58 protein-coding genes are annotated in these 56431 nt (G+C 42.7%); 27 read left to right on the forward strand and 31 right to left on the reverse strand.

Features of this window, described 5'->3' with window-relative positions; genetic code table 11:
• Nucleotides 1-372 precede the first annotated feature (372 nt).
• The 7 genes from AC1DU2_RS24920 to AC1DU2_RS24950 form a co-directional block, all read right to left on the reverse strand.
• Nucleotides 373-810, reverse strand: a complete 438-nt coding sequence (locus AC1DU2_RS24920) for a carboxymuconolactone decarboxylase family protein (RefSeq protein ID WP_477387732.1) — start codon at nucleotides 808-810, stop codon at nucleotides 373-375.
• Between the two features lie 85 nt (nucleotides 811-895).
• The gene (locus AC1DU2_RS24925) at nucleotides 896-1468 is read right to left on the reverse strand and encodes a Crp/Fnr family transcriptional regulator (RefSeq protein WP_477387734.1); all 573 of its coding nucleotides are present in this window, start codon (nucleotides 1466-1468) and stop codon (nucleotides 896-898) included.
• Between the two features lie 330 nt (nucleotides 1469-1798).
• On the reverse strand, nucleotides 1799-2221 hold the full coding sequence (locus AC1DU2_RS24930) for an SRPBCC family protein (protein ID WP_477387736.1): 423 nt from the start codon (nucleotides 2219-2221) through the stop codon (nucleotides 1799-1801).
• Between the two features lie 17 nt (nucleotides 2222-2238).
• The gene (locus AC1DU2_RS24935; RefSeq protein ID WP_477387738.1) at nucleotides 2239-2562 is read right to left on the reverse strand and encodes an ArsR/SmtB family transcription factor; all 324 of its coding nucleotides are present in this window, start codon (nucleotides 2560-2562) and stop codon (nucleotides 2239-2241) included.
• 341 nt (nucleotides 2563-2903) lie between these two features.
• Nucleotides 2904-3572: a YdeI/OmpD-associated family protein gene (locus AC1DU2_RS24940; protein ID WP_477387740.1), complete on the reverse strand. Its 669-nt coding sequence runs from the start codon at nucleotides 3570-3572 to the stop codon at nucleotides 2904-2906.
• A gap of 82 nt (nucleotides 3573-3654) precedes the next feature.
• A complete protein-coding gene (locus AC1DU2_RS24945; RefSeq protein WP_477387839.1) occupies nucleotides 3655-4191 on the reverse strand; it encodes an RNA methyltransferase in 537 nt (178 codons plus the stop codon).
• Between the two features lie 104 nt (nucleotides 4192-4295).
• Nucleotides 4296-5462, reverse strand: coding sequence for a galactokinase (locus AC1DU2_RS24950; protein WP_477356990.1), 1167 nt, complete (start codon nucleotides 5460-5462; stop codon nucleotides 4296-4298).
• A gap of 199 nt (nucleotides 5463-5661) precedes the next feature.
• Here AC1DU2_RS24950 and AC1DU2_RS24955 point away from each other — a divergent pair, with 199 nt between their 5' ends.
• Complete coding sequence (locus AC1DU2_RS24955) at nucleotides 5662-5952, forward strand: YciI family protein (RefSeq protein ID WP_477356988.1); 291 nt, start codon at nucleotides 5662-5664, stop codon at nucleotides 5950-5952.
• A 117-nt stretch (nucleotides 5953-6069) separates the two neighbouring features.
• Here AC1DU2_RS24955 and AC1DU2_RS24960 read toward each other — a convergent pair whose 3' ends face one another.
• The gene (locus tag AC1DU2_RS24960; RefSeq protein WP_477356986.1) at nucleotides 6070-6495 is read right to left on the reverse strand and encodes a hypothetical protein; all 426 of its coding nucleotides are present in this window, start codon (nucleotides 6493-6495) and stop codon (nucleotides 6070-6072) included.
• An 86-nt stretch (nucleotides 6496-6581) separates the two neighbouring features.
• Entirely contained in the window at nucleotides 6582-7445 is an 864-nt protein-coding gene (locus tag AC1DU2_RS24965) for an aldo/keto reductase (RefSeq protein WP_477387742.1), read from the reverse strand.
• Between the two features lie 232 nt (nucleotides 7446-7677).
• Between AC1DU2_RS24965 and AC1DU2_RS24970 the strand changes: the two genes are divergently transcribed.
• On the forward strand, nucleotides 7678-8109 hold the full coding sequence (locus AC1DU2_RS24970; RefSeq protein ID WP_477387744.1) for a DUF6526 family protein: 432 nt from the start codon (nucleotides 7678-7680) through the stop codon (nucleotides 8107-8109).
• A gap of 159 nt (nucleotides 8110-8268) precedes the next feature.
• Here the strand turns inward: AC1DU2_RS24970 and AC1DU2_RS24975 are convergent, their stop codons facing one another.
• From AC1DU2_RS24975 to AC1DU2_RS24995, 5 genes are all read right to left on the reverse strand, one after another.
• Nucleotides 8269-8673, reverse strand: coding sequence for a DUF1761 domain-containing protein (locus AC1DU2_RS24975; protein ID WP_477387746.1), 405 nt, complete (start codon nucleotides 8671-8673; stop codon nucleotides 8269-8271).
• A gap of 460 nt (nucleotides 8674-9133) precedes the next feature.
• On the reverse strand, nucleotides 9134-11860 hold the full coding sequence (locus AC1DU2_RS24980) for a carboxypeptidase regulatory-like domain-containing protein (protein ID WP_477387748.1): 2727 nt from the start codon (nucleotides 11858-11860) through the stop codon (nucleotides 9134-9136).
• A 239-nt stretch (nucleotides 11861-12099) separates the two neighbouring features.
• Nucleotides 12100-13056: a hypothetical protein gene (locus AC1DU2_RS24985; RefSeq protein WP_477387750.1), complete on the reverse strand. Its 957-nt coding sequence runs from the start codon at nucleotides 13054-13056 to the stop codon at nucleotides 12100-12102.
• Nucleotides 13057-13202: 146 nt separating this feature from the next.
• Nucleotides 13203-15671, reverse strand: a complete 2469-nt coding sequence (locus AC1DU2_RS24990) for an ABC transporter permease (RefSeq protein ID WP_477387752.1) — start codon at nucleotides 15669-15671, stop codon at nucleotides 13203-13205.
• 65 nt (nucleotides 15672-15736) lie between these two features.
• Complete coding sequence (locus AC1DU2_RS24995; RefSeq protein ID WP_477387754.1) at nucleotides 15737-16678, reverse strand: hypothetical protein; 942 nt, start codon at nucleotides 16676-16678, stop codon at nucleotides 15737-15739.
• A 120-nt stretch (nucleotides 16679-16798) separates the two neighbouring features.
• Here AC1DU2_RS24995 and AC1DU2_RS25000 point away from each other — a divergent pair, with 120 nt between their 5' ends.
• Nucleotides 16799-17344, forward strand: a complete 546-nt coding sequence (locus tag AC1DU2_RS25000; protein WP_477356970.1) for a CYTH domain-containing protein — start codon at nucleotides 16799-16801, stop codon at nucleotides 17342-17344.
• Nucleotides 17345-17349: 5 nt separating this feature from the next.
• Here the strand turns inward: AC1DU2_RS25000 and AC1DU2_RS25005 are convergent, their stop codons facing one another.
• Together AC1DU2_RS25005 and AC1DU2_RS25010 are read right to left on the reverse strand one after the other, a co-directional pair.
• Nucleotides 17350-17643, reverse strand: a complete 294-nt coding sequence (locus AC1DU2_RS25005) for a hypothetical protein (protein WP_477356968.1) — start codon at nucleotides 17641-17643, stop codon at nucleotides 17350-17352.
• Between the two features lie 112 nt (nucleotides 17644-17755).
• Nucleotides 17756-18925, reverse strand: a complete 1170-nt coding sequence (locus tag AC1DU2_RS25010) for a hypothetical protein (RefSeq protein WP_477387756.1) — start codon at nucleotides 18923-18925, stop codon at nucleotides 17756-17758.
• Nucleotides 18926-19086: 161 nt separating this feature from the next.
• Between AC1DU2_RS25010 and AC1DU2_RS25015 the strand changes: the two genes are divergently transcribed.
• Nucleotides 19087-19824, forward strand: a complete 738-nt coding sequence (locus AC1DU2_RS25015; RefSeq protein ID WP_477387758.1) for a DUF5020 family protein — start codon at nucleotides 19087-19089, stop codon at nucleotides 19822-19824.
• A 76-nt stretch (nucleotides 19825-19900) separates the two neighbouring features.
• Here AC1DU2_RS25015 and AC1DU2_RS25020 read toward each other — a convergent pair whose 3' ends face one another.
• Together AC1DU2_RS25020 and AC1DU2_RS25025 are read right to left on the reverse strand one after the other, a co-directional pair.
• A complete protein-coding gene (locus tag AC1DU2_RS25020; RefSeq protein ID WP_090649425.1) occupies nucleotides 19901-20119 on the reverse strand; it encodes a hypothetical protein in 219 nt (72 codons plus the stop codon).
• Nucleotides 20120-20369: 250 nt separating this feature from the next.
• Entirely contained in the window at nucleotides 20370-21527 is a 1158-nt protein-coding gene (locus AC1DU2_RS25025; protein WP_477387760.1) for a M28 family metallopeptidase, read from the reverse strand.
• Nucleotides 21528-21644: 117 nt separating this feature from the next.
• On the opposite strand from AC1DU2_RS25025, the gene AC1DU2_RS25030 reads away from it, so the two are divergent.
• On the forward strand, nucleotides 21645-22559 hold the full coding sequence (locus AC1DU2_RS25030; protein WP_477387762.1) for a hypothetical protein: 915 nt from the start codon (nucleotides 21645-21647) through the stop codon (nucleotides 22557-22559).
• 25 nt (nucleotides 22560-22584) lie between these two features.
• On the forward strand, nucleotides 22585-23061 hold the full coding sequence (locus tag AC1DU2_RS25035; RefSeq protein ID WP_477387764.1) for a hypothetical protein: 477 nt from the start codon (nucleotides 22585-22587) through the stop codon (nucleotides 23059-23061).
• A gap of 1 nt (nucleotide 23062) precedes the next feature.
• On the opposite strand, the gene AC1DU2_RS25040 is transcribed toward AC1DU2_RS25035, so the two are convergent.
• On the reverse strand, nucleotides 23063-24004 hold the full coding sequence (locus tag AC1DU2_RS25040) for a hydroxypyruvate isomerase family protein (RefSeq protein ID WP_477356954.1): 942 nt from the start codon (nucleotides 24002-24004) through the stop codon (nucleotides 23063-23065).
• A gap of 219 nt (nucleotides 24005-24223) precedes the next feature.
• Between AC1DU2_RS25040 and AC1DU2_RS25045 the strand changes: the two genes are divergently transcribed.
• The 4 genes from AC1DU2_RS25045 to AC1DU2_RS25060 all read left to right on the forward strand — a co-directional run bounded on the left by AC1DU2_RS25045 (nucleotide 24224) and on the right by AC1DU2_RS25060 (nucleotide 27724).
• The gene (locus AC1DU2_RS25045) at nucleotides 24224-24589 is read left to right on the forward strand and encodes a BlaI/MecI/CopY family transcriptional regulator (protein ID WP_477356952.1); all 366 of its coding nucleotides are present in this window, start codon (nucleotides 24224-24226) and stop codon (nucleotides 24587-24589) included.
• Nucleotides 24589-26244, forward strand: a complete 1656-nt coding sequence (locus AC1DU2_RS25050) for a M56 family metallopeptidase (protein WP_477387766.1) — start codon at nucleotides 24589-24591, stop codon at nucleotides 26242-26244. The genes AC1DU2_RS25045 and AC1DU2_RS25050 overlap by 1 nt, the downstream gene beginning before the upstream one ends.
• Before the next feature lie 336 nt (nucleotides 26245-26580).
• Nucleotides 26581-27183, forward strand: a complete 603-nt coding sequence (locus AC1DU2_RS25055; RefSeq protein ID WP_477387768.1) for a GIN domain-containing protein — start codon at nucleotides 26581-26583, stop codon at nucleotides 27181-27183.
• A gap of 193 nt (nucleotides 27184-27376) precedes the next feature.
• Entirely contained in the window at nucleotides 27377-27724 is a 348-nt protein-coding gene (locus AC1DU2_RS25060) for a DUF6717 family protein (RefSeq protein ID WP_477356946.1), read from the forward strand.
• Between the two features lie 82 nt (nucleotides 27725-27806).
• Here AC1DU2_RS25060 and AC1DU2_RS25065 read toward each other — a convergent pair whose 3' ends face one another.
• Nucleotides 27807-28574: a DUF4382 domain-containing protein gene (locus AC1DU2_RS25065; protein ID WP_477387770.1), complete on the reverse strand. Its 768-nt coding sequence runs from the start codon at nucleotides 28572-28574 to the stop codon at nucleotides 27807-27809.
• 473 nt (nucleotides 28575-29047) lie between these two features.
• Between AC1DU2_RS25065 and AC1DU2_RS25070 the strand changes: the two genes are divergently transcribed.
• Nucleotides 29048-29491, forward strand: a complete 444-nt coding sequence (locus tag AC1DU2_RS25070) for a KTSC domain-containing protein (RefSeq protein ID WP_147052465.1) — start codon at nucleotides 29048-29050, stop codon at nucleotides 29489-29491.
• A 139-nt stretch (nucleotides 29492-29630) separates the two neighbouring features.
• Here the strand turns inward: AC1DU2_RS25070 and AC1DU2_RS25075 are convergent, their stop codons facing one another.
• Genes AC1DU2_RS25075 through AC1DU2_RS25085 form a run of 3 tightly spaced genes read right to left on the reverse strand, consistent with a single transcriptional unit; the run spans nucleotide 29631 to nucleotide 31854 of the window.
• Nucleotides 29631-30218, reverse strand: coding sequence for a nucleotidyltransferase family protein (locus tag AC1DU2_RS25075; RefSeq protein ID WP_477387772.1), 588 nt, complete (start codon nucleotides 30216-30218; stop codon nucleotides 29631-29633).
• Between the two features lie 18 nt (nucleotides 30219-30236).
• On the reverse strand, nucleotides 30237-31388 hold the full coding sequence (locus AC1DU2_RS25080) for an XdhC family protein (protein WP_477356940.1): 1152 nt from the start codon (nucleotides 31386-31388) through the stop codon (nucleotides 30237-30239).
• Between the two features lie 34 nt (nucleotides 31389-31422).
• Nucleotides 31423-31854 carry a hypothetical protein gene (locus AC1DU2_RS25085; protein ID WP_477387774.1) on the reverse strand — a complete coding sequence of 144 codons (432 nt, stop codon included), beginning with the start codon at nucleotides 31852-31854 and terminating at the stop codon, nucleotides 31423-31425.
• 199 nt (nucleotides 31855-32053) lie between these two features.
• Here AC1DU2_RS25085 and moaA point away from each other — a divergent pair, with 199 nt between their 5' ends.
• The 5 genes from moaA to AC1DU2_RS25110 all read left to right on the forward strand — a co-directional run bounded on the left by moaA (nucleotide 32054) and on the right by AC1DU2_RS25110 (nucleotide 37286).
• Complete coding sequence (gene moaA, locus AC1DU2_RS25090) at nucleotides 32054-33043, forward strand: GTP 3',8-cyclase MoaA (protein WP_477387776.1); 990 nt, start codon at nucleotides 32054-32056, stop codon at nucleotides 33041-33043.
• A gap of 235 nt (nucleotides 33044-33278) precedes the next feature.
• Nucleotides 33279-34475 (forward strand): molybdopterin molybdotransferase MoeA, encoded by a 1197-nt coding sequence (locus AC1DU2_RS25095; protein WP_477387778.1) that lies wholly within the window; start codon nucleotides 33279-33281, stop codon nucleotides 34473-34475.
• Between the two features lie 117 nt (nucleotides 34476-34592).
• Complete coding sequence (gene moaC, locus AC1DU2_RS25100; protein WP_477387780.1) at nucleotides 34593-35063, forward strand: cyclic pyranopterin monophosphate synthase MoaC; 471 nt, start codon at nucleotides 34593-34595, stop codon at nucleotides 35061-35063.
• Nucleotides 35044-36234 carry an NTP transferase domain-containing protein gene (locus tag AC1DU2_RS25105; RefSeq protein ID WP_477387781.1) on the forward strand — a complete coding sequence of 397 codons (1191 nt, stop codon included), beginning with the start codon at nucleotides 35044-35046 and terminating at the stop codon, nucleotides 36232-36234. The genes moaC and AC1DU2_RS25105 overlap by 20 nt, the downstream gene beginning before the upstream one ends.
• The gene (locus AC1DU2_RS25110; RefSeq protein WP_477387783.1) at nucleotides 36231-37286 is read left to right on the forward strand and encodes a ThiF family adenylyltransferase; all 1056 of its coding nucleotides are present in this window, start codon (nucleotides 36231-36233) and stop codon (nucleotides 37284-37286) included. The genes AC1DU2_RS25105 and AC1DU2_RS25110 overlap by 4 nt, the downstream gene beginning before the upstream one ends.
• A 114-nt stretch (nucleotides 37287-37400) precedes the next feature.
• On the opposite strand, the gene AC1DU2_RS25115 is transcribed toward AC1DU2_RS25110, so the two are convergent.
• The 3 genes from AC1DU2_RS25115 to AC1DU2_RS25125 all read right to left on the reverse strand — a co-directional run bounded on the left by AC1DU2_RS25115 (nucleotide 37401) and on the right by AC1DU2_RS25125 (nucleotide 38601).
• Nucleotides 37401-37823: a molybdenum cofactor biosynthesis protein MoaE gene (locus AC1DU2_RS25115; RefSeq protein ID WP_477387785.1), complete on the reverse strand. Its 423-nt coding sequence runs from the start codon at nucleotides 37821-37823 to the stop codon at nucleotides 37401-37403.
• Entirely contained in the window at nucleotides 37820-38257 is a 438-nt protein-coding gene (locus tag AC1DU2_RS25120; RefSeq protein WP_477387787.1) for a GNAT family N-acetyltransferase, read from the reverse strand. Before AC1DU2_RS25120 ends, AC1DU2_RS25115 begins: the two co-directional genes overlap by 4 nt.
• A gap of 101 nt (nucleotides 38258-38358) precedes the next feature.
• A complete protein-coding gene (locus tag AC1DU2_RS25125) occupies nucleotides 38359-38601 on the reverse strand; it encodes a MoaD/ThiS family protein (RefSeq protein ID WP_477356924.1) in 243 nt (80 codons plus the stop codon).
• Between the two features lie 126 nt (nucleotides 38602-38727).
• Between AC1DU2_RS25125 and fdhD the strand changes: the two genes are divergently transcribed.
• Genes fdhD through AC1DU2_RS25140 form a run of 3 tightly spaced genes read left to right on the forward strand, consistent with a single transcriptional unit; the run spans nucleotide 38728 to nucleotide 42301 of the window.
• Nucleotides 38728-39633 carry a formate dehydrogenase accessory sulfurtransferase FdhD gene (gene fdhD, locus AC1DU2_RS25130; RefSeq protein WP_477387789.1) on the forward strand — a complete coding sequence of 302 codons (906 nt, stop codon included), beginning with the start codon at nucleotides 38728-38730 and terminating at the stop codon, nucleotides 39631-39633.
• Nucleotides 39630-39986 carry a DUF7009 family protein gene (locus AC1DU2_RS25135; protein WP_477356920.1) on the forward strand — a complete coding sequence of 119 codons (357 nt, stop codon included), beginning with the start codon at nucleotides 39630-39632 and terminating at the stop codon, nucleotides 39984-39986. The genes fdhD and AC1DU2_RS25135 overlap by 4 nt, the downstream gene beginning before the upstream one ends.
• Nucleotides 39983-42301 carry an FdhF/YdeP family oxidoreductase gene (locus tag AC1DU2_RS25140; protein ID WP_477387791.1) on the forward strand — a complete coding sequence of 773 codons (2319 nt, stop codon included), beginning with the start codon at nucleotides 39983-39985 and terminating at the stop codon, nucleotides 42299-42301. Before AC1DU2_RS25135 ends, AC1DU2_RS25140 begins: the two co-directional genes overlap by 4 nt.
• 391 nt (nucleotides 42302-42692) lie before the next feature.
• Here the strand turns inward: AC1DU2_RS25140 and AC1DU2_RS25145 are convergent, their stop codons facing one another.
• Nucleotides 42693-43946 (reverse strand): arsenic transporter, encoded by a 1254-nt coding sequence (locus AC1DU2_RS25145; protein WP_477387793.1) that lies wholly within the window; start codon nucleotides 43944-43946, stop codon nucleotides 42693-42695.
• Between the two features lie 287 nt (nucleotides 43947-44233).
• Here AC1DU2_RS25145 and AC1DU2_RS25150 point away from each other — a divergent pair, with 287 nt between their 5' ends.
• The 5 genes from AC1DU2_RS25150 to AC1DU2_RS25170 all read left to right on the forward strand — a co-directional run bounded on the left by AC1DU2_RS25150 (nucleotide 44234) and on the right by AC1DU2_RS25170 (nucleotide 50865).
• A complete protein-coding gene (locus tag AC1DU2_RS25150) occupies nucleotides 44234-47065 on the forward strand; it encodes a TonB-dependent receptor (protein WP_477356914.1) in 2832 nt (943 codons plus the stop codon).
• Between the two features lie 27 nt (nucleotides 47066-47092).
• Nucleotides 47093-48517 (forward strand): hypothetical protein, encoded by a 1425-nt coding sequence (locus AC1DU2_RS25155; protein WP_477356912.1) that lies wholly within the window; start codon nucleotides 47093-47095, stop codon nucleotides 48515-48517.
• 28 nt (nucleotides 48518-48545) lie between these two features.
• Entirely contained in the window at nucleotides 48546-49565 is a 1020-nt protein-coding gene (locus AC1DU2_RS25160; RefSeq protein ID WP_477387795.1) for a hypothetical protein, read from the forward strand.
• Nucleotides 49566-49608: 43 nt separating this feature from the next.
• On the forward strand, nucleotides 49609-50172 hold the full coding sequence (locus AC1DU2_RS25165; RefSeq protein ID WP_477387797.1) for a histidine phosphatase family protein: 564 nt from the start codon (nucleotides 49609-49611) through the stop codon (nucleotides 50170-50172).
• A 93-nt stretch (nucleotides 50173-50265) separates the two neighbouring features.
• A complete protein-coding gene (locus tag AC1DU2_RS25170) occupies nucleotides 50266-50865 on the forward strand; it encodes a phosphatase PAP2 family protein (RefSeq protein ID WP_477356906.1) in 600 nt (199 codons plus the stop codon).
• Nucleotides 50866-50887: 22 nt separating this feature from the next.
• Here AC1DU2_RS25170 and AC1DU2_RS25175 read toward each other — a convergent pair whose 3' ends face one another.
• From AC1DU2_RS25175 to AC1DU2_RS25185, 3 genes are all read right to left on the reverse strand, one after another.
• On the reverse strand, nucleotides 50888-51520 hold the full coding sequence (locus AC1DU2_RS25175) for an outer membrane beta-barrel protein (protein ID WP_477356904.1): 633 nt from the start codon (nucleotides 51518-51520) through the stop codon (nucleotides 50888-50890).
• Between the two features lie 28 nt (nucleotides 51521-51548).
• The gene (locus AC1DU2_RS25180; protein WP_477387799.1) at nucleotides 51549-52361 is read right to left on the reverse strand and encodes a sterol desaturase family protein; all 813 of its coding nucleotides are present in this window, start codon (nucleotides 52359-52361) and stop codon (nucleotides 51549-51551) included.
• A 183-nt stretch (nucleotides 52362-52544) separates the two neighbouring features.
• Nucleotides 52545-52901, reverse strand: coding sequence for a hypothetical protein (locus tag AC1DU2_RS25185; RefSeq protein ID WP_477387801.1), 357 nt, complete (start codon nucleotides 52899-52901; stop codon nucleotides 52545-52547).
• 240 nt (nucleotides 52902-53141) lie between these two features.
• Between AC1DU2_RS25185 and AC1DU2_RS25190 the strand changes: the two genes are divergently transcribed.
• Nucleotides 53142-53459, forward strand: coding sequence for a ferritin family protein (locus AC1DU2_RS25190; protein WP_477356898.1), 318 nt, complete (start codon nucleotides 53142-53144; stop codon nucleotides 53457-53459).
• An 11-nt stretch (nucleotides 53460-53470) separates the two neighbouring features.
• On the forward strand, nucleotides 53471-53989 hold the full coding sequence (locus tag AC1DU2_RS25195; RefSeq protein ID WP_477387803.1) for an O-acetyl-ADP-ribose deacetylase: 519 nt from the start codon (nucleotides 53471-53473) through the stop codon (nucleotides 53987-53989).
• Nucleotides 53990-54505: 516 nt separating this feature from the next.
• Here AC1DU2_RS25195 and AC1DU2_RS25200 read toward each other — a convergent pair.
• A complete protein-coding gene (locus AC1DU2_RS25200; RefSeq protein WP_477387805.1) occupies nucleotides 54506-55501 on the reverse strand; it encodes a Kelch repeat-containing protein in 996 nt (331 codons plus the stop codon).
• Nucleotides 55502-55710: 209 nt separating this feature from the next.
• On the opposite strand from AC1DU2_RS25200, the gene AC1DU2_RS25205 reads away from it, so the two are divergent.
• Nucleotides 55711-56298: a Crp/Fnr family transcriptional regulator gene (locus AC1DU2_RS25205; RefSeq protein WP_477387807.1), complete on the forward strand. Its 588-nt coding sequence runs from the start codon at nucleotides 55711-55713 to the stop codon at nucleotides 56296-56298.
• Nucleotides 56299-56431: the final 133 nt, after the last annotated feature.

The raw sequence follows: 56431 nt of genomic DNA on the forward strand, positions 1-56431 counted from the left end.
CCACAGTTTAAAACAAACGCCACAGTTTAAAACAAACGGTAAGGGATTCAATCGAGGCATAGGCCTTCAAGCCTGGCAATGACGATAATGCACCCTTACCGTTGTTAACTTTATCCACAAAAATCAAGGTTATTAACAAAGAAAAAGAAGCAAAAAGAAAGCTTCAACAATAATAATAACCTATACTATTTTGTTAAAGCTAATCTAAAGGCAATGACGGATATTTGATATTGACAGTCTACAACGTACAAACACGTCATTATAAGGAACGAAGCAATCTCGTCGCATTACATAGCGAACCTGCAAGGTTCGCCACGTATTGGCAAAGAGATTGCCACGCTATCGCTCGCAATGACATATTGTGAATATTCCTTACAAACTCGGCTCCATCCCGGTTGATATAGCAAGCCTGTTCCATGCGTTTATGGCGATGATAGCCAGGATTACTTGTGCTATATAAGCTTCATCCAAAACCTTTACAACAGCTTCGTAGGTAGCATCAGATACATGGTTTTGTATCAGGGTTACCTCTTCGGTTAAAGCAAGGATGGCCCGCTCTTCTTCGGTGAAAAATGGTGTTTCGCGCCAGGCGTTCAGGGCGTAAATGCGTTGCTCGGTTTCGCCTGCCTTGCGGGCGTCTTTGGTATGCATGTCTATACAAAAGGCACAACCGTTTATTTGCGATGCGCGGATCTTGATCAGTTCGCGGTGGGTTTTGCTTACTATGCCTTTGGCAACGTATTGATCAAGGTTTACTAATATTTTGTAGGCTTCCGGGTCGGTTTTACCGATACTTACTCTTGTTTTCATTTTGTGTTGTATTGTTTTAATACCCCAAAGGTGGCAACAAAACAGGCCTCAAAAAATGAATCAAGATTAAGAAAATACAGAATAGCTAAACTTTTTTTGCCCTTATTTTACTCATAAACTGCGGCGTAAAACCCAGGTACGATGCCAGCATATATTGAGGCACACGTTGCATAAATGCAGGGAACAGGCTGCTGAAGTGGCGATAGCGTTCTTCGTCGCTCATGCCGTAAATGTATTTGATACGTGTTTGGGTTGCGCTAAAAGCCCGTTGTTGTACTATCCTGAAGTAACGTTCCAGTTTAGGCACAGTTTCAAAAAGCTCCTCCTGTTTGTTTTTGCTGATGCTGATAACTTCCGTGTCCTCAATCGCCTGGATATAGTAGTAGGAAGGGCGGCCGCTTTCCAAACTGTCAAAATCGGTCATCCACCAATTTTCAATGGCAAACAAGGTAGTTTGTTCATTCAGTTTTTTGTTGATGAAATACAGGCGAAGGCAGCCCTTACTTACAAAAAAAAGTTCCTTACAAACATGGTCTGGTTCCAGCAGAAATGATTTTTTCTTAACCGCTTTTACGGTGACCGCTGCATTAATCAGCTGTTCCTCATCCGCAGTAAGCTGAACAAATTTTTTAATATGGTTTGTAAGGGTAGATTGCACATACAATTATACAGGTTAATAGTTGATTACAAAAGGGATGACAAAGACTTCCGAAGTTTAACTCGATAATATTGTTTTTGGCTCGTTGAGGGCTTCGCCGTTTTAAAACTTCGGAAGTCTGGCAGAGAAATATGTTGTTCATTTCCCATTCCCGCGATCTGTGTCCTCACAAACCGCTATCCGATTGCCCGTTGGTTTGAGCAGGTTGCCCCGAATATATACAGGGTAGATGCCTGTGAGGACACAGGCATCGGCAAATGGTAATAGGTTGTTTTTGCTTCCGCGGTATGTGTCCTCACAGACCACTATTCCAATGCTTATCGTTTGAATTTATTTTTCCAGGTATTCTTTCAACGATATGCCAGTAATATGTGTCCAGCCGGCCACAAAGTTTTCGCGTTTGAATGATGGTATATTGGGGAAGGTTTCCAAGCCTGTATGCGTAAGTTTAAGGCGGGTTCCGTCGCCTTCCGGGAATAACTCCCAGGTTACTTCCGAATAGCCTTCATAGCCATCGTATGTCCAACTGTGGGTAATTTTGCTACCGTCAACCACCGCGGTAACCTTACACTTGTGTAAAAACTCCTTGGTGCCGTCGCCACCTGTAAATTCAAACTCAAAGCCAACTACGGGTTTAAAATCGGCTAATTTAAAATACCAATCCGCCATTTTATTAACATCGGTAATAGCTGCCCAAACATTGCTGATGGGGGCTTTGTAAATGCGCTCAATTACAAAAGGTTCTGTATTCATAGTTTTTTAATTTTGGTTTATATCGATGGTGTATTTTGTTCGTTGGTTAAAAATGCGTCAAGGGCATCCAGCTTGTTTGTCCAAAAACGACGGTACTGTTCGGCCCAGTCGGTAACTTCTTTCAATTGCTTCAGGTCGGCTCTGCAGTAGCGTTCGCGGCCTTGTTGCTTAATCACCAGTAAGCCGCATTGCGTCAATATTTTGATGTGTTTGGATACCGCGGGTCGGCTCATCTCAAAGTTATCGGCCACAGCGTTCAGGTTCATGCTTTGGTGGGCAATCAGGTTAATGATCTCGCGGCGTGTAGGATCGGCAATGGCTTTAAAAACGTCTCGGTGCATATGTCAAAAACGGCTATATGAAACCATTTGGTTACAAATATATGTGAAACCAAATGGTTACGCAAGAGTTGGCTGAAAAAAAATGTTATGACGATTTTTTTCGGAGTATTATCGCATTATAAAAAGCTATATATAGCTCTTGATAATACCGGGGAACCATCAATATTAATCGAATTCCGATGTTAAAATCGAGTTTGGATTACTATCACCACAGAAGGTGCATAACAGGTTGGCTATAGGGCGTCGGGAGGGGTTTCAAAAGGACTGCAACGAGGGGCAACAGTATATGAAAAGGTAGTTTAGTTAAATATAAATTATTGATTATTAAGCATTTGAAAGCTTTAAATAACTTGTTTGTCGGATGGGTTTTTCTTTTTGTTCAATAGCATATCTATCATTTTGGCCAAACGTTCGTCGCGGGTTTTTTCCTGTTTGGCGGTTAGTATCCAAAGCACATATTCTTTTTTGTTACTGTATGATAACTGCTGGTACCAAGCCATTGCCGGGGAATGTTGTGCAAGGGTGCTTTTTATATAATCGGGTAGGGTAACAATCTTATTATCAACATCAATATAGGCGCTGTGCTCATTGTTGCGAATGCCATCATTGCGTCCTTCGGATACTTTTACCTTATCCTGCGGGCGAAAACGCAGGGCAGTCCACGTTTCATTTATTGCGGCAGATGCTACCGGGCGCAAGCCATAAACGGACGGTTCGTTCCAGCTGCTCATCATCTCTAGGTCGGCGGGGATTTTAGAAGTCTTTTTGGGAAAGATGATCCAGAAAACAGCCTCATCATTTAGTACCGGGGCAATTGCTTTAAGTTCGGATGCCAGTTCCTGGCTGTTGGTTACAAATAAAAGTATCCCGTTAAAATTTCCGGTTGTATTAAAAGCAATTTCTACATCACTGGGCAGCGGCAGTAAGCTATCCAGGAAATTAGCCGGTGAATTATGCAATAACCAACGCGAATTGGGTTTTATCTGGAGCTTTTTGGATAGAGGATTCATGATTAGTATCAAGTAGTTAGTATCAAGTATCAAGATAAAAGAACTGTTGTTACAAACTTAAAAGAAAACCATGAATCATGGTCTATGAACCAATAGCCAGCTTGGCAAAAAAATCCCACAGCACAATACCAGCTGATACTACGATATTGAACGAATGTTTTGTGCCAAACTGGGGGATTTCGATACAGGCGTCTATGGTTTGCATAACCTCGTCGCCTACGCCGTTTACTTCGTTGCCAAATATGAGGGCATACTTTTGTGTGGCATCGGGGGCGAATTCATTGAGCATGGTGCTGTTTTCTGCCTGCTCTATGGCAATAATAAGGTAGCCTTCGCTACGCAATTTTTCAATAGCTTGCAGCGGGGTTTCGTAATAAGTCCAGTTTACGGATAGGGTGGCACCCAGGGCAGTTTTTTCAATTTCGCGGTGCGGGGGCTGGGCGGTGATGCCGCAAAGACAAATTTGCTCAACAGCAAAACCATCTGAAGTACGAAAGATGGAGCCGATATTGTGCATGCTGCGCACATTATCCAACACTACGGCAACCGGCAGTTTGGCTTGTTCTTTAAATTCATCAACCGAAGCCCGGTTTAGCTCATCTAATTTTAATTTGCGAATCTCCATGGTGGTTCATTAGTTCCTTGGTTCATTAGTTCATTGGTCTTTTATGACGGGTTAATGAACTAATGAACCATTGGAGCGCAAAAGTATCGATTAATAGCTTAAATAACCACTTCGTTTAGCAAGCCCACGCCATTGCCTATTAATGAGCTATATACCGATGGTGCGTAACCTATTTTGCGGGTATAGTATTCGGTAACGCCTTTGCTATAGTCTTCAAAGGCATCGCCTTTTACTAAGGCTATTGCACAGCCGCCAAAGCCTGCGCCTGTCATGCGGGCTCCGGCTACATTGGGATTGGTTTTACTGTATTCGGCAACGGTATCCAGTTCAATACCGCTTACCTCGTATAAATCGCGCAGCGAATCGTGGGAGGCATACATCAGGCGGCCAAATTCATCCAGGTTGTTGCCGGCTAATGCTTTGGCTGCAAGTTTTACCCGGTCGTTTTCTTCAATAACGTGTTTGGCGCGTTTAAGTACGGTAGGGTTGGTAATAAGGTGCTGGTATTTGCCGAAGGTTTCGGCATCGATGTCGCATAAGTAGTTGATGTTCAATTCCTGCTGTAATGCTTTTAAAGCGGTTTGACACTCTTCTACGCGTTCATTGTATTTTGATTCGGCCAGTTTGCGGGGCTTGTTGGTATTGATGATGGCCAGCACGTATTCGCCCAGGTTACTGTCAACTGCTTCGTAATCAAGGGTGTCGCAGTTCAGCATCAGGGCTTTGTTTTTTTCGCCAAAGGCAACTGCAAACTGATCCATAATACCACAGTTTACGCCAATAAAGTTGTTCTCGACAGATTTGGACAGTTTAACCAAATCAAGTTTGCTGTAACCGCTATTAAAAATATCATTCAATGCGAAAGAAGTTACCACCTCGATAGAGGCCGACGATGACAGGCCCGAACCGATGGGGATATCACCATAAAAAAGCATGTCAAGGCCTTGTAAATCATGGCCTTCCTGTATAAAGCTGTTGATTACACCAATTGGGAAATTAAACCAGGTTTCGCCCACTTTTTCGTAGGATGCCTGTAAAGGGGTATCTTGTTGCTCGCTAAAATTTAAACTTCTGAAACGGAAAACCCCATCCTCATTGGGCGACGTTAACAGGTAAGTACCAAAAGTGATGGCACAGGGCATAACCAGGCCCCCGTTATAGTCGATATGCTCGCCGATAAGATTTACACGCCCTGGTGAAAAATAGGCGTTGTCGGCTTCTTTATTAAAGATGTTGATAAATTCCTGGTGCAGATTATTCTTCATTATTAGGTTATATTACAATTGGGAAACAAATATTGTAAAAATTGTCAAGTTTACATTTATAAATTTAAATTAATTTCAAAAAACATCAAATTTTTATTAGGAATATTGAGGTTTCTGCTGGATTTTTAATTTTATAGCTTTACATCCGGCAAAAACACAAACCAACCTAATCAGTTGATTTTACCAAAATTTAAAACTTATGAAACAATACCTGGTTACCGGTTACGATTATACCGACGAAGGCGCCCCTGAACGCCGCATGAATGTACGCCCACATCACCTTGATGGGGTAAAGGAGCTTAAAGCAAACGGCAATTTTATTGCCGCCGCAGCCTTCTTGAACGACGAGGGCAATATGATAGGCTCGGTAATGATGCTACAATTTGAATCGGAAGAGCAATTAGATGCCTGGAAACTGGCCGAGCCTTACGTAACCCAAAACGTTTGGGAATCTGTAGATGTGAAACCTATTAAAGTAGCGGTTATTTAGGTAGTATCAAGTAGTAAGTATCAAGTAGTAAGACCGCTGCAACGCGCAGCTAATTTAAATATCTTCATCTGAACGTGAAAATCTTGATACTTGATACTTACTACTTAATACTAAGAACTATTCCCTTCCCACTCTCCAGCGGTTCATTTGCCAGTAGCCATCGGTATCTTTAGTGTAAAATGCGGTGTAGCCAATGCCCATCATGTTAAAATCGAACGCAAATTCGGTTACTGCAGGGTCATCGGGTAAAAAATTGGGGAGTACGCTATCGGCAACTAAAGCTATTTGTTCGCTTAGTTCATCTTTATCGTTTTTAACAACTTTAATTTCGGTGCTTTTGATATAATCTTCCAGATTTTTAAACTGGTAATCGGGTATGGGGGCAAATTCGTCCTTAAGTTTGCGGGCGCCGGTAAATGCATCAGCAAGGCTTTGCTGTTTATAAGCTTCCATGGCTTTTAGTAAATCGGGAGCTGATATTTCGGGCACACCATCGGCGCTGGTGGTGTAAAAGCTGTTTAGTATTTCTTCTTTAGTTTTCATGTGCAGGGTATCACTTTAATACAAAACAAAAGGATGCGGTAAAATTAACCACATCCTTTTGCTTTTAGCCTTAAATAGCAAATTAATTACAATTCGCCAAGGCTGTTCAGCACATCCATATCATCTTCAGATAATTGAATGTCGGCTGTTTTCATGTTTTCTTCCAAATGTTTTACGCTGGAGGTACCTGGGATGAGCAATATATTTGGCGAATGGTGCAGTAACCAGCTTAAAGCAACCTGGTGAATGGTTGCGCCATGTTTAGCGGCGACGCGTTGCAATACCTCTTCGCCTTTTACATTGCCGCCACCAAGCGGGAACCAGGGAATAAAGGCAATATTATGTTCGCGTGTGTACTCCAGTTCAGCCTCCCATTTGCGGTTATCAACGCTGTACATGTTTTGTACCGATACCACTTCAAAAAATTGTTGTGCCAGTTTTATATCCTGCACACTTACCTCAGATAAGCCGATGTGTTTAATTTTGCCATCCTGCTGCGCTTTTTGTAACACCTCAAATGATTTTTCGGCGGGCACTTTCGGGTCAATGCGGTGCAGTTGGTACAGGTCAATCCTTTGCAGTTTAAGGCGCTTAAGGCTTCCTTCAAGGGCCTGCGTTAAATGCGCGGGCGATGAATCAATTGGCCATTCATTTGGGCCTGTACGCAACAACCCGCCTTTTGTTCCAATAACCAGGTCGGCGGGGTAGGGTACAAGTGCTTCGGCGATTAACTCCTCCGAAATAAAGGGCCCGTAGCTATCGGCCGTATCGATAAAATTTACGCCAAGTTCAACCGCGCGTTTTAGCGCCCGGATGCACTCTTTTTTATCATTGGGTGGCCCCCAAATACCAGCGCCTGTAATGCGCATAGCGCCATATCCCAGGCGGTTTATTTTGAAATCGCCCCCTAAACTGAAAGTTTTTTCAAATGAACTTGTTGTAGTTGCCATATTGTTATTGTTGATTATAAGTTGAACTCAATTATGCCCTTATTGTTTGAGTTTTGAGTTTTGAGTTGGCATTATGTTAAATTAAGAATCTTTATCCGAGAAAACCTTGTTCAGACTAAAAAGGTAGTGATTTCATGCAGCAGTCTTGATACTTGATACTCGCTACTTGATACTAAACGATACTCGCTACTTGCTACTAAAAAAGCTATCTTTCCATAAAAAATCAACCTTCATGACCGATCAGAATTTTACCAATCACAGGCGTTTAGCACCAGGTTATCATTATGTATTAACGCTTTTGCTTTTAGTCGGTGTTGTATCAGCTATAGTAAATGTAGTATTGCAATGGGGCACCAGCGGACTAATGGCCTCGCTGCTGATATTGCTATTATTTATCTGTTTGCTTTTTGTTTTTATTATGATGCGCACTTTCCCGTTAAAGGCGCAAGACAGGGCCATACGCGCCGAAGAAAGCCTGCGTTATTTTATACTTACACGCCAGCCGTTAAGCAGAAAACTTAGTATAGGCCAGATAGCTGCGCTTCGTTTTGCAGCCGATGAGGAAATGGTTCAGCTTGTTGAAAAAACACTGACAGATAACCTTAAACCCGACGAGATTAAAAAAGCCATCCAAACCTGGAGGGCCGATCATCATAGGGTGTAAGTTGAAACTCTAAATCCCAAATTCTAACCCCCAAATCCTAAATTCTAAAACCCAAATTCGAAGATTGGGAGTCGGGATATTAAAAGACTGAATTTAGAATTCAGATTTTAGGATTTAGAGTTTGGGTTTTGGGATTTAGAATTTAGAATTTTCATCCCCTTACCTCCAGGCTCCCAAAATAGCGCCCATAAGCGTTAGTGATACCAAACTGTAGCCGCCATTAATAAATATCAGCCGCCAGCTTTTAAGTTCAAACAGGCTCATGGTGGCAATGGCGCTAAATGTCCAGATGCCGGCAAGGGCGCCTGCTGTTGTACCCCAGGCCAGGTCTGTTTTTGCATCAGCCAAAAAGGCGGCCAGGTTTGCGGCCATGATGAGTGAAAAAATGGCGGTCATTCCAAAAATTTTGAGTTTGTTACCAGCCTTTAAGTCGGCCTCATTGAGTTTATTGTCGGCTACCCAGGCTTTGGCAAACATTATTGGCGAATACCAGATGCCGCCTACTAAAAATGAGGAGAGAGCAGCCACCACAACAGCAGCCCAGTTGATTAATTTAGGATCCATGATGATAAGTTTATGTGTAATTAAAGTTATCTGTTTTTGGATTAAACAACAAAGGTTTTTTGTGGAATAACGAGTGTTGATCAGCGATTTACGGGAGTGCGAAATAGAAAGTAATGGTACCCGGTTTACCACGCCGCTATCTATGGGGTGTGGTATGGTGAAATCCAGACTTGCGAAGTTTTTAAAACTTCGCAAATCTTTCGCCGAGATGTTATTCCTCTTTCAGCGTCTTGGGATTTTTCTGGTACCTATGAAGTGCCTGGTTTTAAACAAGCATAGGCTTCGAACGCGGGTTAAGACTCACCCCGGCTATGCTGCGCTGGCCGATCTCTCCGGCCTCGCTGCAAAGAGGGTGCAAATCAGTTTTTAGTTTCTTGGTCGCCCCCTCTACGCGCGAAGCGGACTTAGGGGCGGACGGGCGTAGCATAGTCGGGGTGAGTCGACCCGCCGTCATATAAACCTACTTTACATTAAAATGTATTACCTGCCTGCCTAAATTACCGTCGCCATCAAGGCCTTCAATAATGGCCCGGTATGAGCCGCGTGCGTCGCTGTTGTAAAAGTTAAAGGTGGCTACGCCATTTTTATCGGTAATTATTTTAGGGTTCCAGTAAATGGTATTCCGGAGGTCGAGGCCTATTACGCTGCTTTTGCCAACTTCGTATTTAGGTACGTAAAAATCTTTTGCCTTGCTATAGCCTTGTACTGCAAACGTAATTACGTTTTGTTTGGGTATCAAAGCCATTAATTGCGACAGCGAAATTTTTTGAGTTTTAATCACTTTTTTGTGGATGATCATAACACCTTTTGTACCGTTTACCCGGTTTATGCCGCTTAAACCATCGTTCAAAAATATCTCTACCGATTCCACATCATCGCCGCTCATCGATCCCAGGTTGCTAACATCTATCTGGGCGCTGTTGATGTAAATTTGTACAGGCGTTGTTTTGTTGCCTTGGTTATAATCGCGGGTTACATAAAAGTTATTATCGGCATAAGTTAAGCCGAGCGCCATGGTGCTTAAGCAATTAATCAATATAGGGCAGCCTTTAAGCTGGTCGGGGTTTATTTCATGATCGGCCTGTGGGCTTAAGCCTGCAAATGTGCCATAATCGGAGTGGCTGGCTTTTTTAACAACGGCTTTCGCTTTAATTACTACCTCTTTAAGCACTCTCGAGCTTTGATATTGTTTATGGCTGTTTTCCAGGTAGGGGCGGATAACGCTATCGATATTCACAATTTCGTCGGCTACATTGGGGTTTTTGTTTACCTTTTGGTAAAGTTCGCCATTAACATTTATCACCATGTTTCTGCCGTTGGGGTTGTTGCGGGCACTCAAGGTAATTTTTGAAGTATCTCTTACCATTACGTCCGAAAATTTGAAGTTGCCTGTCATATCGGTGAGGGTTTCGGCCGAAAAATTATTATCGGGTACAATCAGGCGTACGCTGCCCTTGCTAACCGGCAGCCCGGTATTGGTGCGTAATATACCCGATACTTCGATGCCCTGCTCAGGTGCCGTATAAATAGGCGGGTTTTTATCGGCCAGGATGTCCTCGTAATTAAAACGGGTATACCCTTGGGTAAGCATCAAAACATCAAGATTATCTGATTTTTCCTGGTCGGGTTTATTAAAATAGTAATTGGGTTTTTCGATGTATCCTTTAAGATCAGATGTAAGCAGGATGTAACTTAATATGGTTTGCTCGTTATTTTCTTCGGATGGGATGGTGGCATCATCCAAAACGGCTACCGAAAAGCTGCCTATTACCGGGGCAGTTTTGTTAAGCGCCGTTACCGACATTTTTACATTTTGCCGAACAGTATATGATGGCTTATCGGTTTTTAAATTAAGGCTCAGCTGATCGTTATGCTGAATAAATACCAGGCGTTGGCATAGCGCGTAGCCGCCCGATGAAAACAACGTGATTTGCAATATACCGGTAGGGAATTTTGCTTTCGGGATAGCTGCCGAATAGCTTAGATCTTTTAATACGGTAGAGGCTGCGTAGTATATAACACCCCCGCTTTGCGCTACAAGATAAAAGCTTTTGTTTTGCTTGCGCTTCAAAAACACATCGTTGGCTGCTATTTTTATGTTAAGATTATCGGCGTCGCTGTTATTAACGGTAAGGCCTATGCCCATGCTTTGCACCCTCGGTAACTTGTATACTGCCGATGACCCATTGGGAAAGGTAACAGTGGCGGTATATAACTTACCACTCTCGGGCGTCATGGCAAATACACCCATCCCCAGGTGGGCCGATGTAAATGTGGCCACCTCGGTGCCGGCATCATCGGTTATTTTGCCTTTAATATCGGCTCCCAGGCCCTTGGCGTTGATAGCCTTAAATGCTATTTTGGTGCGCACGCCATTGGTTAACTGGCCACTTTCCGGGAAAAACTGTACATCGAAATTGGTTATAGATCCTGTTAGCGGAAATGTGTTGGTAATAAAATTGCGGTCGCCCATATCAATAGCCGTTACCAGCGATCCTGAAGTAAGGGTTGGGGCGTCATTTTCCGGTAGTTCAACCAATAAGTTACCTTTGGCATCGGTAGTGCCTTTGCCTTTGGCTATGGCGTCGCCGTTGCGTACCAATTGCCAGCTTACTTTTTTATCGGCATAAGGCGCACTTGTAGGGTCTTTATAAACAATATTGGCGTTGAGCTTAATCATGCCACCCTTTTTGCCCGAACTTTTGTAGCTGATAAAGGTATTTACCTTATTATCAATAGCGTTACCAATGTTTATGGTACGGTCATAAAAATACTCGGCATCAAAATTACGCATCCAGTTGGTGTATGCCCTTATGCGGTAGGTGCCCTGTTTAATTGTTTCGCCATCCAGCGTAATGTTTCCGTTGGCAAAGCCGCTTTTTAACGGTAATCGCAAGCCTGCTATCACCGAATCCTGGCTGTTAAGCAAATCCACATAAACAATGCCGCTTAAGGCCGAAGGCTGGTGCTTCTCCACCGTTACATAAGCTTTAAGCCATATAGTATCGCCGGCGGCATAATAAGGCTTATCCAGGTGCAGGTAAACTTTTTCTATCGGAAAGGAGGTGGAATACTTTGCGGTTTTTTCGATAACGGAATTAATAGGGATACTATCCTGCTGGGCCATTGCGGCTAAGCCAAAAGATAAAAACAGCGATGCTACGAGTAAAAATTTTCTTGATATCATTAATATAATATAAAGCGGCTAACGGGGCTAATATAAACATTTAGGGCTGTTGCATACCGGGCGCACACAGCATTTAACATTTTTTTACAAACTGGCAGGATTTGAACTGTGTTTTACAATGAACGCTTAAAATTAAGCTGCATTGTTTTGCATGGCGAAAGTTAAAGCCATTTGGCAGCATAGCACTGAAAATAACATGATTGTTACTTTTTGTAGTAAAAAACGCCTGCAGAGCAACGCTATTTGGCAGGTGCCACTTTGCCTTCAACATGTACAGATATCATGCTTGAATGTACAATACCCAGCGTAGAGCCTGGCTTTACATTAAGATATAACTTAAAATAGCTATCCATAATACCACTGGCCATCCTGTTGTAGGTCTGGGCAAATTCGGGACCGCTTATGGCAAGATCAATAAGGGGGATGCCGTAATGCATGCCGCCCTTATCATCAATATACATGGTGAATGAATAATAAAAATCTTTGTACGCTTTGTTGATCACGATATCGTAAGTAGGGTCGAGGTAGTCGTCGGACGGGTCGAAATTGTTTTCGATAGTGGGTTTTGTAGTGCGGCGGCTTACTGTTACCTGTGGGCTGCGGCTTGTAATTTGGGCGGGTTGCCGTGCCGAAAACTGTTTTTTATAATCGGCATTTGCTTTTGCCGCCAGCGAACGGATAAACAAAGTATCCTGCCGGCTGGGGTGTCTTAGTATTGATGTATCGGTATGCAATACATTTTTCACGTAGTTATCGGCATAAAAGGTCATGTACACTTTGGTGCCTTTGATGTCAAGCGAATCGCCTTTTTGCTTAATAATTTCAAGGATAAGACTGTCTTTGGTCATTTTTTGCACCTTTAGCCAGGAGCGTGCGGCATTAAAAATAGAATCGTATCCGCGGGTAAGCGGAAAGTTGATGAACGCTTTTTTGGTAGGGCTGTAAATACTCACCGAATCGTCCGATTCAAATTTAAGCTTCCACTGCGGCTCCAGCTGGTAGCCATATTCGTTAAACGATAGCCCGTTTTTTTGCCTGCGTTTTACTTCAGAATAGTTGATGCCGTTGTAAGGCTTAAAATCTATTAATTCTTTTTTTTTATTACCCGGGCCGCCGCAACCCATTTGTGCAAGCGAGATGAAAGTAAAGAGTATAAAACCAGCCAGTTTTATTGTTTTTATATTGATAGATAGCATACGCCTTAAAGATATATATAATTCAATAAACAGCTAAAACGGACTTTTGGATTTTGAAGGTTTGAGTTTCGGACGAAATATTTCTTCCCATTTATTTCAAAATGGTTTACCAATGAACGAATAAAGCACTGAACTGATGAAATTAACTACTCGCTTTTAAGGCTTTTTATGGGATTGGCTATTGCTGCTTTGACAGTTTGGAAGCTTGACGTAATGACGCCTACAATAAGCATCCCGCCGCCGCTCTCGGCAAATATCCACCAGCTAATGGGAGTGCGGTCGGCAAAGCTTTGCATCCATTTGTTCATGGCCAGCCAGGTTATTGGCGTTACCAAGACAAACGCAAGCAATATTAGCAGTACCAGTTCCCTTGAAAGTAAAGCCACTATCTGGCCAACCGAGGCACCTACAACCTTGCGGATACCAATTTCTTTAGTGCGTTGGTTTGTGGTGTAAATGGTAAGGCCCAAAAGGCCCAGGCAGCTAATGAGAATAGATAATGCGGTTGCCCAGCTAAGCAGGGTAGAGGTGCGTTGCTCGCTTTCATAAAAACGGGCGATATTTTCATCAAAAAAATGGTAATTGAAGTCCTGTTCGGGGTAGGTTTGTTTCCATGCGCTATGCATGGCTGTTATGGCTTTTTCCCAATCGCCGGGGGCGGCTTGCGGGTTTAAGGCAATGTGAAAAATACGGTTAAAATACTGTCCGGGTTGTATAAGCAATATAACTGGCTTAATGGCATCATGTAGTGACGATTGGTAAAAGTCAGAAAGCACGCCAACTACCTGGCGGTGGTCGCCATGAAAGGATATAGCTTTTCCAATTGCACCTGCCGGGTTTTTAAAGCCAATAACTTTGGCATAAGTTTCATTGATGATCAAGCCGCTCAATGTATCGCGTTGTTCCAGCGTTCGGCCTTTTAATAACTTTAAGTGATATATTTGGGTGTAGTTTTCATCTCCAAACTTAGGTAATACATCTGTTTTAATTTCTTTTTTACCATCGTTGTAGGTGGCCTGCTCCATATCTGTATAATTGGATGCAGGTGCATCTATACCCATGCTTAACTGTTTAACCTGCGGAATTGCCATTAATTTATCCCTGAAAAGATATTGAACCTGAATCGACCGGTTTTGCCATGGAGTTTCAATAATCAGGATAGCATCTTTTTTGTACCCGAGGTTTTTATTTAGCGCGTAGTATACTTGTTTGCTCACCAAAACTGTTACCATTACAAAAAACTGAGCTATAACAAACTGGGTAACGGTTAGTGTTTTACGTAAAAAAGAGTTCCTGTTTTGTGAGTTATCGTTACCCGATTGGTTTTTAAGTACCTGTAGGGTTTTGTATCCAGACAGTACTTTGGCTGGGTAAAAGCCTGCAAGCAAGCTTACCACTACAGTTAAACAAAGCAAAAACAGGATAATGTCCGGATGGGTAAAATCGACCTTAAGCCCTGCCGGTGTAAAGCCCGAAAATGCTTTTAACAAAACAGGACTAACTACGGCTGATATCATAACAGCCAATACTGTGATGCAAAAGGTTTCTAAAATAAACTGGAATACCAGTTGCTTACGGCTACTGCCCAATGTTTTGCGGATGCCTATTTCTTTTGCCCGTTGGGTAGCCTGTGCTGTTGTTAGGTTGATGAAATTGATGCAACCTAACAAAAGTAACATGGTGGAAATTGCTATTAAACCATATAAAGTTGACTTATTGGATGTTGGCCGGTTATAAAATATACCGTACCGACTATCAAAATGCATATCGCCAAGTGGCTGTAAGTGCAACTGGTAAGATGAACGATTAAATTGCTTATCGGCAGTAGTATGTACCTTTAATATTGCATTTAGCTGTTTTTCGATCGATGTAGGATTTACACCTGATGCTGTTTTTATAAAATACTGGTCCCAGGCTAAATTTGTATTGGGGTACCAATCGGTAATTTTATATTGCAGGGTTTTGACTGCCTTAAAAGTGTGATATGAAATAAAATCATGAAAGGCTAGATCTGTGTTGCCGACAGGTTGCTCAACAATGCCAGTAACCACGGAAGTTTGCTGATCATAGTGCCTGTCGTAAATAATTGTTTTACCCACCACTTCGGCAGGCGAAAGGTTGGGAAAATATAGTTTGGCCCTGGCCGTTGTTAATACCACCTGGTTAATTCCGGTTAAAGCCGTTTGGGCCGAGCCGGCCAGCCAGTGATAGTTGAACATATTAAAATAACGTTCATCGGCATAAATCATATCGTCCTGCTCTTTGTAACGCGTGCCGGCGGTTTGGCTGTTGGGGATTACGACATCAAGGTGCGCTATGGTTTCAAAGGGGGCAGCGTTTTCTATCCCAGTTGCTTCTTTTTTTGCAGCATCGGCCAATGGTACAGGCGATGCGCTGCTGTAAGATAAATTGCCATTCAATGTATAACTGGTTACAACGCGATAAATGCGGTCGCCGTCCTCATGAAATTTATCAAAAGTAAAATCAAAATGTACTACGAGGTATATAACCAGTGCGGCGCTTATGCCTACAGATAAGCCGATGATGTTGATGAGCGTGAAAAGTTTATGACGCCAGAAATTCCGGACAGCTGATTTGAGGTAAGTTTTTATCATGGCTGTTAACTGATTATAGGTTTGATGGTTAACGCTAAATTAAAGGGTTTATTGGACGTCTGTCATTAAATTCCTGTTATTCCCTGCACATGAATGTTAATTTCGCTGGTATGCAGCATATTCAATGTTTTGCCCGGTGTAACTTTGAGGTAATGTTTTAAATAGCTGTTCATGACGGCGGTAGATTGCCGTATGTAGTTGTCCTTTAAGGATTGGCCAAGAAAGGGGATGAGCGGCTGATTATAATGCATTTGCCCATCCGAATCAATATACACGCTGAATGAATAGTAAAAATCAGCATAAGCTTTGCTGATAGCAACATCAAAGGTTGGGTTCATATAATCATCAGATGTATCGAAGTGATTAAGCAGATCGCCCTCGGCAACCCATTTTTTTACCTTAACCCGAGGGCTTGTACTGGTTAAAAAAGCAGGCTGCCGGGCTGCAAATGCTTTGGTGTAGTCTTTGTTAGCCGCATCGGATAACGCCCTGATGAAGAGCGAGTCTTTGCGATTGGGTCTTTTTAACATCGTGGTATCGGTGTGCAAGCTATTTTTAATGTAATCATCGGCATAAAAGGTCATATACAATTTTTCCCCGCGGGTATCAACGGTATCGCCATAGGAGTTAATCATTTCCAGTTTCAGGCTATCCCGGTTCATTGCTTTTACTTTGAGCCAGGTACGCGCGGTATTAAAAATGGAATCGTAGCCCCGTGTTAACGGAAAGTTGATGAATTTTCCCTTTGTTGGGCTATAGATACTTGCCGAATCGTTGGATACAAAGTTGATACGCCATTGAGGCTCCATCTGGTAACCATAGTTTGTGAACGAAAGTCCGTTTGCTGTAAGTCGCGAAATTTCGGAATAAGCTACTCCCCATACAGGTTTAAATGATATCAGGTCTTTTTCGCCGTTATGTTTAACAACAAGAGGATGTTTACAGGCAAGGTCAAAGAATATTAAAAGTGTTAGCAGTAATACAGGTAGCTTGGTTTTTGTTATCATCAGGTAAAGGATTTGGTTTTAAATATAGGTTATTGATTTAATAAAATAATATTTGCCCGCGGTTAAGCTAAAAGCAGAAGGCGCAAAGCCTAAAGCTAAGCCCCGTTAACAGTTAAATTAATGCATAGACTGTTTATAGTATATGATAATTTAAAACCAATAGCCGGCAACATAGTTAAATATATAAAACGCAGATACATGGGAGTTGAAATAGAACGTAAATTTTTAGTTGACAACAATCAATGGCAGCAAATGCCAAAGCCAATAGGTACCTACTTTAGGCAAGGCTATATTTTAAGCGAACCAGGCAAAACTATCAGGGTGCGCGTAACACCTGATGAGGGTTTTATTACCATAAAAGGAGGTACTACCGGCTTAAGCAGGTTAGAGTATGAATATCCAATCCCTGCCGTTGATGGCGAAGAGCTGTTGGATAATTTTGCCATATCCGAGCTAAAAAAACGCAGGTATCGGATTGATGTTGGCGGCAAGGTGTGGGAAGTAGACGAGTTTTTAGGCGATAATAAAGGCCTGCTGGTTGCCGAAATTGAACTGGAAAGCGAAGACGAAAAATTTATCCTGCCACCATGGGTTACCACCGAGGTTAGCGGCGATGCAAGGTATTACAATTCAAATTTATCGGTAATGCCATTTAGCCAATGGTAGCAACATCAGGCGCACTCGGGCAAACCCAGTAAAATATCCGTGTCAGGATCGCCGCTGATGGTTTTAACATATTTGTTGCCTTTGGGGCAAAGGGCCGGTATCAGGCAGGTTTTATTGCCATGCTGGTCAATAATATAGGCTTCACCGTCCTCGTTCTTTATCCAGTCGTAAAGTTTAGCACGTTCGGTTATCCCTTTAACGTTTATTCGCTCGTTAATCCACTCCAGCGAATCAATTGCCACATACGGATTATCGTGCGGCGTTTCATCGGTTTTAATGCAAAGAATACGTACAGCCATGGTTAAAAACTTTAATTAATCAGGTGCGATAAAATTAAAGCAAAAAGAAAAATGCTGAAATAGGTGTTTTAACCCATTTGGGCGTACGTAGTTTTACTTAAGGCAAGCTACGCTACCTGTTGCAATTATCAGTGCTTAGCGCAAAATAAGTAAAGCGTGCCGGTATGGCTGCGGTGCCCTTTACAAAACCGCTTATGGCAAAAATACCGATGTACCGGGGCTGTATTTCAAAGTCCTGGCTTGCCACTTGCTTAAAGGCCCCGTTGGGCCTAATACCACCGGCATACAGGAAACGGAAGGTTTTGCCATGCTTTTCTATGCGTAAAGCAGAGTTTTGAAGATTGTTAAGAATAACAGGGTTATTACGTGTGCTGTCGTTTAACAGGACAACCGGGGTATGCGCTATCTCTTCTGGTTTTCCAAAACCGTTGCCCAGGTAGGTAATAGCCTGCACCAATATTTCATGCGGCCGCCTATAGCCGCCAAAGTAATYATTATAGGCTAACGACAGGCGAATGCTTTTGCCGGTAAACGTTGTATCTTCCAGTAGCAAAATACCTGCCTGCTGCCATTCCTGCCGGGGGATAAAATTATCCAGGTGAATTTCGGCGGTAAAGCAATCAGCGCTTATTTTTCGAAGCAATAAATTTGATATGCCGGGTTTAGCATCGGGGCTGGGCCAGTTATCGCCATTAAGGGTAAATAAGGACAGTGCACCTGGTTGCTCGTCCTTTTTGTTCCAGTACCATGTTTTTTTTGCCTGCACAAACCAGCCATTATTGGCAATTGCTTTATCGCTTACATCCCTGAAGGTATCGGTAAATGACCGGGTTGCGGAACGCGGGTATATAAAAAGGGCTAAAATTAAAACTGTCGCCAGCCCTGCAAGCAACACTACAACTTTGCCGGTTGGCTTTATAGCGGTTTGTTGTTGCACCGTTTGCTGAAATTGTTTGCGGTACAGGAACCAATAAGGGTGATGACTTTCGTTGTTTTTGCGCTGAATTTCGGATATGCGTGGTGCTTTAAGTACGTAGCGGGCAAGGGTATCTAATGTAGCAGTTGATGGGTTTTCCTGCTTTGCCGCGTTGCCATCTAAAATAAATATCGAATAATTTTTAACACTCTTCCAGCCAATGGTGAGGCCTGTTTGTTCCTCCACATTATTACAGAAAATCTTGCTTTCTGTTTCGGGGATAATGTCGGTAAGATGCCGGCCAAAACATTTTTGGTAAGCTTCCTTAAATAATGCCGCGAAAACCGAAAAATCTGATGTTGTCATAAAGTGTTGATTTGTAATTTTTTGTAATTCCGGATTCAGAATTACGCCAAAATTACGCTGCAATTACGCCCTTCTAAAATACATCAAAACATCTTTACCAACAGGCCGCAAAAGGTGGTGTTTTTAAAAAGTCAATTTTATCAAATTTAGCACACAGTATCATGAAATTCAGATTGTTGTTCATTTGTTGTGTTTTTTACAGTGGGGCATTCGCGCAAATCCTCCAGTTGCATTACGACTTGCGGCACACGGTAGATCCCGACCGCAATCCCAAAAACTTTTGCTCATTGTATTTTGAGTATTTTAAAGCGCAGGATAGTACATCCGCTTTTTTTAAGCCGGGCGCATTTTTTTTAAAGGTACAAACAGATATGCGGGGGCAGCAGGGTAACATAGCTCAGTCGTTTATTCAGGCTTCGCAAAGCTTCAGGTTTTGGAAGCCTAAAATAAACATTGCAGTACAATACAGTGGCGGGCTTGGCGTAACCGAGCCAAAGCAATATAGCTATTACATTAATAATGCATTCTCCGTTGGCCCAACCTATGCCTTTACCTGGAAGGGGGCTTTTTTCAGCAACACCTTAAGTTATACTTATAATGCCATGAAAAAGGCAAGTAACGATTTGATGTATTCCTTTTACTGGGGCAAAGGCTTTTGGAACTACAAGGTTGAATTTGCCGGCGATTTTGAGTTATACACCCTCAGCAAAAATCAGGGCGACGCAGCTACCCAAAATCTAAGGGGTAAACGCTTTTGTTTTTTTGGCGAACCGCAGCTATGGTTCAACATTAATAAAACTGTGGGCGCCGGCACAAGGGCTTTGTTATACTACCATGTAACTGCTCCCGATAATGTTTTCCAGCTTTACCCAACTGTGGCACTTAGGTTTAAGCTTTAAAAAACACGGGGTGTTAAACTACAAAAGCCCTGGTTTAAGCATAACTCAAACCAGGGCTTTTGCGGTTAATAAAATATTAAGCCCAACCAGTACCTTTTTTAGCGTTACCATTGGCAATATGCTCTTCGGCAGTGGCTTTGCCCATGATAGCAGCCATTTTGTTACCTGCACCATCCGTACCGGTAGCAATGTACCTTCCAGATTTAATGTCGATCACAGGATCAACCATTGGTACATTCTTAGTTTTGGTTTTCACTGAATACGCGGTAATTCCGCTTCCTTTTTCTGTTGCCATGATAAGTTCTTTTTGTTTAATTTAAGTTAACCTCATTAATGCCAAATTGTTTTCGGCTTACTCATAATTGGTTTTACAGTGTAAACATGCATTAAAAAATTTTAATTCAAAATAGTTAGCATAAATAATTTGTTAACACATTTAATGCATTGTTAATAAAAAATAGACTTGGCCGGTTTAATGACGTCTGTTAAGAAACTAAATATATTTAAAAGACAGTTTTAAGTAAACTGAACGTACTATTTCAACATTATGGCTTTGCGTTTTGCATTAACGCACTATTGAATTTAACAATGAGGCTGAAAAGGTCCCGGTACTTGTTTAACGGGAGTGTCGCGCTTATATCAAATACATCATGGTAGGCTTTTATGCCGCCCAGTGTGTAAATAAAAAATGCAGGCACGCCTTTTTCGGTAAATAAATAATGATCGCTATTGGCCGCTTTACCCCGTTTGGTCACTTTAACAAAGTAGTGATTATCGTTATTGATCTGCTCCATGGCGGCAAATTCATTTGGGTAAACGGTGGCGTTTACCACGGTTATTCCATCGATGCCGGTGCCGTTAAGATCAAGGTTTATTAAAAAGCGAATTTTTTTAAGGTCGATCAACGGATTTTCGGTAAAGTATTTTGAGCCAAGTAAACCAGCCTCCTCGCCCGAAAAGGCAATAAAAGCCATGGTATACGGCTGTGGATTGGCGGCATAGTATTTAGCCAGGCTTAGCATCTGGGTAAGTCCGCTGGCATTATCATTGGCCCCGGGGAAGTAAGTATTGCTGCCCATGCCGCCTAAATGATCGTAGTGGGCGGTAATTACGATGATAGAATCGGGCTTAACGGTACCCTTTACCACGCCACAAACATTTGCAGTTTTAAAATCAGGGATGAGTTGGTTTTCTATAGCTACGGTGAATGAAGCTGGTAACTGCTTCAGCGCTTTTTTATCAACCTGTATCACGGTAAAATCAAGCACCTTACCTTCAACAGACCAGGTGAGTTTATCTTCCAGCGATACAATAACCCTGTTTTGCCTGTCCACAAAATGCGTGCTGTCAGTTTGTTCCAGCTTGCCCGTGCCGGTGGCGCCCCGGCTATCGGGACTTACAATGAACTCCTTGCCGGGCACAAGCTTAATGCCATTGATGGTAACATCCATTTTGCCGGGGAAAATATTAACCGGGTAGCTAAACTCCTGCAGGTAATTTTTGCCCGCTATTGGTTTTACACCATAGCTTTTAAACTGTACCGATATAAATGCTGCGGCCTTGTGCACGCCATCATGGGTATAACCACGCCCCCAAAAGTATGGCGAGGTAAGTGTATCTACCAGTTTACGGGCAAACAGGCTATCTTGCGCAAACGTGGTACCCGAGATAAAAAGGAGTAATAAGGTAAGTTTAAATTTCATTGCCTAAAATTATGTAATTTGTTTAATTTTTGCGGATGCACATCAATTGCCCCTGATAAAACTAACTTGCCCTACACAAAGCCGCAACCACCAATGAACTAATGAACCAGTGAACCAATGAACTTAACGAGGATAAATTATTACAATATATTAGGCATGCTTGCTGCTGCATGCCTGGCTATTGTTATTCCGTTTGAGTTGGTGCTGATATCCTACGCCACGCTTGGCCCACTGCATTATTTTACCGAAATATCGTGGCTAAATGGCAAACGATATTTTACCCTCAAAAAGTACGACCCTTTGTTTATTGCCGGGGTGGTGGTTATTGCTGTTTTGCTTAAACTGCCATATCCCTACGTTATTTACTACGCGTTTGGCCTGTCGTTCATATTGCTGGTAATTCCTGGAGCAATTATGCGCATTGTTGCTTTTGCGGTAATTATTGCGCTCGGCTATTTTTTACTCACCAACAATATACTGCGCACTATTTTTGGCTTGTACCTGCCTACGCTCATCCATGTTTATGTTTTTACCGGATCTTTTTTGCTGTTGGGGGCATTAAAAAACAAAGATTTTTCGGGCTACCTGGCATTTTTTACCTTTTTAATTTGCCCGGTATTGTTGTGCGTATTATTTACCGGTTTGCACAACGCCCCGGCGCAATGGGCCATGCGTAACTACGGGCATTTTGCAAATTTGAACACCACAACCCTGCGCAGTAAAACCATCGATTTGTACAATAACAAAACCAGTATTATACTCACCCGCTTTATTGCCTTTGCTTACACCTATCACTATATCAACTGGTTTGCCAAAACAAGCGTAATTAACTGGCACCGCATTACCATTACCCGCGCAACAATTATTGGTATTTTGTGGCTGGCATCGGTAGGCCTGTATTTTTACAATTATAACCTGGGGATACGCTGGTTGTATATCCTGAGCCTGGCGCATGTGATATTGGAGTTTCCGCTTAATCAGCGCAGTTTTATGGGGATAGGGCGGGAGTTGAGGGGGCGGTTTACGGCGTGATGGTGTATTTAATTCTAAAAGACTTATGAACAGGTTTGCGTTGGGGCTTTTTCTGATAATTTTTGTTTCGATGGCTTGTAGCAGGAAGGCTGTAACGCGCAATCCACATGTTGACACTTTAGTAGTTTATTTTAGTCCGGCGTTTATCGCCTCATCAAAAGTTACTATCCTTAGGTTTTCCGATTCAAGTATTATCGATCTGAAGCTTTTTAGTAACGATAGCGCCCGGAACATTTATGCCAAAAGCATAAACACTGAAAATAAACAAACCGACTCCTTATGGCGAATTTTAAACGTGTATAAATTTGAGAAGTGGGACAAACCGATGTTAGATGGTATGACCGTGTATGGTAAGTTTAAAAACGGAACTTCGCATGAGTTTTCTTTATGGTCGGGCGGCAGGAATAATGATAAATTGATAAACAGCATTTACGCGCTGCTGGGCAAATCATTCAATGATAAACAAATCGAAAATTATCTAAAACAAATAAAAGAATATTGATCTACATAAAACTATCAGCTTCCCTGTAAGCCTTTATTAACGCCAGTTCGCCTTCTTTTCCTTGCCCGGCGGTGCCGTGTTCCATGCCTAAAACGCCGCGGTAGCCTTTGTTATAAATGTGTTTGAAAATGTTTTTATAGTTTACCTCGCCGGTACCGGGTTCTTTACGGCCGGGGTTATCGCCAATTTGATAGTAACCTATTTCGTCGTAAACCAAATCAAGGGTAGGGATGATGTTGCCCTGGTTGCGCTGTACGTGGTACATATCGTACAATATTTTGCATGATGGGCTGCCTACGGCTTTACAAATGGCGTAAGCCTGGTCGGGAGTGCGCAAAAACAGATCGGGGTTGTCGCTTAGTGGCTCCAGCACCATAATAACGCCGTGGGGTTCTAAAATGGCAGTACCTTTTTTAATGGCCTCTATCACATTGCCGGTTTGCACGCCAATGGGCAGGTTGCGTACAAAATCGCCGGGTACAACAGTTACCAGTTTGCTGTTAATACGTTTGGCAATCTCAACCGCCTGCTTGCACGATGCAATAAATTTCTCCAGTTGGTCGGCCTTGCCTGATGCCAGCATGTTGCTGTCATTACCCAAACCCGGCTGAACAAAAACGCCCATAGCCATGCCGAGTTTGGCCAGGGTGTCGCCAATTTTTTTCTGCTCATCTTCGGTACGGTGGCTCATGCCATTATCCTCAATAGAGCGAAAGCCTTTATCGTAGGCAAATTTTATCTGCTCAACAAAATTATCGCCGGCGTGGTTTTTAAACATCCCATCGTGAATGCCATAATTAAGATTGAAAGGCTTATCGGCTGCGGTGGTTGTTACGCCAGCCGGATCGGCACAGCCGGTAATTGTGGCTGCATTTAATACACCGGTACTTAATAATGATGCACCTGCAAGCATCGAGCTTTGCACAAAGTTTCTGCGTTTCATAGGCCTTGGTTGGTTTGAGCAGGCAAGATAGTTTTATTGAAGGCAAAATTCAAAAGTAAAAAATCAAAAATATCTCAGTTTAATACCGTTTATGATTACATAGTAGTATTTGAAATTTATATTACTTTAAATCAGTTGGTTGTGTGTTGTAACTTAAAAATAAGTTATATAACTTAAAATTTAGTTGTATAACTGAAAAATCAGTTATATATTTGATTTATGGAAGAGCTAACAAAAACAGAAGAGCGTGTAATGCAGGTAATATGGCAGTTAAAACGATGCTTTGTTAAGGATATTATTGAGGCGTTGCCGGATGATCCGAAGCCGCCTTATAATACCATATCATCGGTTGTTCGGCTACTGGAGAAGAAGGGCTACCTGGACTATAAAGCCTACGGTAAAACCTACGAATACTTCCCCAAAATAACCAAGGCTGAGTATCGGAAGGCTTTTTTCAGCCGGTTTTTTGCCGGTTACTTTGATAACTCGGCCGAGAGCCTTTTTTCATTTATGGTGAAGGAAGAAAAGCTGAGCCAGGAAGATATCGACAAGTTAAAAGCCATCATCAATAAAAACGAAAAATAATGGAAGCCATCGCCTATTTGCTGCAGGTATCGGCCTGTACCGGCATTTTTTATATGTTTTATTACGCGTTTTTGCGCAGGCTTACTTTTTTTACCATCAACAGATGGTACCTGCTGGCAACATTGCTGCTTAGTTTTGTTATACCGGCTATTAAAATACAGGTTGATGAACAGCCACAATATGTAGCTGCGGTACAGCGCGTGGTTTACGTGAACGCGCCGGAGGTTATTCAACCAACGCCTGTTAACATTGCTCCTCAAAAAATGGGGACTGTTGCTCCGCCGGTAAATTGGGCGAGCATCATGGGGTGGGCATACGTAGTAGCTGTTGTTTCATTATCGGGTTACTTATTAATAACGCTTATTTTCTTTTTTACCAGGCTTAAAGGCAAGTCTTTGGCTAAAATGGGAAATGTTAAAATTGTAAGCGGTTACAAAAAGCTTGGCAATGGTTCGTTTTTCAACTATATATTTTTAACTGATGAAAATATTAGTTACGAAGAGCTGAAACACGTAATAGCGCACGAGATGCTGCATGTAAAGCTGTATCACTCGGCAGATAGGGTAATAGCGCGGCTGGTTCAAATAGCTCTTTGGTTTAATCCGTTTGCATACCTGTTTGCCAGCGCTATTGAAGCCAACCACGAGTTTGAGGTTGATGTAAAAATGACGCATAGCCTTGATAAGCGGGTGTATGCCAACCTGCTGCTCCAGTTATCAGTAACGGGACAGGGAATGCTTTATAATGGTTTTAGCAAAGTGCAACTTACCAGCAGGATACAAATGTTGTTTAACAAACCATCAAAAAATATGAAAAAGTTAACTTACGTGCTGATTGTACCTATGGTAACCATCAGCTGCCTGGTGTTTGCAACCAGTTTAAAAGCAAGGGTTGAAAAGCATGTTGTAGCGCCTGTTAAGGCGGATACCGCAGCTATCTATCGCCAAAAAATAAAATATAGGGTTGGAGAAAAGGAATCCATAGCAAAATTTAAAGCCTATCAGCAAACAGATGATTATAAAAACAAATCGGCACTGGTTAGGGAAATTATAAATAAAGAAATTGCCGTAAAAATAACGGAGCTTATGAGAGATAAGAAGACCGGGATGCCACAGGGATATAAGGTAAATTACAACAATATACCGTTGGAAATTAAAACCTTTTACGGCGACGGCAAGGAACTTTATAGCCTGCTTAATGTTGGCGATGAAATTACTGTGAAGCTGTTTGGCGGCGGTATTGGCCAGGGTATCCCGGTTGTTTTTTTTCCGCAATATATTGTTAAAAACAATGTCAGAATTTTTCAGCCGGTGCAGGCAGAAACCATTCCGGAATATCCTTTTTTATATGAAGTAAACCGGGTTAGGTTCACCGATGGCAAGGTTGCACAAATTGAAAAAGACAGCAATGGAAAATGGAAAACCGCCGTAATTGAAAAGGATAATGGCTATAGGTTTAACCTGGCATTCAAGGCCAATTCTCCTGATTTTGCCGGCATCAAACAAGGCGACCGGGTAAGGCTGCGTTTTGTACACGAGGTAAAAACAGGGAAAAAAGTATATGCGGTGAATGATTGGGTTTCGATATCAGAAAATATAGCCGACTATGGCTTTAAAAACCCGGATATGTTTTACAAATTTTATGAAAAAATGTAAAGCGGTTTATAGTCGATAGTTTTTATCTGAATCCGGATTGAGCAGCATTATTAAGATTTCTTCATCGTAATGTTTAATCACAAGGGCCGTCCTACGAAAGGACGGCCCTTGTTGGTTTATCGAATATCGGTTTTATCTGCCTACCAACTAATAACTTTTCAGTAAACACTAATATTTATCCCCCGTTCACCGACTTTAATCCGTTGTTCGCCGATAAAAACATGGCCTATATCTAATTCACCAAAAACAGCTGTAACGTTTTAAAAATGGGGGCGTCTTATTGGTGTATTTAAAAATTACAATATACAATTACTTGACAATCAAAATATTAATATCATGAAAACTACATTAATCACCGTTGCTGCTTCTTTACTTTTAGTAGCTGGTTTATCAAACTCAACTTTCGCATCTACAAAAAATACCCAAACTGTTGCCACTGTATTAACTGATGTAAGCAACATCAACAAAATCGAAATCCGCGGTAATGTTGAACTTTACGTATCGGCCGGCGCAACCGACCAGGTGAAGGTTTACAATAAATACTACGCCGAAAGCGCCCTGGTACAAAGCTCAAAAGGTGTATTACGTATTACATCATACAATAACGAAAAATTGGTGGTTTGGGTAACAGCTAATGATTTGCGGGCCATCAGCGCTTATGATAATGCCGAGGTTAAATCATTCGGTAACCTGTCTGCCATTGAATTGGAAGTTAACCTGCATAACAACGCTACTGCCAATTTGAAACTGGATGTTTTTACTGCTACAGTAAACACAAGCGATAAATCAAAAATTGAATTATCGGGCACTGCCGAAGTATATACTTTGAACGACAATACCCAATCGAGTGTAAACAATAACAAATTTATCGCCCAGGCATATACAGATAAAGTGACTAACACAGCTGCAAAACATAACGACGACGAGGCAGGCATATAATCCTCCTGGATACTTTTGACAAAAGTCTATCATATAATACTACGGGAAGCTATCATTTTTATATGGTGGCTTTTTTTGTTTTAGTTGGGCAACATAGTGGCCTTTAGGGTCTACCAGGTAAAGAGGCTTCGCAGGGGGGCAAAATAACTATCAGTTTGTTGCTATATCTTCGTTTATGAATTAACTTTACGCCATGCCTGTTACCTATAAATTCATCAAAGAGCCTACCAATCGTTGGTATATTGACCTGCCCGACTGGCAAGGCGTGCACGCAGAACTGGAAATGGTTGAAGGCGCCGACACCATGCTTGACTATGTTAGCCAGGGCGCCCGCGAAGTGGAACTGCAATTAGCCGAAGAGTCTTTTGAAAACGCAACCCCGCTTCAACTTATTGAGGATTACCGCGACCATGTGGGGGGCGGCGTATACCTGCTTGCACAATACAATGGCGAAGAGCTTAACCAGAAGATGTGGCTCTGCGGCGTTACCGAATTTGTGTTTGGTAAACTGCCCGAAGTTATTTATTTCGGGAAGGTTTAAAATACTTAAGACTAATAATATGTTCAATAAAAAAGCGGCTGCCCTAATAAGAACAGCCGCTTCGTTTTAGCTATACTTAAGCTTACTGGGTAATAGTTACCGTGTCCATGTCTTTAACTGCACCATTTACCACAACCACACCGGTTATGGTTTTAGTGACATAAGGGCTTACGGGTACAAATTGTACATTGTAGGTGCCTGCAGCCAGGCCCGAAAAGTAGAATTTACCGGTAGCATCCGCCACGGTGCCAACAGTATCGGCGCCGGTAATGGCATATACTTTAGGCGATGATGCTGCCGGAGATATTATACCGTTTAGCGCGCCCGAAACAGCCTGTGGTATTGCCCTTATTACAGGTTTAAGTATGTATTTGCCGTTCCCGGTTAATACTATTGATTGGGCTGCGTCAAAATCTAAACGTAGGGTATAGGCAACGCCTGCTGTTAAATTATCATGCACGTTAAGTTTTACGCCCGATGTTTGCCCGCTTGGGGTAGTCAGGTCGTAAGATACGCCACCCACAATTACCCTGTTGTCGGTGCTGTTTAATATCAGCCTTATTTGCTGGATAGTGCCGGCCGGAATATCCTGGGCTGCCAATATGGTATCTTTACCAGCCCTGAACCTCAGGATATCGATAGGGCCGCCATTTACATCAAGCGTATTTTCTCCTTTGTCGGTAACTACAACAACGCTTTTAACATTAAGGATAACGGCATCAAAGGCGCCTGGGGCGTCGGTCATCTTCACTGTAACGTGCGATATGCCGCCTGCACTGTTGCTGCTATCCTTTTTACAGGAAAACAACAATAAGCTAAGTGCAGCGGCAAATAAAAGTAACTTTTTCATAATGTATTATTTTAGTGTAGTAGCGAATATTCAAAACCGGTGCCTTGTTGGGTAATGTGCCGATGAAATGGCATAATGTATCGATGAATTGGTATTTTGGTCGTAAGTAAGGGTTGAATTATACTGCCGATGCAAGAGTTCGCCGATTATTGACCATTTATCTGCACAATTATGCCCGGTGGTACTTGCTACTGTGTGCCTTTGTGATCTGTATAGAAAGTTTACTGCGGCAACCACCAGGTGTAGGTGATCTGTTTTTCCAACAAAAAGGTTTTGTTCGATAGCCTTTTCCAGGAACCGGGAACGGGTTTATATAATCTAATTGTTAAGCCCAAATCAAGCTAAAATGATTTCGCAGCTAGGGCTATAAATTGTACTTTAAAAAGTGTACCTTTGCGCCATTATTTTCTTGAAAACAAAGCGCTTAATTATCATGCTTTTAGCTTCAACGACGATAAAATAAAACTATTGCAATGAAAAAAATTGTCGACTACAGAAAGCTTTTAAACGTTACCGAAGCTGCAGAATTACAGGAATTAAAATCAAACTACCGCAACATGATGAAAACCTGGCATCCGGATAAGTTCCAGGACGAGAGCAGGGTTGAAGCGGAAGAAAAAAGTAAAACCATTATTGAAGCCTACCACTTTTTGGTAAGTATAGCGCCCGAAACCCGTGCGCAATCGTTAACCGAATATACGGCCACCACCACGCTGTCAAACATTGCCGATTTTGAATACAAATCGCAGGTGTTGAAAATTTCGTTTTTGGATGGTAATGAATATGAGTATTTTGACGTACCCAAAGCGGTTTATGTAAAGCTGATAAATGCCGATTCGCCGGGCAGGTTTGCGCGCAGGCATATTTATAACGAGTACGTTTACCGCAGCGTAAGCAGGCTGGTAGCTACTGCATAGTTTGTAGGGTTCTGATTTTCAGGTTCGGGGTTCGGGTTGCCAGGTTCGGGTAGGGTGTTGCGGGTTTTAAGATCTTTTTAAAACCCAATTTACTCCTGAACCGGGCGACTCGCACCACGAACCGCGCAACCCGAACCCCTCATCCCCGGTTCAAGCGTTCAAAATCCTCAATGGTGTCAATATCAATGGCGCCAAGGCCAAATGGTACCGACATCACATCATCCGGATAGGTATTGATGATTTTTTTGGCACCTTCGCTGCCCGTCAATTTCATTAATTCGGGAAAATACTTTTTGTCGAACAGAGTGGGTACACCCAGTATGTTTTTATAAGCGCAGGCAATTATACCCGCATCGTTCTCGGCCTTTCTTTCGGTTAACTGGTAAAGCAGCAATGGATCAACAAATGGCTGATCGCAAAGCATTAATATTGCAGTTGTAACCGAAGGCTCCAAGCGTAACAGTTCAGTTATGCCTAAACGAATAGAAGAAGCCATGCCTTCATGCCAGTCGGGGTTGTAGGTAATGTTAATTTGCTGGTCGGATATGTTTGGGCGGATATCGCCTTCATTGGCACCTAATACTACAACGGCGCAATCGCAGCAGGCCGAGGTTAAAGCGGTTTGTATGGCGCGTTGCAACAACGTTTTACCCTGGTAAACCAGGTTTTGCTTTGGCGATCCGAAGCGGCTTGAAGAGCCGGCTGCAAGTATAATTACCCCCGTCATTGGTTTTCTTAAGTTTTGTTAAGGCATAGATTGATGTACAATTTGCTGCAACACATGGTTATGGATAGTAGTTTTATAACGTAATGATGTTCCTGCGCGGCTCTTTAATATCGCCTGCATTTCGGCAACAATAGAGAGTGCAATTTCATCGGCATTTTCAGATCCTATATCCAATCCCGCGGGCCCAAATACGCTTTCCAGTTGTTGCGGGGTGGTTTCTATACCTTCACCGGCAAATTCATCCAGCATTCTTTGTAATCGTTTTTTTGGTCCCAGCACCCCGATGTAGGAGGGGCTGAGCGGCAGCAGTTGCTTTAATACGCAGGCATCGTAATTATAGTTGTGTGTCATCAAAATAATTACAGTACGCTCATCTATTTTTACATATTGTAAAGCGTTCTCCGCTTTTGATATCGTGATTTTTGCAGCAAATGGAAATCGCCCGGGCACAGCATAGTTGGCGCGGCCATCTACCAGGTGAATTATCCAGCCCAGGGCGGCGGCTATTTGTACCAGCGGGATAGCATCATTGCCCGCGCCAAATACCACCAAAGATACCGCAGGCTGCAGCAACTCGATAAAGCAGGTAAATTTATCGCCATACAAATAAGTTTTAGTTACCGAATTGCCGTTAACCAATACGTGTTTGGCATCTTGCAGCAGGGCATCCTTAATAGCATCATCAGGAAATTGGCCGCGTATTTCTTCGTCCTTATTTAACAACAGGCAGGTGCCTGGCTGCGGGGCCTGTTTGTCGTTCATGGTAAACAGGGTGATAAGCACCACAGGCTCGCGTTTGCTTAAAAATTGTTTAAACAACTGTATCGGGTTGTCCGGTCTGTCGGCAAAAATAGGTTCAATCATAATATGGATAATCCCGTTGCAACCCAGCCCAACACCAAACTTGGCGTCGTCATCGTCGGTAGTATCGTAAGTAACCAGCATGGGTTTGTTTTGGGCCATTACCAGGCGGGCTTTGCGCAGGGCATCGCCCTCCAGGCAGCCGCCGCTGATGGCGCCGGTAAGCTGTCCGTCTTCAGTAATAAGCATGCGGGCACCGGCCCGGCGGTACGATGAGCCTTCAACATGTACAACAGTGGCCAGTGCGGTTTGCCTGCCGGCTTTATGCGCGGTATCAAAAGCGGCAATTATATCTTTAAGTTCTTTCAATGGGTAGTATTTATATCTTCTGTGTAACAATTCTCTATTTGGCAGGTTCCCATAAATTAAGCCGGGTTATACTTTTTATACTGCCACTATTCATGCCCATGTGGCCATCCATTTGGCTATCAAATGTTCCCTCTAAAATAACATAATGGTCACTATAGTTTTTCAAACTGTCTTTGGTGAGCCCTGTAATATCAACCCAAACGGCATTTTTACTTATTCCATTATCGTAATCATCTTTATGGAGATATAGGTTATCACCCTCAAATTCAATATGTAAATAACCTATTAGTCTTACTTTTCTGCCATTGTAATTACCGGGGGTAGCGATTAGATTAATAACGGAAACATCTTGGGTATGTTGACTGTAAATTTGCCATGCTTTTAAAATGTAGTTTTTTTTCGGGTTTTGATCACAAGCTATAGTGAAAGAACTAATGAACAAAAATACGAAGCAGGTAGTTTTCATGTAGCGGTTTTTGATTAAGTTAAATATATGCCAATTTTACAACCGAAAGTAGAACGTTCGACATCATTATTTTCCTCCAATAAAAAAGTACATTTAAACCACAAAGGTCAAATTTGTAATTTTTACTTTTACATTAACGATCATCAGCCAAAAACATCAAATTTGTTAATTAACTTATAAACGCAGTAAATTTTTTCACTTGTTAACAGATAACCACGGCCGAAATATCAATTACCTGCGCTTAGCAGTTACAGACCGCTGTAACCTGCGCTGTTTTTATTGCATGCCCGAGGATGGCCTTAACTGGCTATCGCGTAAGGAACTGATGAGTTACGAGGAAATGCTGAAAGCCTGCGCCCTGATGGTGAAAATGGGCATCCAGAAGATCAGGATAACCGGCGGAGAGCCATTTGTGCGTAAGGACATTATGCAGCTGCTTACTTCGATATCAGCATTAGATGGCTTGCAGGAGTTAAGCCTCACAACTAATGGTGTGTTAACCGCACCCTATGTGCCCGAACTGAAGAAAATAGGTGTGCGCTCGGTAAACCTGAGCCTGGATACGCTGGATGCCAACCGTTTTTTTACTATAACCCGCCGCGATGAATTTGCCAATGTTATGGCCGCTTTAGAGGCCTTGCTGCAACATGATATTGAGGTGAAAATAAATGCCGTAGTAATGGATGGCAAAAATACACAGGATATTATCCCACTGGTTGAAATGACCCGGAATTTACCCATAAGCGTAAGGTTTATAGAAGAAATGCCTTTTAATGGCGATGGTCATTTATACACCGGCCTGCAATGGGATTATGTACGGATACTGGATGAGATTAAAACCCAATACCCGCAGATACAGAAAATAGGGGATCCGGCTTACTCCACATCATACAATTACCAGGTACCTGGGCATAGGGGTACCGTTGGTGTTATTGCTGCTTACTCGCGTACGTTTTGCGGCACTTGTAACCGTATCAGGATTACGCCGCAGGGCGAACTGAAAACCTGTTTATACGACGATGGCGGATTAAATATTAAAGACATTATGCGTGCCGGAACAAGTGATGATAACCTTAAACTTGCTTTGCTGAATGCATTTAGCAACCGTGCCGCAGATGGTTGGGAAGCCGAAAAAAAGCGCATTGTCCATCCCGGCATCCATGAATCGATGGCTACTATTGGCGGGTAGTGAGGTTAAAGCTGAAAGCAGAAAGCCCAAAGCAAAAAAATAATCATTGCCGCCAGTTTATTTATATTGAGGTACAAGTAAAGCTTTAAGCTTTCTGCCTTCAGCTTTAAGCTAAAAAAAGCCAAAAGCCAAAAGCGCAAGGCAGAAAGCCAGGATAATGTATAATCAATAATTGTATGGCTAACAGATTTAAAGCTTTCAGCTTTCAGCCTTTAGCCTTTAGCCTATAATAAAAATGACAACTGTTGAACAAGCCGAAAAGCTGATATTGGCCCAGTTAAGAAATTACGGAAATGAAACCGTTCCCTTTGAACAGGCCCTGGGCAAAGTATTGGCAGAAGATATTAAAGCCGACCGCGATCTGCCTCCCTTTAACCGGGTAACCATGGATGGCATAGCCATCAATTTTAAGGCTATTAAAGGTGGCATCAACACCTTCCGCATAAAAGCAACCCAGGCCGCTGGCGATGAACCCGTGGAGATTGAGGAACCGAACGAATGTATCGAGATTATGACTGGGGCGGTGTTGCCGGCATCGGCAGATACCATAATTCGGTACGAGGATGTTGAGATAAAGGATGGTTTGGCCGGCATTGATGCAGAAGGTATTAAGCAAGGACAAAATATTCATGTACGGGGTATAGATAAAAAGCTGGGGGAAGTATTGGCATCGGCCGGGCAGGTAGTTACACCAGCAATTATTGGCGTAGCAGCATCGGTAGGCAAAACCCATCTGTTGGTTAAGAAAATGCCAAAAGTGGTAATTATCTCATCGGGTGACGAATTGGTTGATGTGCATAAAACGCCATCGCCTTACCAGATCCGTAAATCAAACAGCTACACCGTTAAAGCGGTTTTGCAACAGCATGGTTTGCAGCCGGATGTTTTGCACATTCCTGATGATCCTGAAGTAACCAAAACGCAAATACGACACTGCCTGCAAAATTACGATGTATTGCTGCTAAGCGGCGGCATAAGCATGGGCAAGTTTGATTATATCCCGCAGGCGCTTCAGGATTTGCAGGTTACAAAGCTATTTCACAAAGTAGCCCAGCGGCCCGGCAAACCGTTTTGGTTTGGTCAATACCAGGATAAGGCATTGGTTTTCGCGTTTCCCGGTAACCCGGTAGCCACGTTTATGTGCCTGAATAGGTATTTTTTAACCTGGCTAAACGCTACTTTAGGCTTACCCCAACAATTACCCGTTTATGCAGTTTTAGATAAAGATTTTCAGTTTCAGCCGGCTTTGCAATATTATTTGCAGGTAAAGCTGCACAGTAACGCACAAGGGCAGCTCATGGCCTCGCCTGTTGAAGGCAATGGTTCGGGCGATTTTGCTAACTTAGCAGATACCGAAGCATTTTTAGAATTACCCCTGGAAAGGAGTGAATTTAAGCAGGGAGAAGTGTTTAAGGTATGGCGGTTTGTCTGAACCGGAATTTCAGGAATTTATAGAATTTCCTGAATTTAGCTTCAGTACTTTCCCTGCCGCTAAAGCAATTCTTAAATTCTAAAAATTCGTTTAATTCGAGTTCAGATAAATAAAATAATGTTAACCCACATAGATAAACAAGGCAATCCATCCATGGTAGATGTATCTGCAAAGCAGGTTACACACCGCACCGCTACAGCACGCAGCGTTGTGGTTTTGCCAGATGAAGTTTTGCAGTATTTAATTGATGGCGACCTGGTAAGTAAAAAGGGGCCGGTATTTCAAACAGCCATCATAGCCGGTATTATGGCGGCAAAAAAAACGGGCGAGCTGATTCCGCTTTGCCACCCGCTAGGGATGGATAATTGCAGTGTTACCGTACAGGTTAACGAAAAGCAGGAAATTGTAATTGAATGTACGGCCAGCATAACTGCTAAAACGGGCATCGAAATGGAGGCGCTGGTTGGTGCCTCTGTAGCAGCACTTACCGTTTACGATATGTGCAAGGCCATGAGCCATGACATTGTGATAAAAGAAACCAAACTGATAGCAAAAACAGGAGGGAAACGTGATTTTAAACGAGCATAATCAGCCGGAAAAAAAGCACAAAAAGCATGCTAAGCTGGTGCGGCCGGCCATAGGCAACTTTGGCCGTAACGAATGGGCCATTGTTGGCGGGCCATGTACGGTTATCAAACTACTGGCCGACGATGTAATAGCAGCATTATCGTCAACTTATAGATGTGCTTATGCAGATACATCGCATAATGATGATGTTACCATGGTTCCCGGCCGCCTGGCAAGCGGCGCTATATTGGATTATAGCGACCAGGTAAACTACCAGCAATTTAATTTTCAAAACCCGATGATGCCCTATCAGCTTAAACAGCAATTTGCCAATGCCGATTTGGTATTAGTGAATGGTAATCACCAGCAGGCCAAAGCGCAGGTAGTTATTATTGATAACAATAAAAAAGCATCATTATTAAAACGTGCTGAGCAGCTTAATAATGTGCAGTTGTTTTTATTGGCCGATAACAGCGACGATGTTTTTGATTTTATAAAGGAAACCGTACCCTGCTGGCAACAGATCCCGGTTTATAAATTGGGCGAGAGTGACAAGATCATTGCCTTTTTTGAAGCCAACCTGAAACAAAACAGGCCTATGCTAAACGGCCTTGTATTGGCAGGAGGCCAAAGCTTGCGAATGGGCGTTGATAAAGGCAACATCAACTGGCATGGAAAGCCGCAGCGTTATTACATGGCCGATATGTTACAGCCATTTTGCAGCCAGGTATTTATATCACACAGGGACGGCCAGCTGGCTGAAGCCGAGGAGCCGTACCCGGTTTTGCAAGATACCTTTACCGGGCTCGGTCCGTACGGGGCCATATTATCCGCCTTTCGGGAAAACCCGGACAGTGCCTGGCTGGTAATAGCTTGTGATTTGCCTTTAATGGACGATGCCACTTTGCGAAATCTGGTAGCCTGGCGTAATAGCTCATCAGTTGCTACCGCTTATCATAGCCCAGTTACCGAATTTCCTGAACCGTTGATAGCCATTTGGGAGCCCAGGAGTTATCCAATACTACTCTCATTCCTGGCGCAAGGATATTCCTGCCCGCGAAAGGTGTTGATTAATACCGATATCACCCTGTTAAATGCACCCGAACCTGAAGCGTTAACTAACGTTAATACGCCCGAAGAAATGGAGATTGTTAAAAGGACGATCCACCAAAAATTAGCTACCAACTTATGACCGATAATGATTTAAGATACACGTGTCAAATAGCCTTGCCAGGTTTCAGTGAAATCGCCCAGCAGCTTTTACAACAGGCCAAAGTACTGATAGTAGGGGCGGGTGGATTAGGATGCCCTTCGGCGCAATACCTTACCTCTACAGGTGTGGGTACCATAGGTATTGCCGATTTTGATGTAGTATCCATCAGCAACCTGCACCGGCAAATTTTGTACACACCAAACGACGTAGGTATGCAAAAAGCTACTTTGGCCTGCCAGCGTTTGCAATTACAAAACCCCGGTGTAAAACTGGTGCCTTATACAGATAAAATAACATCCGAGAATGTATTGGAAATTGTTGCTCAATATGATATTGTAGTGGATGGTACCGATAATTTCGAGACACGATATTTATTAAATGATGCCTGCGTTATAAGCGGAAAGCCGCTGGTTTACGGCGCTATTTACCAGTTTGAAGGCCAGGTTGCCGTATGGAACATAGCCGTTAAAGACGAGCAGCGTTCGCCTAACTACCGTGATCTGTTCCCGCAGGTTGATGCCACCCAGATTCCTAATTGTACCGAAGGTGGCGTAATACCATCCCTGGCCGGTATAATTGGCTGTATGCAAGCCAATGAAGTGATAAAATACATCACCAAAACAGGCGAACTGCTGGCGGGTAAAGTGCTGATTTTTGATGCACAAAGCATGCAAAGCCGTATCATCAGGATAGGGTCGGTCACCAAAACCAATATCAGGCGGTTGGCAACTACGGTAACTATTCCAACGATATCTGGCGATGAACTGAAAGCACGAATGGAACAAGACCCAACTATTGAGTTAATTGATGTACGGACAGAGCAGGAACGCGATGCCTACGATATAGGAGGCACTCATATCCCGCTGGACGAACTGGAGAGCTACCTGCCTTATTTTGCCAGCACCAATACAAAGGTATTCTATTGTTCCACAGGTAAAAGGAGTGGGGAAGCCGTGAAGCTGGTATTAAAAAAAATCCCCGAGGCTGATGTATGGTCGTTAGACGGGGGATTGTTGGCTACGCGTCATTAGGTCATTAGCTGCGCGTTATTAAGTCATTGGTGGTGCGTTATCAGTTAAATATGATAAGGTAAAAAAGCGATGATTTTTGATTTTTGATTTTTGAATTTTGATTTTTAACTTTCCTCAGGGATGCGCCGCCACCCAAACGTCTCCGTCTTTAAAAGCCTCCTTTTTCCAGATAGGGACGGTTTGTTTTAAGGTATCTATAATGTAACGGCAGGCATCAAATGCAGCATCCCGGTGAGCGGCGGATACCGCGATAACTACCGGTACTTCGCCAACCTGCAATTCGCCGGTTCGGTGATGGATCAATATTTTTTGTACGGGCCATTTATCAAAAGCCTGGCTGGCTATCTTTTGCATTTCGCTGATAGCCATAGGTTCGTATGCTTCAAAATCAAGCTTTAGCACGGGTTTGCCTTTGGTTGCGTTGCGTACTGTACCGATAAACACATCTATCCCGCCAGATTCGGGCGACATAATCCAATTGATACAACCCTGGATATCCAGGGTTTCTGCCGATAATATAATTTGCGTATTGGTCATGCTTGTCGGTCGGCTAATGATTTCATTAAATACTTTGGCGATTCGTGGTAGCCCTGCCGGTAATAAAACCGGTGCGCATCAACCCTTCGTGAGTGGCAATGCACTTCAATCCGGTCGCATTTCCTTGCTATAGCTAAATTGGTAAAATGCTCTTCCAGCGCTTTGCCAACTCCCATGCTACGGGCATTTTCATCTACAGCAAAACAGCTGATCCGCGCAAAATCGCCTTTAACTGCCAGTTGCGTTAAAAAATCAAAAGCAATCAAGCCTAAAATTTTCCCATCTGATTCATATACCAAAACCTCCGATTGCGGCTGGCCCAGCATTCGTTCTAAATTTGCAGACAAAAAATCCCCGGTTCCAGGGTAGCCCAGCTGGTCCAGTAAATCTGATAATGCTGCCTGATCTGCTAATGTGGCTTTTCTGATGTTCATGATTGGGCGACAAAAAGTTTTCGGAGAAAAGGTGTCTGATAACGAAAAAGAATTTTGAATAGCTTGCTTTTGGATTCGAAAAAAGTTCCTGGTTATTAAACTTATCCTCCGCTCACCGGGGGGATAACAGCTATTTCGTCCCTCTCGTGGATGGTATCTCCCGGCAGTGCATATTCGTTATTTACCGCAACCATGTATGATGCCAGCTGCTTTAAACGGGGGTATTCCTTCTCCAGCGCGTATTTTAAATTCGAAATAGTAGCATCATTGGTTAACTCTAAACTAACCGAGCCGCTCCCGAAAATCTCCTTTGTAACACCAAATGCCAATACATTGATCTTCATTCCTCAAAATTAGGGCAAAATAGGATAGGATAAGCCATAGAAATATAAATAATTGATATTCAAAAACTCCTCCTTCGGGCCACTCGGGGGGCTAAACAACTTTCCATCTAAATTGTATATTTACATATGGCCGCCAATTCTGAACAGCATATTCCAATTATTAAAATGAATGCATCATCAGGTGTTATAACTACTGATACACTTGCTGTAGAAGAGCCACTGGAAATACGATTGGAATTCGGTACTGAACCTGAACGCCAGACACAAAATATATCGGTAACTATGCGAACGCCGGGTCACGATGCCGAACTTGCCAAAGGCTTTTTATTTACAGAAGGCATTATCAAAAATGCAGATGATGTTGCGGCCACGGCCCATTGCTTTATTGCCTGTGCCGGGGAAAAAGAGAACGTGATACTGGTTACGTTAAACCCGGGCATCGAGCCCAGCCTGCAAAATGCAGGGCGTAATTTTTATACTACATCCAGCTGTGGTGTTTGCGGCAAAGGCTCTATCGATGCCATCCGTACCGTAAGCAGTTTCGCTGCACAGGAGGCCGATGAGGATGCCATTTTAACGGATGTTTTATACCAGTTACCCCTCATTTTAGAAAGACATCAGCGCGTATTTGCCAATACGGGTGGTTTACACGCTTCGGCCCTGTTTACCACACAGGGCGAACTTTTACTATTGCGCGAGGATGTGGGCAGGCACAACGCGCTTGATAAGCTGATAGGGGCTGCACTTGGCTATGGCTGGCTGCCTTTGCGGCAAACCGTATTGCTACTAAGTGGCAGGGCAAGTTTTGAATTGGTGCAAAAAGCAGCAATGGCAGGCATTAATATTATAGCGGCTGTTGGCGCGCCATCAAGCCTGGCCGTGCAATTGGCCGAAGAGTTTAATATGACGCTAATAGGTTTTTTGCGTGATGAACGTTTTAATATTTACACCGCGGCCCACCGCGTACAGATACCGGGCAGTAAAATTGCCGATAACGGCCGGGTTACTGCCGAAAATATACAACACCCATGAAAATACGTATTAAAGGCAACTCATTAAGATACAGGCTTACCAAAAGCGATATTGCACAGTTGGCAGAAGAAGGCCATCTGCAGGAAGAAGTAGATTTTGGCAGCCAGCAACTATACTATGCCATTAAAGTGGTTGATGACGACCACCTGTCATCAATATTCAGGGAGAATACGATTATCCTGTTTGTGCCAAAAAATGTGATTACGGAACTGGCAGAAACTGATAAGGTAGGTTTTGAAGGCAAACACGGCAGCCTGAATTTATTAGTTGAAAAAGATTTTACCTGTCTTGATAATGTGGCCGAAGACCAGAGTGATAACTACACAAACCCCTTGCTGACTAAAAAGATATGAGCGAGCACATCAAAGAGCAACCTGCTGCAGAAAATCCGGAAGAACTGCTCGACCTGAAAATAACCAAACCCAAAACATGGGCAGCCGGCATTCCGGCTGTAACAGTTGCTATGGTTGATATTCTGCAGGAGTCGGGGTTTGTGCGGGGCATGGAAGGCTTGTTTAAGATGAACAAGAAAGATGGTTTTGACTGCTCTGGCTGCGCCTGGCCCGATCCTGATGATGACCGGTCGCCAATTGCCGAGTATTGCGAGAATGGCGCAAAAGCCCTTGCCGAAGAAGCCACCACCAAAAAGCTCACGGCTGAATTTTTTGCCCAAAACTCTGTTTTTGATTTAGCCAAACTAAACGATTACGAGATAGGCAAAAAAGGCCGGATAGCGCAGCCTGTATATCTGCCTAAAGGCGCGTCGCATTACCAACCCATCAGTTGGGACGATGCTTTTAAAAAGATAGCCGATAAATTGAATAGCCTGGCATCGCCAAATGAGGCTGCATTTTATACCTCGGGGCGCACCAGTAACGAAGCTTCGTTTACCTACCAGCTATTTATCCGCGAGTATGGTACCAACAATATGCCCGATTGCTCAAATATGTGCCATGAATCAACCAGCCTGGGGCTGGCCGAGGCCATTGGCATAGGCAAGGGAACGGTTACGTTAAATGATTTTTATGATACCGATGTAATTATTATCATAGGGCAAAACCCCGGCACCAATCATCCCAGGATGCTTAGCGCCCTGGAAAAGGCCAAGCAACATGGTTCTAAGATCATTGCTGTAAATCCGCTGCATGAGGCGGGGTTGATGGGTTTTAAAAATCCGCAAACGGTGAAAGGCGTATTAGGAATAACCACCCAATTAGCCGATTTGTATCTACAGGTGAAGATCAACGGCGATATGGCCTTATTGAAGGCTATCGAAAAGCTACTATATAAAGCTGAATTGGAATCTCCCGGTACGGTGTTTGACCATGATTTTATAAAAAACAATACCGAAGGTTATGTAGCATTTTTAAACCATCTTAATGAATACGATTTAAACCACCTGGCTAATGAAGCCGGCGTGCCTTTAGCACAAATAGAACAAGCCGCCGATATGCTCAAGGATAAAACCCGTATTATTATTTGCTGGGCAATGGGCGTTACCCAGCATAAAAACGGCGTTGCCACCGTTAAAGAAATTGTTAACCTGGCTATGCTGAAGGGCGCTATAGGTAAACCGGGCGCTGGCCTTTGCCCGGTACGTGGCCACAGCAATGTGCAGGGTAACCGTACCATGATGATATTTGACAAGCCTAAACCTAAACAACTGGACAAGCTGAAAGAGGTTTTTGGTTTTGAGCCGCCACGCGAACATGGTTACGATGTAGTAGAGTCGATACAGGCGATGCACGAGGGTAAGCTGAAGGTGTTTTTTGCCATGGGAGGTAATTTTCTTTCGGCTACGCCGGATACCACTTATACGGCCGATGCAATGCGTAAGCTCGAGATGTCTATCCACGTATCTACCAAACTTAACCGCAGTCATTTAGTACATGCAGATGAAGCTTTGATATTGCCAACGCTTTCGCGTAGTGATAAAGATATGGTTAATGGCGAAGCGCAGTTCATCAGCTGCGAAAACTCGATGGGGGTGGTGCAAATGTCGAAGGGAATGCTGGAGCCCATCTCCACAGATTTGTTGAGTGAGAACCAGATTGTTTGCAGGCTGGCTAAAGCCACATTGGGCAAGCGTTCTGTTATTGATTGGGATAGGTACGCCAAAAGTTATGACGCTGTGCGTGATGACATTGCCAAAGTAATTCCTGGTTTTGAGGATTATAATCAAAAGGTGCGTGTACCGGCGGGCTTTTATTTGCCTAATGGCCCGCGGGAAGGCAAGTTTGAAAATATTAAGTTTGGCAATAAGGTTGATTTTAACATTGCCGGCCTGCCTATACATGAATTAAACACAGGAGAATTCCGGATGACAACCATCCGCAGCCATGATCAGTTTAACACGACCATCTACGGGCTGAACGACCGCTACCGCGGAGTTCATAATGAGCGCCGTGTAATATTCATGAACGAGAAGGACATGGCCAAAGCCGGGTTTAAAGAAGGAGAACACGTAGACCTTTACAATGATTTTGGCGGAGTTGAGCGCGTAGCGCGCCTGTTTATGGTGGTTCCGTATAACATCCCCGAAGGAAACACTGCAACCTACTACCCCGAAGCCAACGTATTGATCCCGATTGACAGTGTAGCGGAAGGAAGTAATACGCCTACTTCAAAACTAGTGTTTATCAGTATAAAAAAGCACGAGGTTAAGTGAGGCTTTGGTATGGTTGTTAAAGGTTCTAAAAAGCATTTTTTTTAACCTAGGTTTTAAAATTATAGGGTTCCGAAGACGAAAGAACGTTCAAAGATAAACTACTGTCATCCTGAGGAACGAGTGATCTATCCGCGAACATTTCTATCGGTCATACACCGCTGACAGATCCTTCGTTCCTCGGGATGACAGGAATTTAATTAGGTAGGAAACAAGGTATCTGTCGACATGCATAACCTATATAAAGTCGACAGGTGCTTGTTTCAACTCTTAGGAAACTTTAACCGAGGGCTTTTCCCCAAGAAAATCATTGGGTTTTGCCGCCAATGGATGACATTCTTGTTGTTCGAACGTCCGTTCGTCCCCTAACGACAATTTGATTCTTTTAAAAAAATTATATCCACAACGCCGCTAAAGCAAACAGCAATGCAACCGTCATAATTAACGCCCCCAGCTTTAAAAATGTCCAAAAGCTTACATATAGTCCTTCGCGGCGTAGGGCAACCAGCCATAGGATGGTTGCCAATGAGCCTGTTACCGACAGATTTGGCCCCAGGTCGATGCCAATGAGTACCGAACTTTTGATAATTTCGGGTACATTGCCTTGAACAACATTGCCGGCTATTAACCCGGCTGGCAGGTTATTCATCAGGTTACAGGCAAACGCGGTAATTATGCCGCTGCCCCAGGCTGTTGCATTTACAGCGTGGGCGGCGTTCTCATGAAGCAAGGCTGTCAAACGTTCTATGATGCCGGTTTTGCCCAGCGCCTCCACAATAATAAATAACCCGGCAACCAGCGGCAGCACCGCCCATGAAACCCCTTTTACCACCATCCACGGATGTTTTTTAGCCCTGATAATTACAATGGCTGATGTTAAAATTCCTGTTAAAGCAGTTGGCAGGCCCAATTGAATATCAAACGCTGATGCAATTAATAAAATAACGGCTGTGGCACCTATACCAATGATGGCTGTTTTGCCGCCCTGGGCCAAAACCGGGATAGTTATATCTGTTTCAATTTTTGCTTTTAAAGCCTCACGCTGGGTAAAGCGCAACATGATGTAAGTAACCGCTATCGCAAAAAAAGAAGGCAAAATATATTGCGGCAACCAGTGTAGTAGTGGTGGCATATGGCTGCCGTAAATTACCAGGTTGGCCGGGTTTGATATGGGCAAAACAAACGAAGCAGCATTGGCTATAAACGCGCAAATTAACAGGTAGGGCAGGGGCTTATCAACCTTAGCGGCCTTTACAGCAGCTGCCACTGCCGGGGTGAGTACAACCGCTGTGGCATCGTTTGATAAGAATGTAGTAACCACCACACCAACCAGGTATATAAGCAGGAAAAGCCTGTTTGCTGATCCTTTGGCCATTCGTGTGGCGTGAGCCGCCAGCCAGTCAAATAGCTTTTCTTCGCGGGCCGTTTCTGCAAGCAGCATCATGCCGGTTAAAAACAGGTATACATCAGTGCCTTTCGCTACACCGGTTAAGCCATCTGCAGGTAATATCAGCCCAAAAACAATTAGCAAAATAGCCCCTGATATCGCCCAAGCTACCTCTGGTATTTTAAACGGCCTTATAATTACCCCCGCTATGGCAAAAAAAGAAATAATCCAGATATAAATATGCCCCATATAATAATTCAAAGATGTTGAATTAATTGATTATAGACACACAATCGCTTTTATTTTGATGGAGCTTCTGAATACTATTCAGCATTGCCCGGCGACTTAGCCGACATCAAATGCATTTAGTTGGTGTTAAATTGCTTTGTTCTGATGTTTATTTATTGTTAATAAAAAGTGTGTTTATAATGAAGGAGTTACTCTATTGTTAAGTTACTGAAACCATTGGGTTAATTAATGAAAAATGGAACAAAAATTCAAAATTGCTACAGATTTGATGGGGTTTCTTTGCGGAAAATATCGTGTTAATGAAACAGATTTATTCAGCCTTGATCTTCATTTTTTTCGTCTCAGGTTCTTATGCTTCTACTATATCGGGCTCTGTTTTTGACAAACGTGTTAGCGAACAACTTGTTGGCGCAACACTGGTACTACAGCCCGGCCCGGTTAAAACCGTTTCAATGCTTAATGGAAAATATGTATTGAGTAATTTAAAAGCGGGTACTTATAAATTAAAGGTTTCATACATTGGTTATGTATCAATTGATACTACGATAACACTTGCAGACAATCAAAATTTAAAGCTAAACTTCGCCCTTGTCTCAAATACTTCCAGCTTAAATGGTGTAACCATATCCGCAAAGGGCAATAAAGAATCGGACAGGTACGCAAAAAGGGCTGAGCAAAGGGCCGATAATCTGGTGAATATCGTGTCGGCCAATTCCATTGCTATATCGCCTGATATTACGGTTGCCAACGTGCTGGCACGTGTTTCAGGTGTTTCCATCGAAAGAGGGAATACAGGCGACGGCCAGTATGCCATTATCAGGGGTATGGACAAGCGTTATAATACAACGTTGATAAACGGGGTTAAAATCCCAAGTCCGGATAATAAGAACCGGTATGTACCATTAGATATATTCCCGGCAGATTTGGTTGAACGTATAGAAATTTCAAAATCGTTAACTCCCGATATGGAAGGCGATGCCTCCGGTGGCGTTATTAACATGGTGATGAAAACAGCGCCGGACGAATTCAGGTTAGAGGGAAATGTTGGCGCAGGCTATAGCCAGTTATTTTCAAAAAGACCATTTGACAGTTTCAACACATCATCAATAAATAAACAGTCGCCAGCCGAAATTTTGGGAAATGGTGTTTATGCGCCGGTTTCTTCTTTTCCTTACAATAACCTGATAACAGGTACAAAAAAGACCCCTATCAACAGCAATTTTAGCTTAACAATAGGCGATAGGTTTTTAAATAAAAAACTCGGCGTTATTTTTTCAGGCACTTACCAAAATACCTATGCGGGCAACAATACATCAGTATTGGTTCAAAATGCCACATTAGGGCCGGCGGCAGGCCCCAACGCCACTATGACACAGGTTTTCCCCGATTACCAAACCCGCAAATACTCTTCCTTAACCAATAGGCTTGGTTTGATCTCGACAATCGACTATAAATTTAATGCAGATAATACGGTAAGCCTGTTTGGTACTTACCTGCAACTAAACGAAGACCGGGTACGGTCAACCAATGATATTCTTTTGGGTAATTATTCTTATAACGGTTATATCGGCGGTTTTCAAAACAACAACCAAACTCAAACCAGGCAGGATTTGCAGAGCATTTACAGCCTGATATTACATGGTAACAATAAACTCGCTTCGTTTTTTACTACAGACTGGTCGTTAGTTTATTCACAGGCCAAACAGCAACTGCCAGATTACGCAGCGTTCAATACTTCGCAGCAAATTAGCCCTAATGCTTCGGGTACGGCCACATCACTCTCATACGGACCCGTCTCGGTAGAAAAAGAAACACGTGAATGGACCCGCAATACAGATAGGGACATATCCGGTTATTTGAATTTGCATTACAGCACCAAAATAAACAATCATACTACACAAATTGGTTTTGGCGGTATGGCAAGGCACAAAAACAGGGACAACTACGATAACCAGTATAAGCTGAGCCCGGTTCCGGATGCTGATTCAACTTATCAGAAATACGTTTCTATCCCGGCTTCGCAATTTAAATTTATACCCAACACCGATGCGTTAGGTACAGCATTTAGTAACCCTGGGGTATATACTTTTCAAGAAAACATTCAGGCAGGATATGTACAGGCAAAGTATTTTATAAACGACCGTTTTGACGTTCTATTTGGGTTACGGGCCGAGCATACATCACAATCATATGATTCATCGTTACCGGCAACTATAGCGGGTAAATCGGCATCTATAACTTATACCGATTATTTGCCAAGTGTTAACGCTAAGTATGCGTTAAGTAATAACCAGGCTTTAAGGTTATCTTATTTTAAATCGGTTTTGCGCCCTGCGTATTCAGACCTGGTACCGTACCAGGATAATACCGGCTTTGCTACAGATAATTTTCCGATACAAGGTAACCCGCATTTGCAACATTCGGTTATCGATAATTTCGATTTCAGGTACGAGGTTTTTCCGAACGGTTTAGATCAGTTTATGGTTGGTGCATTTTATAAAACAATTACCAACCCTATTGAATATGCCCTGGTGCAAACAGATTTTTCGGCCAATCTTACGTTAAGCCCATACAATTTTGGAACAGCCCATAACTATGGCTTAGAGGCGGTTTTCAGAAAATTTTTTGGAAATATAGGTGTGTCGGGTAATTATACTTATACGCATTCTGTAATTAACTCTACCAAGAAATTTACTTACGTAGATCCTGCCGACAATAGCTTTCACAATATCGACGTAAACCAATCAAGGCCCTTACAGGGGCAATCGGCTCATGTGGGCAACTTCTCTTTATTGTATAAGGATAGCAAACATAAATTAGATGCCCAACTTGCCGCGGTTTACACCGGCGAAAGAATAAATACCCTGTCATTATATAAAGATCTTGATAACTGGGAAAGGCCAACTATCAACCTCGATTTCTCGGCCCAGAAGGAGTTCAGCGAGCATTACATTGTATATGTAAAAGTTAACAACCTGCTAAACACGCCCTATAAATTAATAATAAAACAATCAAATAAAGCTTATAGCGGCAATAATAAGCTGCCTATACAGGATAGCCCTAACTATGCCACGGTAGAAAACGATAAGTTTTACGCCAGGTTCCTGGTTGGTTTCCGGTTCAAATTTTAACAATAAATTACTATAACCCATTTAATCATGAAAAATTTAAGAAATGCATTGGTTTGCCTATCAGTATTGGTACTGGCAGCGTGCAGCAAAAGTAAAGATAACGCCGTTATATCGGCTCCGCTGCTGCAAGTAGGGCAGGCGGTTAGCAATACTGCGCCCCTATCCGGCTCAATCAAAGGCACAATGCTTGCCGGCAAAACGTACACCGTATCTGGCGATGTTACCATTAATGCAACCGATACGCTTTTAATTCAAAAAGGGGTTACTGTAAAAGTAACTAACTCTGCTACTTTTATTGTGAAAGGCACCTTGGTTAGTTTAGGTACAAAAGATGCCCCGGTTACTATAACTGATCCGCGCAGAACTAAAACTACAGGTAACTCAACAGCCGCAACAGATTCTGCATATGCAGGCGGATGGGGCGGTATTTACGCCGATGTTACCTGCAAATTGTTAGTTATTAAGTGGACACACCTTGATTTTGCAGGCGCTGGCTTAAAATCGCCTCCGTTCACTGGCCCATCAACCGGCGATCAGTATGCTATATACTGGCAAAATCCAAATGGGAGCTTCATTTTAGAAGATTCGTGGATTTATGGTACGCCTGATGATGCTGTTCGTTTTTACGGTGGCAACATCAACATGATGAGAAACACATTAGAAAAATGCGGAGGCCTTGGCGGCGATGGTTTTAATGCAAAAGGTGGTACACAAGGCAATATGGCATACAACCTTATTATTGGTGGTGCTACAAATGGTACAAAATCTGCAAATGACGGTGCAAAAGGCTCAATCCAATGCCAGATAGCCATGTACAATAATACTTACGTGAATGGTGGTTTCAGAAACCATGGCGTTTACGGTGCCCGTTCCGGATCTGTAGAGGTTGAAAATAATTCAAGGGCTTTAGCTTACAACAACCTTATTGTTGATTGCGATTTTGGTGTGCGCATTGCAGGTGGTAACAACGTTACTGCTAAAGTTTATTTAGCCGATACTTTAAGCCACGCTGATGGCCCTATTACTAAAACAGCTTATGGTTATAATTTTTATTATGCCGATAACGTTGCTATTGCCAATCAGTTTGTACCTACAAACATAGCGCAGGCAGTTGTTACCCATCCTCAGGCTACTGATATCCCTAACTTAAAAGCATTTTTAGGTACTTCTTACATCTTCGGTTTTAAATATGATGGTACATCGTTGGTAGGTAAAAACAACCCAATGTTTGTAAACTACCCGCTTCCGAACCTGAATTTTGTAAACCAGGCCTCTGTTGATGCATTTAACTTCCGTCTTCAGGCAGGCTCACCTGCTGTAGGCAAAGGTTATACCAGCTTTAGTGCTATTGCTAATGTTCCGGTTGATCCAAACTTTGGTTCAAGTGGTATAACGCCTCCGGGTAAAGATATCGGTTGCTACCAAACTGATGGTACTGGTAACCAACACTAATGTTTATTAGTTAAATACAAATTATAGCATGACAACCCCGTTTAATGTAAACAAAACAACAAAATACATTAAATGTGGGTTGTTTTGTTTTTTGATAATTGTTGCAGCGGCCTGTAAAAAAACAGGCAGCAGTATTGCACCGGTAAAAGATACGGTGGCAACAACGCCGCCGGTTAGTCCGGTTGTTTTCCCCTCTCCAACATATGATCCTGCGTCGTTAGATACTACAAGGCTATTTAACGCGGTGCCGGTAACCAATCATCTTTTCCGGACAGATCTGGTAGAGATATCGGGCATCGCCGCAAGCAGGTTAACCCCTGGATTGCTGTATATTCATAACGATAGCGGCAACCCAAACCAGGTTTACCTTACCAACGGAAGCGGTGCCGATAAAGGAACGCTCACTTTAACCGGGGAAAGTAACCGCGATTGGGAAGATATAGCCGTAGGCCCGGGTCCTGTTGCAGGTAAAAGCTATGTTTATGTGGCCGATATAGGCGATAATGACGCGAAATATAAAACGGTAATAATTTACCGTTTCCCGGAACCCGATTTAACCGGGAAAGTTCTGCCGGTTACAATGGATATAACCGACGTAGATAAAATAGAATTAAGATATCCGGATGGCTCGCGTAATGCCGAGACCCTAATGATTGACCCAAAAACAACGAATATTTATATTGCCAGTAAAGAGAATAACCTTTCAAAAATTTATGTTGCCAGGTATCCACAAAGTACTATTGCGATAACAACTTTAACTCCTGTTGTTAAGTTGCTGTTTAACAAAGCTACAAGTGGCGATATATCTGCCGATGGTAGCGAAATTTTATTGAGGAGCAAGGAGTCTATATGGTACTGGAAGTTGCCCACAGGCCTTTCCATAACTGCCGGGCTGCTCACAAAGCCGCAATACGCCCCTTACTTTAATAACGAACCGCAAGGCGAGGGTGTATGTTTTGCTGCGGATGGCTCCGGATATTATACAAACACCGAAGTAAGGGACTATCCCGGTTCTTTAGCTACTATTTCTTTTTATAAAAGAAAATAATTCCGAATACGAGTCATCTTAATAATTGATTTAAAACCCCAAAATGAAGTTTTTTAAAATTTTATTTATTGCAACTATTGCTATAAACGCTTGTTGTTTAAATGCCTTTGGTCAAAAAAGCATTTCCAATGATTTAAAAATAGTCTTCATCCGCCATGCCGAGAAGCCGCTTAAAGGGGATAACCTTACCTGCGAGGGTTTAAACCGGTCATTAAAGCTTCCAGCGGTAATAACCGCCAAATTTGGTATCCCGGCATTTATATTTGTGCCCGGCCTAGGCTTAGGCGAGGCTACAAAGCATGCCCGTATGTTTGAAACTATTGTGCCGCTTGCTGTTAAATATAATTTAGTCGTTAACAGCAGTCGCGCCCAAAAAGATTCGTTAGGATTAGCGGCCGATCTTAAAAGCCGCTCTGGCGTGGTTTTGGTAGCGTGGGAACACGGGGGCATTGCACCCGTTGTAAGGGCGCTGGGTATAGAAGATTCAGGTTTAAAATGGCCCGATGACGATTATGACAGCATTTGGGTAGTAACCTTTAAAAATGGTGAAGCTGTTTTAACTAAAGATAAAGAAGGTATTGTACCCGCAGTTGGTTGCGCTTTTTAATAAATACAGCAAAACAGTATATTGCAAAGCTTTTATTAAACCAAGTACTTATTTAGTTTGAACGCGCGCCGAAAACAGATTCTTAACTATACCATGGCAGCCATCACCGTGGGTTTCGTGTTGCTTACCGTATTTGTTTATTTCGACCCGGCTTCTGTGTTCGATCTCAATTTTTCAAAAGAGGTGCAGGAACACCAGAACCCTGTTTTGGACAGTATCATGGAAGCTATAAGCTGGCCGGGATATGTGCCGGCATCGCCTGTCATTGTACTTTGCACCGCCCTTATCTTCTTTATATTCAAATATAAAAAGGAGGCTTTGTTTGTGGTGCTAACCATGTTATCGGGCCTTATCAGTACGGTTATTAAGGTGGCTGTAAACAGGCCCAGGCCAACGGAAGACCTTATCAGGGTAGTAGCAAAAAATCAGCAGCAAAGTTTTCCCAGCGGTCACGTGTTGTTTTACGTAATTTTTTTCGGTTTCTTAATCATCCTTATGCTGCGGCTCGAAGCCATCCCCAAAGCTATAAAGGTCATTGTTTCGGCCATTTGCCTGCTTTTGATTTTTGCGGTGCCGGTGTCAAGGGTATACCTGGGCGCCCATTGGTTTACCGATGTATTGGGCGGATTTTTGCTGGGCATCATCTGCCTGTATATATTGGGCTATCAATACCTTAAAACAGAGTCAAAATAAGCCGGATCAATTTTGCTTTTGCTTAAAATAAAACAGTAGTAAACCCAACGCTAACATTTAAGCTTTGCGGGTTAAGTAAATGATAATTGCCGCGGGGCGACAGGTAAAAGTACGAAGGTTCAAATACCAGGGCAAAATGCTCGGCCAGGTAGTACTCTGCCCCGGCGCTAAGTTTAAAAGATAAATGGCGGCGGCTTACCTGGTCAACTGTTATAGTGCCGGTTTTAAAATTTACTCTGTCGTAACTGTTTATGCCAAGGCCGGGCTGTATCAATCCAAACAACTTTATTGCGCCGGCTTTATGCCTGTAACCCACACCCAATGAAAAAATGGATGAAGATAACTTCCCGGTGTTAACATTAGTGGGCGAATTTGAGTACACCTCTTTATAATGGTTTGTTATTGCATCGTAATTAAACCTGTAAAACAGCGCATTTCCTTCAACCGGCCTAAACTCAAGTGCGGTGGTAATCATCAGCCCCGCCTGCATATCCAGATCTGATTTTACATTGCCCAGTGGCTGGCTTAAACCTATAGCGCCCGGGAAATAGAATTTAGACATAATGCCGTTACTTTGTCCGTAGCTATTATCACTACATCCAAAGGTTATCAGCAACAATAAAATACAGGTAATTAGTAATGATGATAACTTCATACTTGGCGTTGAAACATAACTTACAGGATTATTTACGTTCCAGCTTCTGAAACGGAATTTTCAGTATATTTAAAAATACGCTGTTTTTTGAAGGCTCCAGGTGCGTATCTACCCCAAATATGGTTTTCTCGTTTTCAAGCTCAGCAAAGGTGCCAAAAAGGCGGTCCCAGATGCTTAAAACATCACCATAGTTACAATCGGTATAAGGCAGCTGGTAATGGTGGTGCACATGGTGCAAATTAGGTGTAATAAAAACCAGGCCCACTATTTTGTTGATACGATTGGGTAGCCTGAGCGTGGTATGCGCCGCTATATTTGAAAACGTTTGCACGGTTTGTCTTAAAACAAGCACCATAGCCACGGGGCCCAGCAAGAAAACCCAAAGCATCTGGAAACTGGTGCGTACAAAAGTTTCGCCCGGATGCTCCCTTACAGTGGTTGAAACATCAACCTTTAAATCGCTGTGATGAACAAGGTGGAACTTCCATAGAAAATCAAACTTGTGCATAATAACATGATAAATGTACTCGCAAAGGTCCATCAGTATAAATAAACTGGTATAGTATACCCATGGGTTGTTATGAAAAGGCAAATAATTAATAAGGCCCCAATGGTGTTGGTTTACCCATGCAGAAACAAGCAGTACAAGGCTTATCATAGCTAACTGCACCGGAAGTGCCGTTAAAATAAAAAGCAGGTTTACACGCGTATGTTTAAACTTTTCAGTGGCAATACTATTTGTAAAAATAACTTCAATGAACCATAATAACGTAATAATCACGGCAAAATAAGCCAGTTGTACTATATCCTGATTTTTGGCAATAAAGGACTGGGCCATCATTGAATATCGGTATTGAATTATGAGTATTAAGAAAGTCAGTCAGCGCGCTGAAAATTAACGCTATGTAACAAACATATATACAAATTCTGAGTGAATGTTGAAGTATTGCCCGATGTTAATGGAATTTTAAATTAATATTGATTTTGGGCTGAGTAAGTTTAGCTGCGTCGAACTAACGTTTGGCTATTTATCCAATTTAAACCTTATGGTAACAGCATTTCGCCCCCGGTAATATTTGGCAGTGATAAAGGCCGGCAATTTATCATAAGAATCAAGGACGTTGGAGAGTACAAAATATTCGATTTTTTGGATATACCTTGACTGGAACATCAGGTGATTGCTTGCATCGGGGTGGCCGCTGTTGGCATAATAGGTTACGGAACCCATTTGTATTTGGCTTGCCCCGCTAAAACCATTGGCCAAATTAAGTTTAATTTGCTGGCCGTGAAAATTTGCAGTGTAGGTGGCAGCACCCGGCTGGGCAAAACATAAAAAAGGCGATGCTATTAACAATAAAATGAATAAAGTTTTAGGCTGCATAAGTTTGATTTTATAGACGATATTACGGGCAAGACCATGTGTGGGTTACAAAATAAATTCAAAAGTCAAAATTGACTGTCTGATTGAACAATAAATAAAACATATCGGCGAACAATAAAGTTTTTCACACATACACCACTTTCAACCTTTCGCCATTGACCTTTCGCCTTTAACCCCATATAAATAATTACCTGTTCAAACAAAATCCGTATTCGGTGTTTTATCTCTAAAAAGAATATTATGTCATTCGATCAATACCACGAACCAGTAAATGAATTATCGGCCGAAACCCGCACATTTGCAAGGATGATTGTTTCGCTTACCGAGGAGGCCGAGGCCATTAATTGGTACGAGCAACGTATAGCTGTAGAAACAGACAAGGATGCCAAAGCCATTATGCAAAATGCCCAGCAGGAGGAATTTAAACATTTTGGCATGGATTTGGAATTTTTGCTGCGTAAAAAGCCCGTTTGGCGCACCACATTAAAAGCCATTTTATTTCAACAGGGTGATATTGTTGAATTGGGCAGCAAAGGCGAAGAGGCGGCCGAAGACTAAACTATTTTACAATGAATAACCAACGAATAAAACTGGTACAAGGCGATATTACCAAAATTAAAGCCGACGCTATTGTTAATGCTGCCAACACATCGTTATTGGGCGGCGGGGGAGTTGATGGCGCTATCCATCGGGTCGGTGGTAAGGCTATACTGGAAGAGTGCATTCAAATTCGTAACAGGCAGGGGGGCTGCAAAACCGGCGAAGCGGTAATTACCACGGGCGGCAATCTTCCCGCAAAATATGTTATACACACGGTTGGGCCGGTTTATAATAATGGTGGTAAAGGCGAGGATGGATTGCTGGCTTCCGCTTATTTAAATAGCCTTAAACTGGCTGCCGAAAATCATGTGGAAACTATTGCCTTTCCAAATATCAGTACGGGTATTTACCATTTCCCTAAAAACAAGGCGGCAAGTATCGCCATAAAAACAGTACAGGATTTTTTGGCCGGGAACGACAGTATTAAAGAGGTGGTTTTTGTTTGTTTTGATGACGAAAACTGCGGTATTTATAAGGGCTTGCTATAAAGTGCAGTATTGCTCAACAGGTGAAACAGTAAAAGGTAACATTATGGCCTTTTATAAAATAGAAATTGAAACGAAATCGCAACAAATATAAAGTAAGGATCGAAAAAAATACTGAAATCCTTCCATCTCCTCAGGGCAAAAGTCGTCTAAACATGGTTAACATAACTTAACACATTTCAGGAAAAATATTTGCAAGTATTTGATAGTTAATATCTTATATTTTATCATGGTTAACACTAAACTGATAGCGTAATTTAGGCGAATCCAAATATTTGCGCCTGTTGTTGACCAATACAAGTCACTTCGGTACCCCTGTAATTTAACCCGGATCAGCAATAAAAACAAGGTATTGTTTGAATGCTTATATCTTCGCGACGCCATAAGCTTATTCCGTTAGCTATTATTAAATAACAGCTTATCGCCATTAACTATTTAGATGCGTTTCCCTGCCTACCTCACCATGCACAAAATCCAGCAATCGAAAATTAGTATAGACTTTATCACACAATGGTATTGCTACCTACTGGCACTGGTATGTAAAAACATAGCCAGGTTGGCCACCTGCATGGTTTGCAAGGTTGAACTATTGGCCGATTTAAACCTGGTGGTGCCGCCAAATACAAACAAATAGTTACTATAAACAGCCGAACCGGTTGCCCGACGTGGCTCCATGTTTGATTTTAATTTTACAAATTTACCCGCCGTAATATCATAATAGCCTATAAAACTTTCGTCGTCGTAATCGCCGGTTACAAATATCCTATCGCCGCTTGCAACAACACTATTGGCCGATAGGAACTGCGGTAATTTACAAACGGTTTTCCAGGTATTGGTTTTAATATCATAAGCATTCACGTTTGACGATGCCCGTTTTAAAAAGGCATCGTAACCTCCAATAGTATAAATCACATTGTTAACAACCGCTCCGGCGGCTTGCAGGCTTTCGGGCATAGCGGCCAATTGGGTAAATTTCTCTTTCTGGGGGTCAAATTCATAAAGCGAATTGCTGGTGCGGCTTTTTTCGCGGCTGCCGCCAAATAAGTATATCTTGTTGTTACACTCCAGTGCGGTACCATAAATGGTAGCTTCGGGATTCATCACGTGCAGGTTGTTAACCTGGCCGGTTTTAACATCAATGGTTTGCACACTCTGGTAAATCTGGCTGGCGCGGTACTGCCCGCTGACACCACCAAAAACGTATATTTTACTCATGGCAGGCACATACGCAGCCTCTGCCTGCATCCGGTTACCGCCAAGGTCGGCAAAAACCGACCACCGGTTTATTTGCGGATCGTACTTTAAAACCTCGTTTGAAAATCCCATGCGGCCTTTATAGCCGGCAACAGCGTATATGTAATTACCATCGGTAACAGTGGCTGTCCAGGTAAGCGGGTAGGGTAAATTGGCCGTGCTTTTAAAGGTTATAGCGGCTGTGTCGGTTTGAGCTTTACTTTTATTGATGACTAAGCCATTAATGATCAACAGGATTAGCAAAAATTTAAGTTTTTTCATGATAGAAGTATGGTTTAGTAAATTTATATATTGTTAGATATTTTATAAGTTAATAGTTTAGTTGTAACTTAATAATTACAAATGGTTATGACGTACAGGTTTCAGATTCTGAATGTGCAGATGTTGCATATTTATCAAATAAACTAAAAGGAATTATTAATCTGCACATCTGTTATCTACACATCAAATAAGGGCCTTAAGCCGGTATTATGCATCCAACTTTAAAACAGTATTTTTCAGGCAGGATTGATCTTTCTGCCAGGCACGAGGAACTGATTGAGCGTTGTTTTAAGTTGAAACATGCCAGGCGTAATGAAATATTGGTGCCAAAGGGCAGCGTAGCCAAAAATATCTACTTTGTAATAAAGGGATGCCTCAGGGTTTTCCTGGTTGATGACAGCGGGAATGAGTCGACCAGGTTTTTGATATTTGAAAACCATATGGGAACGGCTTTCCCGAGTTTTATAAACGGCACGCCATCGTTGGCAGCTATTCAAAGCCTGGAGGCATCGGAACTGCTGGTATTAAGTCGGCATGACAGGGATGTCCTCCTAAAAGAAATTCCCGGCTGGGAAACCATGTACCGCATCGGGCTTGAGCAGGATTATATTGCATCCATCCAAAGGATAGAGAGCCTGATTACCATGGATTCAAAAACCCGGTACCAGGTGCTGATGGACACCCGTCCGGATATCATCAGGCGATTGCCCAACAAAATAGTGGCCGATTACCTGGGCATTTCGCAGGAAACGCTTAGCCGGTTGAAGTCCCCCCGGCCCCCTAAAGGGGGAGTGTAAGTCCTAAGCTCCCGCGAGCTTCCAGCTCGTGGGTCACATGGTTTCAGCTTTCAGCTGAACTTAAGCCAAAGGCTTAAAGCAGGGTAATCCACGAGTTACGCTAACGCTAACTTCACGGGAGTTTTTGCCTGGC

This window comes from Mucilaginibacter sp. P4_C11, from assembly GCF_056402115.1.

What these genes read in the sequence shown, in the direction of transcription:
- AC1DU2_RS24920 (WP_477387732.1), bottom strand. Translation starts at nt 810, where the DNA reads ATGAAAACAAGAGTAAGTATCGGTAAAACCGACCCGGAAGCCTACAAA.
- AC1DU2_RS24930 (WP_477387736.1), bottom strand. Translation starts at nt 2,221, where the DNA reads ATGAATACAGAACCTTTTGTAATTGAGCGCATTTACAAAGCCCCCATC.
- AC1DU2_RS24935 (WP_477387738.1), bottom strand. Translation starts at nt 2,562, where the DNA reads ATGCACCGAGACGTTTTTAAAGCCATTGCCGATCCTACACGCCGCGAG.
- AC1DU2_RS24940 (WP_477387740.1), bottom strand. Translation starts at nt 3,572, where the DNA reads ATGAATCCTCTATCCAAAAAGCTCCAGATAAAACCCAATTCGCGTTGG.
- AC1DU2_RS24950 (WP_477356990.1), bottom strand. Translation starts at nt 5,462, where the DNA reads ATGAAGAATAATCTGCACCAGGAATTTATCAACATCTTTAATAAAGAA.
- AC1DU2_RS24955 (WP_477356988.1), top strand. Translation starts at nt 5,662, where the DNA reads ATGAAACAATACCTGGTTACCGGTTACGATTATACCGACGAAGGCGCC.
- AC1DU2_RS24960 (WP_477356986.1), bottom strand. Translation starts at nt 6,495, where the DNA reads ATGAAAACTAAAGAAGAAATACTAAACAGCTTTTACACCACCAGCGCC.
- AC1DU2_RS24965 (WP_477387742.1), bottom strand. Translation starts at nt 7,445, where the DNA reads ATGGCAACTACAACAAGTTCATTTGAAAAAACTTTCAGTTTAGGGGGC.
- AC1DU2_RS24970 (WP_477387744.1), top strand. Translation starts at nt 7,678, where the DNA reads ATGACCGATCAGAATTTTACCAATCACAGGCGTTTAGCACCAGGTTAT.
- AC1DU2_RS24975 (WP_477387746.1), bottom strand. Translation starts at nt 8,673, where the DNA reads ATGGATCCTAAATTAATCAACTGGGCTGCTGTTGTGGTGGCTGCTCTC.
- AC1DU2_RS24980 (WP_477387748.1), bottom strand. Translation starts at nt 11,860, where the DNA reads ATGATATCAAGAAAATTTTTACTCGTAGCATCGCTGTTTTTATCTTTT.
- AC1DU2_RS24985 (WP_477387750.1), bottom strand. Translation starts at nt 13,056, where the DNA reads ATGCTATCTATCAATATAAAAACAATAAAACTGGCTGGTTTTATACTC.
- AC1DU2_RS24990 (WP_477387752.1), bottom strand. Translation starts at nt 15,671, where the DNA reads ATGATAAAAACTTACCTCAAATCAGCTGTCCGGAATTTCTGGCGTCAT.
- AC1DU2_RS24995 (WP_477387754.1), bottom strand. Translation starts at nt 16,678, where the DNA reads ATGATAACAAAAACCAAGCTACCTGTATTACTGCTAACACTTTTAATA.
- AC1DU2_RS25000 (WP_477356970.1), top strand. Translation starts at nt 16,799, where the DNA reads ATGCATAGACTGTTTATAGTATATGATAATTTAAAACCAATAGCCGGC.
- AC1DU2_RS25005 (WP_477356968.1), bottom strand. Translation starts at nt 17,643, where the DNA reads ATGGCTGTACGTATTCTTTGCATTAAAACCGATGAAACGCCGCACGAT.
- AC1DU2_RS25015 (WP_477387758.1), top strand. Translation starts at nt 19,087, where the DNA reads ATGAAATTCAGATTGTTGTTCATTTGTTGTGTTTTTTACAGTGGGGCA.
- AC1DU2_RS25020 (WP_090649425.1), bottom strand. Translation starts at nt 20,119, where the DNA reads ATGGCAACAGAAAAAGGAAGCGGAATTACCGCGTATTCAGTGAAAACC.
- AC1DU2_RS25025 (WP_477387760.1), bottom strand. Translation starts at nt 21,527, where the DNA reads ATGAAATTTAAACTTACCTTATTACTCCTTTTTATCTCGGGTACCACG.
- AC1DU2_RS25030 (WP_477387762.1), top strand. Translation starts at nt 21,645, where the DNA reads ATGAACTTAACGAGGATAAATTATTACAATATATTAGGCATGCTTGCT.
- AC1DU2_RS25035 (WP_477387764.1), top strand. Translation starts at nt 22,585, where the DNA reads ATGAACAGGTTTGCGTTGGGGCTTTTTCTGATAATTTTTGTTTCGATG.
- AC1DU2_RS25040 (WP_477356954.1), bottom strand. Translation starts at nt 24,004, where the DNA reads ATGAAACGCAGAAACTTTGTGCAAAGCTCGATGCTTGCAGGTGCATCA.
- AC1DU2_RS25045 (WP_477356952.1), top strand. Translation starts at nt 24,224, where the DNA reads ATGGAAGAGCTAACAAAAACAGAAGAGCGTGTAATGCAGGTAATATGG.
- AC1DU2_RS25050 (WP_477387766.1), top strand. Translation starts at nt 24,589, where the DNA reads ATGGAAGCCATCGCCTATTTGCTGCAGGTATCGGCCTGTACCGGCATT.
- AC1DU2_RS25055 (WP_477387768.1), top strand. Translation starts at nt 26,581, where the DNA reads ATGAAAACTACATTAATCACCGTTGCTGCTTCTTTACTTTTAGTAGCT.
- AC1DU2_RS25060 (WP_477356946.1), top strand. Translation starts at nt 27,377, where the DNA reads ATGCCTGTTACCTATAAATTCATCAAAGAGCCTACCAATCGTTGGTAT.
- AC1DU2_RS25065 (WP_477387770.1), bottom strand. Translation starts at nt 28,574, where the DNA reads ATGAAAAAGTTACTTTTATTTGCCGCTGCACTTAGCTTATTGTTGTTT.
- AC1DU2_RS25070 (WP_147052465.1), top strand. Translation starts at nt 29,048, where the DNA reads ATGAAAAAAATTGTCGACTACAGAAAGCTTTTAAACGTTACCGAAGCT.
- AC1DU2_RS25075 (WP_477387772.1), bottom strand. Translation starts at nt 30,218, where the DNA reads ATGACGGGGGTAATTATACTTGCAGCCGGCTCTTCAAGCCGCTTCGGA.
- AC1DU2_RS25085 (WP_477387774.1), bottom strand. Translation starts at nt 31,854, where the DNA reads ATGAAAACTACCTGCTTCGTATTTTTGTTCATTAGTTCTTTCACTATA.
- AC1DU2_RS25095 (WP_477387778.1), top strand. Translation starts at nt 33,279, where the DNA reads ATGACAACTGTTGAACAAGCCGAAAAGCTGATATTGGCCCAGTTAAGA.
- moaC (WP_477387780.1), top strand. Translation starts at nt 34,593, where the DNA reads ATGTTAACCCACATAGATAAACAAGGCAATCCATCCATGGTAGATGTA.
- AC1DU2_RS25110 (WP_477387783.1), top strand. Translation starts at nt 36,231, where the DNA reads ATGACCGATAATGATTTAAGATACACGTGTCAAATAGCCTTGCCAGGT.
- AC1DU2_RS25115 (WP_477387785.1), bottom strand. Translation starts at nt 37,823, where the DNA reads ATGACCAATACGCAAATTATATTATCGGCAGAAACCCTGGATATCCAG.
- AC1DU2_RS25120 (WP_477387787.1), bottom strand. Translation starts at nt 38,257, where the DNA reads ATGAACATCAGAAAAGCCACATTAGCAGATCAGGCAGCATTATCAGAT.
- AC1DU2_RS25125 (WP_477356924.1), bottom strand. Translation starts at nt 38,601, where the DNA reads ATGAAGATCAATGTATTGGCATTTGGTGTTACAAAGGAGATTTTCGGG.
- fdhD (WP_477387789.1), top strand. Translation starts at nt 38,728, where the DNA reads ATGGCCGCCAATTCTGAACAGCATATTCCAATTATTAAAATGAATGCA.
- AC1DU2_RS25135 (WP_477356920.1), top strand. Translation starts at nt 39,630, where the DNA reads ATGAAAATACGTATTAAAGGCAACTCATTAAGATACAGGCTTACCAAA.
- AC1DU2_RS25140 (WP_477387791.1), top strand. Translation starts at nt 39,983, where the DNA reads ATGAGCGAGCACATCAAAGAGCAACCTGCTGCAGAAAATCCGGAAGAA.
- AC1DU2_RS25150 (WP_477356914.1), top strand. Translation starts at nt 44,234, where the DNA reads ATGAAACAGATTTATTCAGCCTTGATCTTCATTTTTTTCGTCTCAGGT.
- AC1DU2_RS25155 (WP_477356912.1), top strand. Translation starts at nt 47,093, where the DNA reads ATGAAAAATTTAAGAAATGCATTGGTTTGCCTATCAGTATTGGTACTG.
- AC1DU2_RS25160 (WP_477387795.1), top strand. Translation starts at nt 48,546, where the DNA reads ATGACAACCCCGTTTAATGTAAACAAAACAACAAAATACATTAAATGT.
- AC1DU2_RS25165 (WP_477387797.1), top strand. Translation starts at nt 49,609, where the DNA reads ATGAAGTTTTTTAAAATTTTATTTATTGCAACTATTGCTATAAACGCT.
- AC1DU2_RS25170 (WP_477356906.1), top strand. Translation starts at nt 50,266, where the DNA reads ATGGCAGCCATCACCGTGGGTTTCGTGTTGCTTACCGTATTTGTTTAT.
- AC1DU2_RS25175 (WP_477356904.1), bottom strand. Translation starts at nt 51,520, where the DNA reads ATGAAGTTATCATCATTACTAATTACCTGTATTTTATTGTTGCTGATA.
- AC1DU2_RS25180 (WP_477387799.1), bottom strand. Translation starts at nt 52,361, where the DNA reads ATGATGGCCCAGTCCTTTATTGCCAAAAATCAGGATATAGTACAACTG.
- AC1DU2_RS25185 (WP_477387801.1), bottom strand. Translation starts at nt 52,901, where the DNA reads ATGCAGCCTAAAACTTTATTCATTTTATTGTTAATAGCATCGCCTTTT.
- AC1DU2_RS25190 (WP_477356898.1), top strand. Translation starts at nt 53,142, where the DNA reads ATGTCATTCGATCAATACCACGAACCAGTAAATGAATTATCGGCCGAA.
- AC1DU2_RS25195 (WP_477387803.1), top strand. Translation starts at nt 53,471, where the DNA reads ATGAATAACCAACGAATAAAACTGGTACAAGGCGATATTACCAAAATT.
- AC1DU2_RS25200 (WP_477387805.1), bottom strand. Translation starts at nt 55,501, where the DNA reads ATGAAAAAACTTAAATTTTTGCTAATCCTGTTGATCATTAATGGCTTA.
- AC1DU2_RS25205 (WP_477387807.1), top strand. Translation starts at nt 55,711, where the DNA reads ATGCATCCAACTTTAAAACAGTATTTTTCAGGCAGGATTGATCTTTCT.